The 55,685-nt window shown below is 72.5% G+C and carries 54 protein-coding genes (2 of these 54 running past the window's edge); 19 read left to right on the top strand and 35 right to left on the bottom strand.

Annotated features, from left to right (window positions below; genetic code table 11):
• The 3 genes from OG521_30465 to OG521_30455 all read right to left on the bottom strand — a co-directional run.
• Positions 1-2,263, bottom strand: partial view of a Tox-REase-5 domain-containing protein gene (locus OG521_30465; protein ID WUW24856.1) — the 5' portion only. Its footprint begins 302 nt before the window's first position; the window shows 2,263 of its 2,565 coding nt (coding positions 1-2,263); the start codon lies at positions 2,261-2,263; its stop codon lies off the left edge, out of view.
• Between the two features lie 150 nt (positions 2,264-2,413).
• Positions 2,414-2,881: a GNAT family N-acetyltransferase gene (locus tag OG521_30460; GenBank protein ID WUW24855.1), complete on the bottom strand. Its 468-nt coding sequence runs from the start codon at positions 2,879-2,881 to the stop codon at positions 2,414-2,416.
• A 20-nt stretch (positions 2,882-2,901) separates the two neighbouring features.
• Positions 2,902-3,873, bottom strand: coding sequence for a helix-turn-helix domain-containing protein (locus tag OG521_30455; protein WUW24854.1), 972 nt, complete (start codon positions 3,871-3,873; stop codon positions 2,902-2,904).
• Between the two features lie 70 nt (positions 3,874-3,943).
• Between OG521_30455 and OG521_30450 the strand changes: the two genes are divergently transcribed.
• Positions 3,944-5,392, top strand: a complete 1,449-nt coding sequence (locus OG521_30450; GenBank protein ID WUW24853.1) for an MFS transporter — start codon at positions 3,944-3,946, stop codon at positions 5,390-5,392.
• Positions 5,393-5,490: 98 nt separating this feature from the next.
• Here the strand turns inward: OG521_30450 and OG521_30445 are convergent, their stop codons facing one another.
• On the bottom strand, positions 5,491-6,219 hold the full coding sequence (locus OG521_30445; GenBank protein ID WUW24852.1) for a hypothetical protein: 729 nt from the start codon (positions 6,217-6,219) through the stop codon (positions 5,491-5,493).
• Between the two features lie 139 nt (positions 6,220-6,358).
• Here OG521_30445 and OG521_30440 point away from each other — a divergent pair, with 139 nt between their 5' ends.
• Positions 6,359-7,045 (top strand): hypothetical protein, encoded by a 687-nt coding sequence (locus OG521_30440; protein WUW24851.1) that lies wholly within the window; start codon positions 6,359-6,361, stop codon positions 7,043-7,045.
• 72 nt (positions 7,046-7,117) lie between these two features.
• Here the strand turns inward: OG521_30440 and OG521_30435 are convergent, their stop codons facing one another.
• Together OG521_30435 and OG521_30430 are read right to left on the bottom strand one after the other, a co-directional pair.
• The gene (locus OG521_30435; GenBank protein ID WUW24850.1) at positions 7,118-7,729 is read right to left on the bottom strand and encodes a DUF1349 domain-containing protein; all 612 of its coding nucleotides are present in this window, start codon (positions 7,727-7,729) and stop codon (positions 7,118-7,120) included.
• On the bottom strand, positions 7,726-9,246 hold the full coding sequence (locus OG521_30430) for an aldehyde dehydrogenase (NADP(+)) (GenBank protein WUW24849.1): 1,521 nt from the start codon (positions 9,244-9,246) through the stop codon (positions 7,726-7,728). The genes OG521_30435 and OG521_30430 overlap by 4 nt, the downstream gene beginning before the upstream one ends.
• 155 nt (positions 9,247-9,401) lie before the next feature.
• On the opposite strand from OG521_30430, the gene OG521_30425 reads away from it, so the two are divergent.
• From OG521_30425 to OG521_30385, 9 genes are all read left to right on the top strand, one after another.
• A complete protein-coding gene (locus OG521_30425) occupies positions 9,402-10,172 on the top strand; it encodes an IclR family transcriptional regulator (protein ID WUW24848.1) in 771 nt (256 codons plus the stop codon).
• A gap of 526 nt (positions 10,173-10,698) precedes the next feature.
• Complete coding sequence (locus OG521_30420) at positions 10,699-11,961, top strand: phosphatase PAP2 family protein (GenBank protein ID WUW26855.1); 1,263 nt, start codon at positions 10,699-10,701, stop codon at positions 11,959-11,961.
• Between the two features lie 93 nt (positions 11,962-12,054).
• Complete coding sequence (locus tag OG521_30415) at positions 12,055-13,065, top strand: hypothetical protein (GenBank protein WUW24847.1); 1,011 nt, start codon at positions 12,055-12,057, stop codon at positions 13,063-13,065.
• Positions 13,062-14,312, top strand: coding sequence for a histidine kinase (locus OG521_30410; protein WUW24846.1), 1,251 nt, complete (start codon positions 13,062-13,064; stop codon positions 14,310-14,312). Before OG521_30415 ends, OG521_30410 begins: the two co-directional genes overlap by 4 nt.
• The gene (locus OG521_30405) at positions 14,309-14,968 is read left to right on the top strand and encodes a response regulator transcription factor (GenBank protein WUW24845.1); all 660 of its coding nucleotides are present in this window, start codon (positions 14,309-14,311) and stop codon (positions 14,966-14,968) included. Before OG521_30410 ends, OG521_30405 begins: the two co-directional genes overlap by 4 nt.
• Positions 14,969-15,059: 91 nt before the next feature.
• Positions 15,060-16,511, top strand: a complete 1,452-nt coding sequence (locus tag OG521_30400) for a penicillin-binding protein 2 (protein WUW24844.1) — start codon at positions 15,060-15,062, stop codon at positions 16,509-16,511.
• A gap of 235 nt (positions 16,512-16,746) precedes the next feature.
• Positions 16,747-17,325, top strand: a complete 579-nt coding sequence (locus tag OG521_30395; GenBank protein WUW24843.1) for a SigE family RNA polymerase sigma factor — start codon at positions 16,747-16,749, stop codon at positions 17,323-17,325.
• Complete coding sequence (locus tag OG521_30390; GenBank protein ID WUW24842.1) at positions 17,322-18,059, top strand: hypothetical protein; 738 nt, start codon at positions 17,322-17,324, stop codon at positions 18,057-18,059. The genes OG521_30395 and OG521_30390 overlap by 4 nt, the downstream gene beginning before the upstream one ends.
• Before the next feature lie 106 nt (positions 18,060-18,165).
• A complete protein-coding gene (locus OG521_30385) occupies positions 18,166-19,011 on the top strand; it encodes a pectate lyase (GenBank protein ID WUW26854.1) in 846 nt (281 codons plus the stop codon).
• Between the two features lie 72 nt (positions 19,012-19,083).
• On the opposite strand, the gene OG521_30380 is transcribed toward OG521_30385, so the two are convergent.
• The 12 genes from OG521_30380 to OG521_30325 all read right to left on the bottom strand — a co-directional run bounded on the left by OG521_30380 (position 19,084) and on the right by OG521_30325 (position 32,948).
• Positions 19,084-20,190 carry a pectinesterase family protein gene (locus OG521_30380; GenBank protein ID WUW24841.1) on the bottom strand — a complete coding sequence of 369 codons (1,107 nt, stop codon included), beginning with the start codon at positions 20,188-20,190 and terminating at the stop codon, positions 19,084-19,086.
• Between the two features lie 103 nt (positions 20,191-20,293).
• A complete protein-coding gene (locus OG521_30375) occupies positions 20,294-21,631 on the bottom strand; it encodes a polysaccharide lyase family 1 protein (protein WUW24840.1) in 1,338 nt (445 codons plus the stop codon).
• A 65-nt stretch (positions 21,632-21,696) separates the two neighbouring features.
• On the bottom strand, positions 21,697-22,521 hold the full coding sequence (locus OG521_30370; GenBank protein ID WUW24839.1) for a rhamnogalacturonan acetylesterase: 825 nt from the start codon (positions 22,519-22,521) through the stop codon (positions 21,697-21,699).
• A gap of 153 nt (positions 22,522-22,674) precedes the next feature.
• Positions 22,675-24,009 (bottom strand): sugar ABC transporter substrate-binding protein, encoded by a 1,335-nt coding sequence (locus OG521_30365; protein ID WUW24838.1) that lies wholly within the window; start codon positions 24,007-24,009, stop codon positions 22,675-22,677.
• Entirely contained in the window at positions 24,006-25,649 is a 1,644-nt protein-coding gene (locus OG521_30360; GenBank protein WUW24837.1) for a glycoside hydrolase 43 family protein, read from the bottom strand. Before OG521_30360 ends, OG521_30365 begins: the two co-directional genes overlap by 4 nt.
• The gene (locus tag OG521_30355; GenBank protein WUW24836.1) at positions 25,646-26,473 is read right to left on the bottom strand and encodes a PmoA family protein; all 828 of its coding nucleotides are present in this window, start codon (positions 26,471-26,473) and stop codon (positions 25,646-25,648) included. The genes OG521_30360 and OG521_30355 overlap by 4 nt, the downstream gene beginning before the upstream one ends.
• Positions 26,470-27,654: a Gfo/Idh/MocA family oxidoreductase gene (locus OG521_30350; GenBank protein WUW24835.1), complete on the bottom strand. Its 1,185-nt coding sequence runs from the start codon at positions 27,652-27,654 to the stop codon at positions 26,470-26,472. The genes OG521_30355 and OG521_30350 overlap by 4 nt, the downstream gene beginning before the upstream one ends.
• 5 nt (positions 27,655-27,659) lie before the next feature.
• Positions 27,660-28,583 carry a carbohydrate ABC transporter permease gene (locus OG521_30345; protein ID WUW24834.1) on the bottom strand — a complete coding sequence of 308 codons (924 nt, stop codon included), beginning with the start codon at positions 28,581-28,583 and terminating at the stop codon, positions 27,660-27,662.
• Positions 28,580-29,509, bottom strand: coding sequence for a sugar ABC transporter permease (locus OG521_30340; protein ID WUW24833.1), 930 nt, complete (start codon positions 29,507-29,509; stop codon positions 28,580-28,582). The genes OG521_30345 and OG521_30340 overlap by 4 nt, the downstream gene beginning before the upstream one ends.
• 126 nt (positions 29,510-29,635) lie before the next feature.
• Entirely contained in the window at positions 29,636-31,363 is a 1,728-nt protein-coding gene (araD, locus tag OG521_30335) for an L-arabinonate dehydratase (protein WUW24832.1), read from the bottom strand.
• Entirely contained in the window at positions 31,360-32,262 is a 903-nt protein-coding gene (locus tag OG521_30330) for a dihydrodipicolinate synthase family protein (GenBank protein ID WUW24831.1), read from the bottom strand. The genes araD and OG521_30330 overlap by 4 nt, the downstream gene beginning before the upstream one ends.
• A 29-nt stretch (positions 32,263-32,291) precedes the next feature.
• Positions 32,292-32,948 carry a GntR family transcriptional regulator gene (locus OG521_30325; protein WUW24830.1) on the bottom strand — a complete coding sequence of 219 codons (657 nt, stop codon included), beginning with the start codon at positions 32,946-32,948 and terminating at the stop codon, positions 32,292-32,294.
• A 256-nt stretch (positions 32,949-33,204) separates the two neighbouring features.
• Here OG521_30325 and OG521_30320 point away from each other — a divergent pair, with 256 nt between their 5' ends.
• Entirely contained in the window at positions 33,205-34,425 is a 1,221-nt protein-coding gene (locus tag OG521_30320) for an MFS transporter (protein ID WUW24829.1), read from the top strand.
• On the opposite strand, the gene OG521_30315 is transcribed toward OG521_30320, so the two are convergent.
• Entirely contained in the window at positions 34,408-35,586 is a 1,179-nt protein-coding gene (locus OG521_30315; GenBank protein ID WUW24828.1) for a hypothetical protein, read from the bottom strand. The two genes, OG521_30320 and OG521_30315, sit on opposite strands and share 18 nt — an antisense overlap.
• Positions 35,583-36,524 (bottom strand): 5-dehydro-4-deoxyglucarate dehydratase, encoded by a 942-nt coding sequence (locus tag OG521_30310; GenBank protein WUW24827.1) that lies wholly within the window; start codon positions 36,522-36,524, stop codon positions 35,583-35,585. The genes OG521_30315 and OG521_30310 overlap by 4 nt, the downstream gene beginning before the upstream one ends.
• A 623-nt stretch (positions 36,525-37,147) precedes the next feature.
• Between OG521_30310 and OG521_30305 the strand changes: the two genes are divergently transcribed.
• Positions 37,148-37,957: an NAD(P)-dependent oxidoreductase gene (locus OG521_30305; GenBank protein WUW24826.1), complete on the top strand. Its 810-nt coding sequence runs from the start codon at positions 37,148-37,150 to the stop codon at positions 37,955-37,957.
• Positions 37,958-38,034: 77 nt separating this feature from the next.
• Entirely contained in the window at positions 38,035-39,255 is a 1,221-nt protein-coding gene (locus OG521_30300; protein ID WUW24825.1) for a TerD family protein, read from the top strand.
• A 100-nt stretch (positions 39,256-39,355) separates the two neighbouring features.
• Here OG521_30300 and OG521_30295 read toward each other — a convergent pair whose 3' ends face one another.
• The 4 genes from OG521_30295 to OG521_30280 all read right to left on the bottom strand — a co-directional run bounded on the left by OG521_30295 (position 39,356) and on the right by OG521_30280 (position 43,757).
• Entirely contained in the window at positions 39,356-39,586 is a 231-nt protein-coding gene (locus OG521_30295; protein ID WUW24824.1) for a hypothetical protein, read from the bottom strand.
• Positions 39,587-39,732: 146 nt separating this feature from the next.
• Positions 39,733-41,217: a PhoX family protein gene (locus OG521_30290; protein WUW26853.1), complete on the bottom strand. Its 1,485-nt coding sequence runs from the start codon at positions 41,215-41,217 to the stop codon at positions 39,733-39,735.
• 168 nt (positions 41,218-41,385) lie between these two features.
• Positions 41,386-42,870 carry a hypothetical protein gene (locus OG521_30285; GenBank protein WUW24823.1) on the bottom strand — a complete coding sequence of 495 codons (1,485 nt, stop codon included), beginning with the start codon at positions 42,868-42,870 and terminating at the stop codon, positions 41,386-41,388.
• Positions 42,871-43,052: 182 nt separating this feature from the next.
• Positions 43,053-43,757, bottom strand: a complete 705-nt coding sequence (locus OG521_30280) for an antibiotic biosynthesis monooxygenase (protein ID WUW24822.1) — start codon at positions 43,755-43,757, stop codon at positions 43,053-43,055.
• Between the two features lie 136 nt (positions 43,758-43,893).
• On the opposite strand from OG521_30280, the gene OG521_30275 reads away from it, so the two are divergent.
• Genes OG521_30275 through OG521_30265 form a run of 3 tightly spaced genes read left to right on the top strand, consistent with a single transcriptional unit; the run spans position 43,894 to position 46,325 of the window.
• Positions 43,894-45,015, top strand: a complete 1,122-nt coding sequence (locus OG521_30275) for an aminoacyltransferase (GenBank protein WUW24821.1) — start codon at positions 43,894-43,896, stop codon at positions 45,013-45,015.
• Between the two features lie 49 nt (positions 45,016-45,064).
• The gene (locus tag OG521_30270; GenBank protein WUW24820.1) at positions 45,065-45,850 is read left to right on the top strand and encodes a phosphodiesterase; all 786 of its coding nucleotides are present in this window, start codon (positions 45,065-45,067) and stop codon (positions 45,848-45,850) included.
• Between the two features lie 34 nt (positions 45,851-45,884).
• Positions 45,885-46,325, top strand: a complete 441-nt coding sequence (locus OG521_30265; GenBank protein ID WUW26852.1) for a GNAT family N-acetyltransferase — start codon at positions 45,885-45,887, stop codon at positions 46,323-46,325.
• Positions 46,326-46,343: 18 nt separating this feature from the next.
• Here the strand turns inward: OG521_30265 and OG521_30260 are convergent, their stop codons facing one another.
• Complete coding sequence (locus OG521_30260) at positions 46,344-47,015, bottom strand: DUF4232 domain-containing protein (GenBank protein ID WUW24819.1); 672 nt, start codon at positions 47,013-47,015, stop codon at positions 46,344-46,346.
• Positions 47,016-47,156: 141 nt separating this feature from the next.
• Here OG521_30260 and dapA point away from each other — a divergent pair, with 141 nt between their 5' ends.
• A complete protein-coding gene (gene dapA, locus OG521_30255; GenBank protein WUW24818.1) occupies positions 47,157-48,050 on the top strand; it encodes a 4-hydroxy-tetrahydrodipicolinate synthase in 894 nt (297 codons plus the stop codon).
• On the opposite strand, the gene dapD is transcribed toward dapA, so the two are convergent.
• From dapD to OG521_30230, 5 genes are all read right to left on the bottom strand, one after another.
• On the bottom strand, positions 48,047-49,036 hold the full coding sequence (gene dapD, locus OG521_30250; GenBank protein ID WUW24817.1) for a 2,3,4,5-tetrahydropyridine-2,6-dicarboxylate N-succinyltransferase: 990 nt from the start codon (positions 49,034-49,036) through the stop codon (positions 48,047-48,049). The two genes, dapA and dapD, sit on opposite strands and share 4 nt — an antisense overlap.
• 178 nt (positions 49,037-49,214) lie before the next feature.
• Positions 49,215-50,090 carry a CU044_5270 family protein gene (locus OG521_30245; protein WUW24816.1) on the bottom strand — a complete coding sequence of 292 codons (876 nt, stop codon included), beginning with the start codon at positions 50,088-50,090 and terminating at the stop codon, positions 49,215-49,217.
• On the bottom strand, positions 50,077-50,676 hold the full coding sequence (locus OG521_30240; protein WUW24815.1) for an RNA polymerase sigma factor: 600 nt from the start codon (positions 50,674-50,676) through the stop codon (positions 50,077-50,079). The genes OG521_30245 and OG521_30240 overlap by 14 nt, the downstream gene beginning before the upstream one ends.
• A gap of 98 nt (positions 50,677-50,774) precedes the next feature.
• Positions 50,775-51,311 carry a TetR family transcriptional regulator gene (locus tag OG521_30235; GenBank protein WUW24814.1) on the bottom strand — a complete coding sequence of 179 codons (537 nt, stop codon included), beginning with the start codon at positions 51,309-51,311 and terminating at the stop codon, positions 50,775-50,777.
• Positions 51,311-51,631, bottom strand: coding sequence for a multidrug efflux SMR transporter (locus OG521_30230; GenBank protein ID WUW24813.1), 321 nt, complete (start codon positions 51,629-51,631; stop codon positions 51,311-51,313). Before OG521_30230 ends, OG521_30235 begins: the two co-directional genes overlap by 1 nt.
• Before the next feature lie 216 nt (positions 51,632-51,847).
• Here OG521_30230 and OG521_30225 point away from each other — a divergent pair, with 216 nt between their 5' ends.
• Entirely contained in the window at positions 51,848-52,867 is a 1,020-nt protein-coding gene (locus OG521_30225; GenBank protein ID WUW24812.1) for a hypothetical protein, read from the top strand.
• 26 nt (positions 52,868-52,893) lie between these two features.
• Here OG521_30225 and OG521_30220 read toward each other — a convergent pair whose 3' ends face one another.
• The 5 genes from OG521_30220 to OG521_30200 form a co-directional block, all read right to left on the bottom strand.
• The gene (locus OG521_30220; protein WUW24811.1) at positions 52,894-53,259 is read right to left on the bottom strand and encodes a VOC family protein; all 366 of its coding nucleotides are present in this window, start codon (positions 53,257-53,259) and stop codon (positions 52,894-52,896) included.
• Between the two features lie 65 nt (positions 53,260-53,324).
• Positions 53,325-54,719: a hypothetical protein gene (locus OG521_30215; GenBank protein ID WUW24810.1), complete on the bottom strand. Its 1,395-nt coding sequence runs from the start codon at positions 54,717-54,719 to the stop codon at positions 53,325-53,327.
• 150 nt (positions 54,720-54,869) lie between these two features.
• Positions 54,870-55,208 (bottom strand): metal-sulfur cluster assembly factor, encoded by a 339-nt coding sequence (locus OG521_30210; GenBank protein WUW24809.1) that lies wholly within the window; start codon positions 55,206-55,208, stop codon positions 54,870-54,872.
• Positions 55,205-55,660, bottom strand: coding sequence for an SUF system NifU family Fe-S cluster assembly protein (locus OG521_30205; GenBank protein WUW24808.1), 456 nt, complete (start codon positions 55,658-55,660; stop codon positions 55,205-55,207). Before OG521_30205 ends, OG521_30210 begins: the two co-directional genes overlap by 4 nt.
• 21 nt (positions 55,661-55,681) lie before the next feature.
• Positions 55,682-55,685: the end of a cysteine desulfurase gene (locus OG521_30200; GenBank protein WUW24807.1), read on the bottom strand. It continues 1,253 nt past the right edge of the window; the window shows 4 of its 1,257 coding nt (coding positions 1,254-1,257); its start codon lies off the right edge, out of view; its stop codon occupies positions 55,682-55,684.

Below are 55,685 nucleotides of genomic sequence, written 5' to 3'. Positions count from 1 at the left end.
CCGGAGGCTTGCCCTCCTTGGGGTTGGCGACGATGTACTCCTTGCCGCGGTTGGTGCCGGTGATCTGCTCCTGGTAGCGGAGCCAGGACTCGTTCTTCCAGTTGGGCTTGGGGTTGCGGTCACGGCTCCCCCAGAACCCGTCGCCCGCGTCGGCCGAGCCGAGCTCCGGGTCCTTCAGATCGTCCGCCCACTTCGGCGGGTTGTAGTTCCGCGGGTCGGAGCTGTCGTTGCGCTTGGCGTCCGGCCACGGCTTCTTCTTCTCCAGCGCCTTGGCGGCGCGGTCCTTCTCCTCGGCGCGCTTCTTGTCGGTCCAGGCGGCGCGCTCCTGGTCGCGGGCCTCCTTCGCCTTGGCCTCGGCGGCCTTGTCGCAGCCGTCGTCGGCGAGGATCACATGGTCCGGCGGTCCGGCGGCGAGCACTCCGGTCCCCGCACCCGCGACACCGGTGCCGCCGTAGCGGGTCCTGGGCCCGAGGGGTCCGGAGGCGATGGAGCAGCCGGTCTTACGGGCCGAGTCCTCGGCCTTGTCGGCGGCGTCGTCGGCCTCCTTGGCCGCCTTGCGGGCTCCGTCGACGTCCCCGGCCTCGGCGGCCTTGCGGGCCCGGCGCGAGGCGGCGCCCGCGTCCTCGGCGGCCTCCGCCACGTCGGCGGCGATCTTCCCGATCTTGCCGAGCCTGCTGGTCTTGCCGATGACCTTCGCGACGTCGTACCCGGGGATGAAGAGGGAGCCGACGTTCCACACGACGTCGGTGACGGCGCGGGTCTTCTCCCCGTTGTTCCACCGCTCGCGCACGTCGTCGCCGACGAACATGTCGTCGCCGACCTTGACGACGGTGTTGAGCGAGGCCTTGCCCCAGTCGCCGAACGCTCCCAGGTAGTCGCCCTTGTCCCACTTGCTGCCGGCGTCCTTGGCGTCGTCCGCCCACTGGCTGCCGAGCTGCTTGCCGTAGTCGACGATGCCGGACCAGGTCGAGGGCTTGAAGAGGTCGATGACCCCGGTCACGTCGCCCCAGATGCCGTCCACGAAGACGCCCTTGACGACCTGCGTGCCGCGGTCCCAGGCGCAGCCGAAGAAGCCCCAGCCGCCGCAGTCCTCCTTGTCCTCACCGTCGTCGGAGTCGCCGGAGTCCCCCGAGTCGTCCTCGCCGGACGCGGGGATGTCGTCGTAGTCGGCCTCGGGCTCGTCCGCGGTCTCGGGGTAGGTGTCGCTGCCGGGCCCGTCGGGGCCGCCCGTACCGCCGGTCGCGTCGGCGCCCCCGGCGGTGTCGGAGCCGCCCGCGGTGTCCGATCCCCCGGTGGTGTCCGCCCCGGCCGGTCCGCCGGCGCCTCCGGTGGAGTCGCCCCCGGTGGTCCCGCCGGCCGCACCGTTCGCACCACCGGAACTGCCATCGGCGCCACCGGCGCCGCCGTTCGCACCCCCGGCCGCACCATTCGCACCACCGGCGCCGCCGTTCGCACCACCGGCGCCGCCGTTCTCGCCGCCGTTCGCACCACCGGCGCCGCCGTTCTCGCCTCCCCCGTCCGCGCCGCCGACGACCGTGGCGCCCGCGTCGGCGCCCCCGGTCTCCGCGCCGCCCGCGGTCGCGCCGCCCGCGGAGTCGCCCGCGTTCACCGTTCCGCTGCCCTTGGCCGGGCAGGACGTGCCCGTGACGGAGCAGACAGCGGCCTGGAAGCGGTCCGCCATCGGGCCGCCCACGCCGCTCAGCAGCAACGCCACCACGATGGCCGCGACGAGCATGACCAGGCCCACGTACTCCAGGGCCGACTGTCCACGGTCGCGGCGCCACGTGATCATGTGCGGGAGCGAGAAGTCCGGCTTGTCCTCGCGTTCGCGCGCCGGCAGGCGGAACCACGCGCGGCTGTCCGGCCGGCTCAGGAACACCAGGATCAGCACCGGCAGGAATATCTGGGTGAAGCCGTGCATCGACCCGTCGGCGGCGTTGGCCGCGCCACCGATGATCAACCACGCCTGTACGGCGACGAGTCCGCCCCAGACGCCCCGGCCACCGGTCCACACCCGCCGCGAGAGCAGCCAGCCCACGACACCGGGCACGGCCCCGTACAGCAGCAGCCCGACCACGACGCCGTCCAGCGCGTCGGCGGCGAGCGCGGACCCCGCCAGGCCGACGGCGCCCAGCAGGGTGGCGCCGAACAGCACATGCAGCAGCAGCCGTGCCGCCCCCATGGCGCGCGGCAGCTCACGGCGCCCCGCCCCGGGAGCGGGTCCTACGCCTCCGTACGCGGATATGCCACCTGTCGCAGACATGCTTCGCTCCCCAACCAGCACTGCCCGCAGGCAGAATGACGATTTCTCAGCCTACGGACCCGGGGCCGCGCCGTCATGGGCCCCAGGACCCAACCCGGGTCCCAGAGCCTCTGGGCCTGCGCCTGTCCGCACGGAGGAGCCGGGGCAGGGTCAGGGCAGAAGAATCAGCATCAGGTGGCTGCCCGTCCGGGAGCGGTCCGGGTCGGGTGTCCAGCCGCGCGCGGCGTAGAAGGCCTGGGCCCGGAGGTTGTGGACGAAGACCTCAAGCCGGGCCTCCGCCACCCCGTCCCGCCGCCAGGCGGCCACGCACGCGTCGTGCAGGGCGGTCCCGACCCCCTTGCGCCAGTGGGCCGGTGACACATGGAGCTGGCTGAGGTGCATCGCACCGTCGCGCGGGGCGTAGGCCGCGACGCCCGTGAGGATCCCGTCCTGTTCGGCGCAGAGCACGGTGGCGTCCGCGCGGTCGATGGCGCGGGCCCAGCCGCCCCTGCTGCGGCCGGCCTCGGCCTCGCCCGCGTACTCCTCCTCGGGCAGGTGCCCGCTGTAGTACGTGGCCCGGGCCTCGGCGTGCAGGCGGACCATGGCGTCGAGATCGGCGGGGGTCGCGGTTCGGATCATGGTGGAGGGGACGCGCCCGTTCAGCCGGAGGTTGCGGCGGCGGCCACCCTGCTGAACGAGGTCCGGTAGGCGCTCGGCGTGAGGCCCAGCCTGCGCTGGATGTGCTGGCGCATCGAGTCGGCCGTGCCGAGGCCGCTCGCCCGCGCCACCTGGTCCATGGGAAGGGTGGTGGTCTCCAGGAGTTCCCTGGCCCGCTCGATGCGCTGGTGCAGGAGCCACTGGAGGGGGCTGAGGCCGGTCTCGGCGTGGAAGCGGCGCGAGAGCGTACGGATGGAGACGCCGCCGTTGCGGGCCAGGTCGGTCAGGGTCAGCGGCTCGTCGAGGTGCTGCATCGCCCAGGCGCGGGTGCCGGCGAACGAGACCCCGCGCTCGGGCGGCAGCGGGGTGTCGGTGAACTGCGTCTGCCCGCCCGGCCGCACGGGGGCGACGAGCGTGAGCCGGCCGACGTGGTTGGCGACGGCGGCCCCGTAGTCGGTACGGATGATGTGGAGGCACAGATCGATGCCGGCCGCGTATCCGGACGAGGTGAGGACCGGACCGTCCTGGACGAACAGGACGTCCTTCTGCAGGTCGACGGAGGGGTAGCGGTCGCCGAGTTCGCCGGTGTACGTCCAGTAGGTGGTGGCGGCCCGCCCGTCGAGCAGACCGGCCTCGGCGAGGGCAAAGGCGCCGGTGCAGATGGACGCGATGCGCCGGCCGTCGGCCGAGGCCCGGCGCAGGGCGGCCAGGATGCGCGGGTCGGGCTCCTCGCGCGAGCCGGCGCCCGCCAGGATCACCGTGTCGGCCGACTCGATGAGGCCGAGTCCGCCCTCGATCTGCACGTCGAGCCCGCCGCTGGTCCGGACGGGCCCGGGGTCCGGGGTGCAGTAGACCGTCTCGTATCCCGGCTCGCCGTCGATCTCGACCTTGCTGAACAGCATCTCGGGAATGGCGATGTTGAACATGGACACGGGCGGTGTGGAGATGACGACGACTCGGTGTGCGGGCGGCATGGCCAGAACCTCCGGAGGTATGGCATTCGGGCCACTACTCTATCCCGGCGCCGGCCGCGAGGCTGAGGTCATGCCCACAGAGAAGACCAGACAAGCTCCCGCGCTCGGACCCGAGTTGAGCGCCCAGCGGCCCGCACCGGCCCCCGCGCTCACCCTCCTCGCCTCACTCCTCGGCTTCGCGCTGATCATGCTCGACGCCTCGGTGGTGAACGTGGCGCTCCCCTCGATGGGGGCGGACCTGGGCGGCGGAATGTCCGGGCTGCAGTGGGTGGTCGACGCGTACACGATCGCGTTCGCCGCGCTGCTGCTGTCCACCGGCGCGCTCTCCGACCGGATCGGCGCCACCCGCGCGTACACGCTCGGGATCGCGCTCTTCACCCTCGCGTCCGCCGCCTGCGGGCTGGCTCCGAACCTGCCTTCGCTCATCGGCTTCCGGGTGGTCCAGGGCGTGGCCGCGGCGATCGTGCTGCCGACGACGCTCGCCCTGGTCCGCCAGGCGTACACCGATCCCGCGCAGCGCGGGCGTGCCGTGTCGCTGTGGGCGGCGGGCGGCACGACGGCCGCGGCGCTGGGCCCGGTCGTCGGCGGCGCGCTCACCACGGCCTGGGACTGGCGGGCCATCTTCTTCATCAACCTGCCGCTGGGCCTGTTCGCACTGGCGCTCACCTTCCGGCTGCCGCGTTCCCCGCGGCGCCCGGCCCCGCTGGACCTGCCCGGTCAGCTGACCGCCGTACTGACCCTGGCCGCCCTCGCCTTCGCCGTGATCGAGAAGGGACCGGTCGCCCTGACCGCCCTGGGCGTCGCGGTGGCGGGCCTGGCCGCCTTCCTCCGCATCGAGTCCCGCCACCCCCACCCGGTGGTGCCGCTCGGCCTCTTCCGCAACCGGACCGCGGCGGTGGCGGTCGCCGCCGGGTCCGCGCTCAGCCTGGCCTTCTACGGGATGATCTTCGTCTTCAGCATCTACTTCCAGCAGGTACGCGGCCAGTCGGCGCTGACCGCGGGGCTGATGTTCCTGCCGATGACCGGGCTGCTGGTGGTGGTGAACATCCTGTCCGGCAGGCTCGCGAACCGGTACGGCCCCCGGCTGCCGATGCTGACCGGCCAACTGGTCTCGGTGGGCGGCCTGTTGCTCCTGCTGTTCGTCGGCCCGGACACCTCGCTGGTCCTGACGGCCGTCCTCCTGGTGCCGCTGGCCCTGGGCGCGGGTCTGGCCCTGCCGCCGCTGACCGCGGCGATGATGGAGACCGTGCCGACCGAGCGGGCCGGGGTCGCCGCGGGCGTGCTCAACGCCGCCCGCCAGGTCTCCGGCGGGCTGGGCGTGGCGGCGTTCGGCGCCCTGGTCGCGGGCGGCTTCGGGACGGGACTCCGTACGAGCCTGCTGATCAGCGCGGCCCTGCTCGCCCTCACCGCCCTGGCCACGACAAGGCTGCCGCGGGGCGTGGCACGGCAGGCGGCCCCGGCCGAGGTGGGCCGGCCTCGCGCGGATGCCGCCCCGGAGCCGTCCCGTACGCCCGCCTGAACGCCTCGGCGATGGTGAACTCCGGGGTGGGGCCGGTGCCTTGCGTGACCGTGCGGAAGCCGAAGGCGCCCGCACGGTCACGCAAGGCACCGGCCCCCTCAGGCGGTGAGCACGTCCCCGGCCCGGAAGGCCCGCACGGTGACGGAACCGGCCGGCTCCGCGCCCCGTACGAGATGCACCTGCCCGGCCCCGGCCACCACCGCACGGCCGTCGCCCCCCACGGTCAGCAGCGTGTTCTCGTCCAGGGCGACCCCGGAATCCGCGTCACCGCGGGCAACGGCTGCGACCAGGCGGGCGAGCGTCCCCCACTGGGCGGCGTGCACGTCGACGGTGTACGGGACGAGCCCGAGGCCGTCGCGGACCTCGATCTCCTCGATGTCCTCGGCGGCGTCGTCGGGGCACACCGGAACACCGCGGTCCAGCCACCCGCCGACCAGCGCCCGTCGTGCGGCGACGACGGCGCCGGCGGAGAAGCCCGCGTACGGCAGTGGGCGCACGTCCAGCGCCCGCCCCACGGCGGCCGCCACCGGTCCGAGCGCGTCCTGGTAGGCGGGCGTGAGACCGCCGCCGACCAGCAGCCCGTCCAGACCGGCGAGCGCCTCGGGCGCGAACACCCCGCCCACCGGCACGAACAGCGGCACCGGCCTGCACCGCGGCGCCACCCCGCGCAACACGGCGTCGTAGCGGGCGAACTGCTCCGCGCCGTCCCCCTCGTCGACCAGCAGACACCCCACCGCGCCCTCGTGCCCCGCCTCGGCGAGGAACGGCCCGTAGACGAGCGGTGCGACGTCCTCGTCCCAGCCGCCCCCGATCAGATGCACAGCCATGACGTGTTTCTCCCCCAATGGTTCGGCAGCCGGCCGACGGCAGGGTCTCACGGGCGGCGGCGCACGAGCGACGCCGAGGGCCGGAACAGACGGGAACGCGATCGACAACCGGCTCGCTCCTCCAGGACAATCAGCCGCCATGCCGAAGAACAGAGTCATGGTGCGCGCCCTGGTGGGCGTCCTGCTGCTCTCGAATGCCGTCCTGCTGGCGTTCCTGATCAGCTCCGACGCCTTCTCCGACGACGAGGTCGCGATAGGCGAGGCCGCTCCCCGGGACGGGACCATCGCCCTTCCCGAGATCGGGGACGGGGCGGTCCTGGACGCGAACCGGTGGCCGGACGCGTGCTCGTTCGTGAATCAGGAGGAGATCGAGGCCATCTTCCCCGGCGTCAAGGACATCGAGCACGAGAGCCGCGCGATCAGTTCCTCGTCGGTCAAGGACTTCGCCGCGGACTCCACGTGGAAGGCGAGTGACAGGGCCGGGTCCGGCCAGTGCCTCTACAGCATGCGGCTTCCCGGCGAGACCTACAGCGCCACCCAGTTCTGGGTCCGCATCGATGCCGTGGCCGACCCGGAACTGATCGTGCGCTACGCCGACCGCGTCGTGCCGGGAACCGGCACCAACCAGGGTGCGCAGGGCGCGGACCGCTGCGTCATCACGGGTCTCGCCGAAGGCAGTTGGAGCTGCCGCAAGGGCCCGCTGCTGTTCACCGTGGGCGGGCAGACCACCGTGACCTTCAAGGGCAAGCCGGCCCCGGCGCCCTTCGTGTGGCGGGACGATGTGCTCCCCGAGTTCGTCCGGACCATCACCGCGAAGATCGAATAGACGATGCCCCCGCCTTCCTGTCGCGGAAGGCGGGGGCATCCCCGGCGTGCGGGTGCGCGGCTGTGCGCCCGGTCAGCTGCCGTCGCGGAGGTCGGCGATGCCCGTCGGGCGGTACGCGATCCGGTCGAAGGTGACCTCGCAGCCCTCGCCCGTGGGCGACTGCGCCAGGAAGCCGATGGACGCGGCGGCCGCCCGCTCCCGGTCTCCCAGGGCGAAGACGCGGACGAAGGTCCACTTCTCGCCGTCGGGTGAGGCGTGGCAGGCGAAGGCGTTGCCGGTGCGGCTCAGGCGCAGCCAGTAGGTGTCGCCGTCCACGACGAAGGAGTTGACGTCGTCGGAGTGGCCGCGGGTGACGACGGTGCAGATGGTGGGCCGGTCCGGGGAGAGCTCCAGGCAGATCTTGGCCCATTCGCGGTCGCCGACGTGGAGGTAGAGCACCCCCGCGTCGAAGGCACCGGCGAAGGCGACCTTGACCCGGGCGATCAGCTGGAAGTCGCCCTCGGGCGCGGCACCGAGCAGCCGGGGCGCGTCGCTGACGGAGTCGAGGCTCTCGCCGCCCGGCGGGACGAACCGGTCCTGGCGGGCGCCCGCGCGGCCGGTGAGGACGCCGGCCTCGTAGGCCCAGTCCGTCGCGGGTCCGAACGGCTCCAGGCCGAAGGGGAGTTCGGGCAGGTGCAGGGTCATGCGGGGTGTCCGTCCACGCGGCGGGGCAGGTTCTGGGGGTTGTCCTCGCGGAGTTCCGGCGGAAGCAGCGCCTCGGGGACCGTCTGGTAGCTGACCGGGCGCAGCCAGCGCTCGATCGCGGTGGCGCCGACCGAGGTGGAGGTGGAGGTGGTGGCCGGGTAGGGGCCGCCGTGGTGCTGGGCGGGGGCGACGGCGACACCGGTCGGCCAGCCGTTGACCAGGACGCGGCCGGCCAGCGGGGTGAGCGCGGCCAGGAGTCCTGCGGCGCTGCCGTCGGCCTCCTCGGTGGCGATCTGGAGGGTGGCGGTGAGGTTGCCGGGGAGCCGGGACAGCACCGCGGCGATCTCGTCCTCGGAGGTGTAGCGGGCGACGACGGTGACCGGGCCGAAGCACTCCTCCAGGAGCGCGTCGTGCGCGCCCTCGGTGGTGAGCAGCCGGGCCGGCACGGTCAGGAAGCCGGCCGCGACCGTGTGTTCGCTGCCCGCTCCGGGGGTGACCGGGGCTTCCACTTCGGGAAGTCCGGCGCGCTCGCGCACCCCCGCGAGGAAGGCGTCGCGCATCCGGTGGTCGAGGAGCACCCCGGCCTCGGTGTCGCTGACCGCTTCGGTGAGGGACTTCAGGAGCCGGTCGCCGGTCTCGCCCGCGGGGGCGAGGACGAAGCCGGGCTTGGTGCAGAACTGGCCCGCGCCCATGGTCATCGAGCCCGCGAGGCCCGCACCGATCTGCTCGCCGCGCTCGGCGGCGGCCGCCTCGGTGACGACGACGGGGTTGAGGGAGCCGAGTTCGCCGTGGAACGGGATGGGGGCGGGCCGGGCCGCCGCCGCGTCGAACAGGGCGCGGCCGCCACGCACCGAGCCGGTGAAGCCGGCGGCGCCGACGAGGGGGTGCCTGACCAGTTCGACGCCCGCCTCGAAGCCGTGCACCAGGGTGACGACGTCCTCGGGCAGTCCGTGCTGCGCCGCGGCCCTGCGCAGCACGGAGGCGCACAGTTCGGAGGTCGCGGGGTGGTCGGGGTGGGCCTTGACGACGACCGGGCAGCCTGCCGCGAGGGCGCTCGCGGTGTCGCCGCCGGGTACGGAGAAGGCGAGCGGGAAGTTGCTGGCCGCGTAGACGGCGACGACGCCGAGCGGGATCTTGTAGCGCCGCAGGTCGGGCCACGGCGGGGTGCGGGTGGCGTCCGCGTGGTCGATGTGGATGTCGAGGTACGCGCCCTCGTCGACGACCTCGGCGAAGGCCCGCAGCTGGGCCGCGGTGCGGGCGAGTTCGCCGGTCAGCCGGGCCGGGCCGAGCGCCGTCTCGGCGTCGGCGGCCTCGATGACGTGTTCGCCGGCCTCGGTGAGCAGATCGGCCGCGGTGCGCAGGAACGCGGCGCGCACGGTGCGGTCGGCGAGGGAGCCGCGTACGGCGTGAGCGGCCCGGACCACGCGGTCGACCTCCTCCGCTGTAGCCTCCACCGCAACCTGCTCACGCGGGTTCCCGGTGCGGGGGTCGACGCTCCAGACTGGTGCTGCTGCCACCGTGTTTCCTTCCGCTCCACTGCCACACATCAGAAGTTGTTCGGTATTCTGAACAGAGTTCCTGATCGTGAATATGAAGCGACTCTATTTCCGGGCGTTCGGTGTTGGCAAGAAGTCGCAGGGTTTCGTAAGTGGGCTGGAAGGGGCGTAGGGCGATGTCGGTTGCCGAGTCTGGTGGGGCACAGGTCAAGTCCGCGGTACGGACGGTGGAGCTGCTGGAGTACTTCGCCGGGCGGCCGGGCATGCACTCGCTCGCCGCGGTGCAGGAAGCGGTCGGATACCCCAAGTCCAGCCTCTACATGCTGCTGCGCACCCTGGTCGAGCTGGGCTGGGTGGAGACGGACGCGACCGGGACCCGGTACGGGATCGGGGTGCGGGCGCTGCTGGTCGGCACCTCGTACATCGACGGCGACGAGGTGGTCGCGGCGGCCCGCCCCACCCTGGACCGGCTCTCCGACGACACCACGGAGACCATCCACCTCGCCCGTCTCGACGGGACGAACGTGGTGTACCTCGCCACCCGGCAGTCCCAGCACTACCTGCGCCCCTTCACCCGCGTCGGCCGCCGGCTGCCCGCGCACTCGACCTCGCTCGGCAAGGCCCTGCTGGCCACCCACAGCGACGAGCAGGTGCGCAAGATGCTGCCCGAGACGCTGCCCGCGCTCACCGAACACACCCTGACGGACCGGGAGAAGCTCATCGAGGAGCTGCACCTGATCCGCGAGCAGGGCTACGCCGTGGACCGCGAGGAGAACACGCTGGGGCTGCGCTGCTTCGGCGTCGCCGTCCCGTACCGCACCCCGGCCCGTGACGCCATCAGCTGCTCGGTGCCGGTCGCCCGGCTGACCCCCGCGCACGAACAGATGGTCAAGGACGCCCTGTTCGACGCGCGCGACCGGCTGACCCTCGCGACCCGGAGGCTCTGACCCTGGAAGCGGGTCTGCGCGAGGCGCGGGAGAGCGGCCTGCCGCTGTTCTCCGTCCGGATGTCCGGCCCCGAGCCGGTCCCCGCGTCCGCCTTCACCGGCGAGGGCCCCGGCGGCCGCCCCTGAGGCGGCGCCCCGGTCGCCCCTGAAGCGGCGGGACCGCGCGGCGTGTGTCGTCGCTCACGGTCCGCCCTGCGCCGACGGGCCCCGGCGCCCCCGACTCCCTTGTCCGGACGGCCGATCCGGACTGTCGGGCTCCGCCCCGGTCCGCCCTCGTACCGCCCGTGACCAGGGCCCCCGCGGACCGCTCCGATAACATGCTCGAATTCATGGGCGACCGCCCTCATCGCCCGCTCCGCACCGGAAAAACGTACGGTCCGACGCCAAGTGCGACCTATCCGACCACAACTAACAAATCGGCCAAACACTTGATACCTATAGCATCGCGGGTGTTTTCGCGAATAACCAGCCGAAATGCGTTCACCTCATGGCGTCGGCCGCAAGCGGCGCTGTGGGCCGCGGCGGCGGTGGTGGGCATCGGATTCCTCGTCGCCCTGGAATTCGCCGCACGCCACTACGGTCTGCCGGGACCCATCGCCAGCCAGGCGCGCGAGGTGATATTCGCCCCCGCCTCGGGGTTCCTGCTGTACGCCAGCATGGGGCTGATGCTGGTGGTGCTCACCTGGCGGCAGCGGTTCATCGCGGTGGGGACCGCGATCGGCATCGACCTCGTGATCCTGCTGGTGCGCTGGGTGGCCGACGCCCCGGTGACCCAGGGCCATCCCTTCGGGAACGGCGCTCTGTGGGTGATCCTGGGGTGCGCGGTGATCGCCGTCACACGCCGCACCGGTCGCGAACGCGTCCTGCTGCTCAAGGGCGTCGGGCTGGGCCTGCTGCTGGTGACCGGCCGCAAGACCGGTGACACCTGGCTGCTCATCACCTCGAAGACCCGCCCGCTGGTGCTCGACCAGTACGTGGCGACCGCCGACCACGCGCTGGGCAACCCCTCGTGGCTGGTGGGCCGGATGGTCCGGGCGACCGGATCGTTCGGCGAGCACTTCCTCAACTCCGTCTACACCCAGCTCGCGGTGGCCGCGGTCGTCGTCGCGCTCTACCAGCTGCGCAACGTGGCGGACGAGCGCCGCTTCCCGTCCCACCACCTGGTGCGCACCTTCCTGGTGATAGGCCTCCTCGGACCGGCCATCTACATGATCTTCCCGGTCGTCGGACCGGTCTTCGCCTACGGCGCGGACGGCGGGCAGTGGGCCATGGCCAACATCTGGCCCGACACGATGCCGCCGCACGGCGTTCCGCAGCACATGCCGTTCGACGGCATCACCCCGCGCAACTGCATGCCCAGCCTGCACACGGCCTGGGCCACCACGATCTTCATCCACTCCCGCAAGGGCCCCTGGTACCTGCGGTTCGCGGGCGCGTTCTGGCTGGTCGCCACGCTCGCCGCGACACTGGGCTTCGGCTACCACTACGGCATCGACATCATCACCGGCGTGATCTTCACCGTCACGATCGAGACGGCCCTGCGCTCGCTCGAACGCGGCTGGGACCGGTCCGCGACCCGGCTGGTCGCCTACGGCACCACGGTCTTCGCCGCGATCCTGGTGGCCACCCGCTATCTGCCGACCCAACTGGGCGACCACCCGTGGCTGTCCGGCCCGCTGCTCATGCTCGCGACGGCCTCGGTGGTCTACGGGTACGTGCGGACCACCAGGCAGTGGGAACCGAAGGCGGCGCCGGTGCGCCGGCCGGAGCTGCAGCCCGAACTCGTCTGAGGTCTCCTCGGCGATCCGTCTCCGCCGCGCGGCGGAGACGGATCGTCGCCCGGCATGACGTGCCGGGAGCGGCCGCGCGGAAGCGTGGGTGTCATGACACAGACACCGCTCGCGCCGGCTCCCGCACCGGCGGCCCACCGTCTCCGCGCCGTGCTCCGCACCGTCGCGATCGTCGCCTGCCTGCCCTACATCGTCCTCAAGGCCGCCTGGATCTGCGGCAGTCACGTGGGGATTCCGTCCGGCAGCACACTCCTCGACCACCGCACCACGATGGCCGTCGCGAACGGTGCGTCGGTCCTGATGGACAGCGCGGTCGTGGTCATCGCCCTGCTGCTCACCCGGCCCTGGGGCCGGCGCGTACCCGCCTGGCTGCTCGTCCTGCCGATGTGGGTGGCGACCGGACTGCTGCTGCCGATCATGACCGGCTACCCGCTCCAACTGCTGGTCCAGGCCCTCGGCGGGACGGCCGCGAACAAGGGCGAGGCTAGCCGCCCCTTCCTGGACGAGTGGGTCTTCGGCGTCGTCTACACCGGCTTCATCATCCAGGGCCTGGCCCTCGGCACCCTGTTCGCGCTGTACGCAAGGGACCGCTGGGGCCACCTCTGGCAGGGCACACTGCGCGAACTCCCGGACAGCCCCACCGCTCCCGCGCTGCGGGCCGCCGCCGTCGCCGCCTCGCTGACCGCCCTGGTCCCCGGCACCCTGCACCTGCTCTGGGCCGCCGGGTCGACCACCGGCCTCTGCGAGGGCTGGATCGAGGACCGCACCAGCGGGACCCAGGTCCTCGACGCCGTCTACGTCCTCTTCGTCGTCGCCGCCGTCGCCGGAGCCCTGCTCCTCGCCTTCCGCCGCGACTCCGCGCTGCCGCTGCGGCTGCCGCTCGCCCTGGCCTGGGGCGGCTCCGGAACGACGGCCTGCTGGGGCGGCTGGATGAGCATCGCCTCGCTGGGCAACGTCGACGACCTCGCCGACCGGCCCACCGCCGCCATGGTGCTCGTCTACGCTGTGCAGATGCTGGTCGGGACGCTGGTGATGACCCTGGGCGCCTACTTCCTGGTGGAGCGCGCGGCGCGGACCCGGCCGCGCCCCGGCCACCGGACGTGACCCCGCTCATCGGGCGGCGGGCCCGGCTGCGCTGGCTGCACCTGATCATCGGCGGCGCCCTGCTGATGCCGTACTTCCTCGTCGGCACGGTCATCGTCGGCGCGTCCAGCCCGGACGCCGACGTCTTCACCTCACCGGTCAGCCAGCTGACCGCGTTCGCCTTCGCCCTGCCGATGGCCGCGGTCACCGCGCTCCTCCCGCTCGCCCGGCCGCTCTCGGCGGCCGTCGCCCGCGCCCTGTGCGGCCTGCCGCCGGACCGGCAGCTCGCCGACGGGCCGGCCAGGACCCGGCAGGCCCGGGTCCGCTCGGCCGCCTGGTTCACCCTGCACGTCATGCTCGGCGGCATCATCAGCGGCATGACGCTGGCTCTGACCCCGTTCGCGGTGGGGGTCATCGGGCTGCCGCTCCTCACGGCCGTGCGGGACTCGCCGGTGCGGGGCCTGCCCGAGGCGCTGGACCGGACCTGGGTGATCGCCCTGGCGCCGCTCGCCGGGATCGCGATGCTGGTGGCGCTGGCCTGCTGCGCGGCGGCGGCCGGGGCGCTGCTGGCGGACCGGGCGCCGGCGCTGCTCGGCCCGACGCCCGACGACCGGCTGGCCGCCGCCGAACGCCGCGCGGCCGGCCTCGCGGTCCGCAACCGGCTGGCCCGGGAACTGCACGACTCGGTCGGCCACGCGCTGAGCGCCGTCACCCTCCAGGCCGGCGCCGCCCGCCGGGTGCTGGACAGCGACCCGGAGTTCGTCCGGGCCGCGCTGACCGCGATCGAGGAGACGACGCGGCGCACGGTCGGCGAACTCGACACCGTCCTGGGCCTGCTGCGCAAGGACGACGGGACACCGGACACGGCGTCGGGGCCGGGGCTCGACGCGCTGGACGGACTGCTGGCGCACTGCGGGCTGCCCGTCTCCCGCACCACCGAGGGCGATCCGGGCGCCGTCCCCGCGGCGGTGTCGCGCGAGGCGTACCGGATCGTGCAGGAGGGGCTGAGCAACGCGCTGCGGCACGGCGGGCGCGGAAAGCCGGTGCGGCTGCGGATCACGGTCCGCGCCACGGAACTGGAGATCGTCATGACCAGCCCGCTGACCGGGCGGCCGCCGGTGGTGCGTCCCGGCGGCGGCCGCGGGCTGCGCGGCATCGCCGAACGGGCGGTCCTGCTCGGCGGCCGTACCGAGGCCGGAGAACACGAGGGCCACTGGCGGCTGACCGCCCTCGTCCCCCTGCACACCCCCGCACAGGAGCAGCGATGAGCACAACGGTCCGGATCGTCCTCGCCGACGACGAACGCATGGTCCGCACCGCCCTGCGGGTGATCCTGGACGCGGAGGAGGGACTGGAGGTCGTGGGCGAGGCGGCGACCGGCGCCGAGGCCGTCTCCGTGGTGCGCGCGCTGCGCCCCGACGTGGTGCTGATGGACGTGCGGATGCCGGAGACCGACGGGATCCGCGCCACCGAACAGATCCTGGCCACGCTCGACCCGGCGCCCCGCGTCGTCGTCGTCACCACCTTCGAGAACGACGCGTACGTGTACGAGGCCCTGCGGGCCGGGGCTGCGGGTTTCCTGCTGAAGCGGGCGGCGGCCGAGGACCTGGTGCAGGCGGTGCGCCTGGTCGCCCGCAGCGACTCGCTGCTCTTCCCCGCGGCGGTGCGGGGTCTGGCGGCCGAGTACGGGAAGCGGCAGCCGTCCGCCGCGCCGCGCTGGGCGGCCAGGCTCACCGACCGGGAGGCGGACGTGCTGCGGCTGATGGCGGCCGGGCTCACCAACGCGGAGATCGCCGCCCGGCTGCGGGTGGGCCCGGCGACGGCGAAGAGCCATGTGGCGGGCGTGCTGGCGAAGACCGGCACCCGCGACCGGACCCAGGCGGTCATCGCCGCGTACGAGTCGGGATTCATCACCCCGGGGTGACCCCGGCGGCCCGGCCGGCCTCGATGAGGAATGGGTGAGAAGCGGCACAACCGGGAACGGAGCGCGGCGTCCCGCTCGTCCCTCCAGCGGGATGAACAAGACGATCAGGCGCGCCTCGGTCTTCTCCCTGCTGCTGGTCCTCGCCCTTCTGGGGCGGGCGACCTGGGTGCAGGCGTACCAGGCCCGGGCGCTCGCAGACGACGACCACAACCGGCGGAACACCATCGCGCAGTACGCGCAGCCGCTCGGGGACATCATCGTGGCCGGCTCCCCGGTCACCGGATCGAAGAGGACGGAGGGCAGCGATCTCGCGTACAAGCGCAGCTACAAGGACGGCGACCTCTACTCGGCCGTCACCGGCTACAGCTCCCAGGCCTACGGCTCGACGCAGCTGGAGGGGATCTACAGCCATGTGCTGGACGGCACCGGCGACCGGCTGAAGAACCCGCTGGACGCGCTGACCGGCAAGCAGAACGCGCCCGGCAGTGTGCTCACGACGATCGACCCGGCCGTCCAGAAGGCGGCGGCCGACGCGCTCGGGGACGACAAGGGCGCGGCCGTCGCGATCGACCCGAAGAGCGGGCAGATCCTCGGCATGGTCTCCTCTCCGTCGTACGACCCCTCGGACATCAGCGGGACGACGGACGGCGACGCCTGGAAGAAACTGCTCGCCGATCCGGACAAGCCGCTGGTCAACCGGGCGCTGCGGCAGCCGCTGGCGCCGGGTTCGACGTTCAAGCTGGTGGTGGCGTCGGCCGCGCTGGAGGACGGGCTGTACGGCTCGGTCGACGAGCCGACCAGGAGCCCGATGCCGTACACACTGCCCGGCACCAGCACCCCCCTGAAGAACGAGAGCGCCTCCGCACCCTGCGAGAACGCCACGCTGCGGGTGGCGCTCCAGTACTCCTGCAACAACGTCTTCGGCAAGGTCGCCGCCGATCTCGGCCAGGACAAGGTGCGGGCGATGGCGGAGAAGTTCGGCTTCAACACCGAGAAGCTCGATGTGCCGGTCCGGGCGTCGAAGAGCATCTACCCGACCGGGATGGACAAGGCGCAGACCGCGCTGACAGGCATCGGCCAGTTCGAGGTCACCGCGACGCCGATGCAGATCGCGATGGTCTCGGCGGCCCTCGCCAACGACGGCGAGCTGGCGGCACCGCACATGGTCTCCAAGGTGACGGACGCCGAGGGCGGCACACTGGAGGACTTCGAGGACGGCGACATGACACGGATCGTGTCCTCGTCCACGGCGAAGCAGCTGCGCAGCGCGATGGTGACCGTCGTGGAGGACGGCACCGGCACCAACGCCCGGATCGCCGGCGCCGAGGTCGGTGGCAAGACGGGCACCGCGGAGAACGGTGTGGACAACAGCAACACCCCGTACGCGTGGTTCACCTCGTACGCGAAGGACGACTCCAGCGGCCAGGAGGTCGCCGTCGCCGTGATCGTGGAGGACTCGGGTTCGTCGGCCTCGGAGGTCAGCGGCAACGGCCTCGCGGCCCCGATCGCCCAGAAGATGATGAAGGCCGCGCTGCAGCGGTGACCGGCGGGACGCGACGCCCCGGCACCCCCTTTTCGGGGTGCCGGGGCGTTCGCCGTGTCCCGGGCCCTTCACGTTTTGGCCGTGTTACGCCTTACTTGGATACGCACCCGTGTCGAAGCGCTTCCGTGGAGCGCTGGTACGCTCTCGCCCCGCCCGCCCCATCGGGCGGCGGATGGGAACGTACACAGTCGGGACGACGCGTGCACCGGGATTCGAGCGCAGGGATGAGGTAGCTGTGGGCCAGCCCGTCGAAGCCGGCGACACCGATGCCGCTGCCGCCGAGTTCCACGCGTTCTTCGAGGCGCACTACGCCGAACTCGCCCGGCTGGCGCACCTGCTGACCGGTGAGGCCGATGCCGCGGACGACCTGGCGGCCGACGCCCTGCTGGCGCTCTGGCACCGCTGGGACCGGGTCCGCGACGCCGACCATCCGGTGGCGTACGCGCGCGGTGTCGTCGCCAACCTGGCGCGGAGCCGGATTCGCAGCGCGGTGCGGGAGCGCCGCCGGATCGCCCTGTTCTGGGCGCCGCGCGGCGGCGGGGACGCGGTCGACGATCCGGACGTCTCGGCGGTGGTCGATGTCCAGGGGGCGCTGCGCAGGCTGCCGTTCCGCAAGCGGGCCTGTGTGGTGCTGCGGCATGCTTTCGACCTCTCGGAGCGGGACACCTCGCTGGTGCTCGGGATCTCGGTGGGTACGGTGAAGAGCCAGACCTCGCGTGCCGTCGCGGAACTGCAGCGGCTGCTGGGTCCCGACACGCCCGCCGCGCATGTGCGGGTGGCCGTCGCGGCGCAGCGCAGCGGAGGAAGTCAGTGAAGAACGAGGAGCTGCCGGGGCGGCTGCGGGAGGCCGCCGAGGCGCACCGCCCCGACCGGGAGCGGATGCTGGCCCGGGTCGGGCGCGGCATGGCCGGGGCCCGTCCGCCGGCCCGGGGCGTCGTGCGCCCGCCGCGTGCCGCGACGCCGTGGCTGCGCGTGGCGGGGGCGACGGCCGCGGTCTGCGGGGTGCTGGCGCTCGGCGCGTTCGCCGTCACCTCCGCGGGCGACGGCGGACCGCGCGGGGAGCGGTTGGCGGCCGCGCCGTCCTCCCCGGCCCACCCCTCCTCCCCCGCCGCCGCCGGTTCACCGCCCGCGCCGCCCGGCTCGCTGCGCACCGCGGACGGCCCGCTGTGGACGGACGGCGTGGTCGATCCGCACAGCAACGCGTACTGGGCGCAGAGCAATGTGACGCTGCGGACGGACGAGCCGTTGTCCTCGCTCACGGTCGAGCTGCGGATCGCCCTCACCGGCGGGGTGAACAGCACCGGTTCCTGGCGTTCGCTGCCGGAGGAGGACTTCACCGTGTCGGCGACCGAGGACGGCGGCTATCTCGTCTACCGCTGGGCGCTGAAGCCGGGACGGACGGTGCCGGCGGGGACGTACACGTTCGCCGGGCAGTACAACCACGCGGAGGGCGGCCGGGACGCGACGGGCGACTACCTGACCGCGCACGCGGTCCGCGTCTCCGGTGAACGGGCCTCGGTGGGCGACCGCTTCGGCTCCGGTCACTGACCCGCGCCGGAAAAAGAAGCGCGGAACCCGGCAACCCTTGTCCCCCGCGGTGGCGACCAGAGAGCGCAACGCTCCCCCCACCACCGAGGAACGGGACACCGACATGATGAAACGAGCCGCACCGCACGGCAGCCACGCCCGGCGCACCGGCCGCCGCCGCATGCTCACCGCTTCGACCACCGCGCTGGCGCTCACCGGCGCCGCGCTCACCACCGGGCTCCTGGTCCAGTCCGCCGGCGCCGCCCCCGCGGCCGCCGCGGCAGCCGCCTGGCCGACCCCTTCGGGTTCGCAGGCCGTCTCGGCGACCATCAAGGTCTCGGGGACGTACGACGGCGGACTGAAGCGCTTCTACGGAAGCGGGGATCTGGGCGGCGGCGGCCAGGACGAGGGCCAGGACCCGATCTTCGAGCTGGCCGACGGAGCCGTCCTGAAGAACGTCGTCGTGGGCTCGCCGGCCGCCGACGGCATCCACTGCAAGGGCAGTTGCACCCTCCAGAACGTCTGGTGGGAGGACGTCGGCGAGGACGCGGCGTCCTTCAAGGGCACCTCGTCCGGCGCCACGTACAAGGTGACCGGCGGCGGCGCCCGGAAGGCCGAGGACAAGGTCTTCCAGTTCAACGGGGCGGGCACGCTGACCATCAGCGGGTTCCAGGTGTCGGACTTCGGCAAGCTCGTCCGCTCGTGCGGCAACTGCTCCAAGCAGTACAAGCGCACGATCGCGGTCAGCGACGTCGATGTGACGGCGCCCGGCAAGGCCCTGGTCGGGATCAACACCAACTACGGCGACACCGCGACGCTGAAGTCCGTCCGCATCCACGGCGACAGCAGCAAGAAGATCAAGCCGTGCGTCCGCTACACGGGCAACGACGACGGGGACGAGCCGACGGAGACGGGCAGCGGTCCCGACGGCACGTACTGCAAGTACAGCAGCTCGGACGTCAGTTACGACTGAGCGGCGGCCCGACAGCCAGGGGCGCCCCGCCGGACGGGACCGGCGGGGCGCCCCTCGCGTGGCGGCCGCGCCTCACGCGCGGGGACGCCAGTCGCCGAACCAGGAGGCCGGGGTGTGCAGGCGTGCCTCGGACGCGGTCAGCAGCGGGCGGTTCGCGGGGACCGTGACGCGGGCGCCGGGGCCCGTGTTGCGGTACTCGGCGAACCGCTGGTCCTGCCAGGGGAATCCGGCGGACATGGTCCCGTAGGGCTCGTCCGTGTCGATCCCGGCGCCGAGCCGGCTGTCGCGCACGGTCAGCATCGGGTGTGCGGTGAGGTCGGACGACGGCACCCAGGGGCGGGCCAGCTTGAAGTACCCGTCGGGGGCGGTGGTGGTGATGCGGGAGTGCCGCACCAGATAGCCGTGCGGGTTGGCTCCCGCGGTGCTGGGCGCGAAGACGAAGCCGTACGGCGGGGCCGCCAGGTCGGTGCGGGTCAGGGTGCGGAAGTGGCACCGGTCCAGGACGGCCGTGGCACGGCCGAAGACGAAGTCGACGTCCCCTTCGACGTAACAGTCGCGGTAGTACTGGCGGGCGAATTCGGTGAGGGCGGGCGAGTCGGCGTACAGGGTGTCCTGGTGGCCCAGGAAGCGGCAGCCGTAGAAGGCCGAACGGTCGCCCGTCACCTTGATGGCGACGGCCTGGGTGCCGGTGTAGTCGGGGTGGTCGGCGCGCAGCCAGTCGTTGGCGAAGGTCAGGCCGCGGGCGGTGAGTCCGGCGGGCCGGGCGGTGACGGTGGCGGATCCGCTGGTGCCGTACGTCCCCGAACCGTCGGGCCTGGGTGTGCCGTTGGCGTTGGCGTACACGATGACGGTGTCGTGCGGGTCGTCGCTCGCGCCGATGAGGGTGAGGCCGGTGCGGTCAGCCGGGATGTCGACGGTCTCGCGGTAGGTGCCGGGGGCGATCACCAGGGTGCGGCCGGTGCCGGTCGCGGCGTCCACGGCGGCCTGGACGCTTCTGTGGTCGCCCCTGCCGCGGGCGTCGACGTACAGGGTCGCGGCGTCGAGGCGGCGGGCCGGTGAGCCGTGGCGGCCGAAGGGGCGGTGGGTGCCGGGCCGGGCGCGGGCGGCGGGGGCCGCGCCGAGGACGAGGGCGGCGCTGCCGCCGGCGAGCAGGGTCAGGGCACTGCGTCTGCTGGGCATGGGCGGTACTTCCTTACGCGGAGGGCTCGACGGGGCGCGCGGCCTCCCCGCCGGTGCGCAGCGGCACCGGCGGGGAGGCCGCCGGACACGGGACGGCCGGCGGTCAGGCGCCGGGGATCCGGCCGGCGCCGGCCTTGAGGCCGACGAGCAGGGGCACGAGCAGCGGGTGGTCGACCTTGGTGCGCAGGGTCGGCGTCCAGCCGGCGCCGGTGGTGAGCTGCTCCGCGGGGACGCCCGCGTTGTGGACGGCGACGAGGTCCGTGCGGCGGCCGTTGACGTAGTTGTCCGCGGCGGTGAGCGAGGACTCGGACCACTTCTTGAGGATCGTCGCCTTGTCGAACTCGCCGCCGAGGGTGAACGCGTTGTGCTCGGCGACCAGCTGGGACTCGGCGCCTATGCCGTACGTGTAGCCGTAGACGCTGCCCTTGGTGGCGACGAAGTGGTTGTTGTAGGAGTCGACCTGGCCGAAGCGGACCCGGGGGGCGCGCTCGTTGACGTCCTTGAAGAGGTTGTGGTGCAGCGTGACGCGCAGCTTGCCGCGGTCGCTCGCCCCGGCGCCGTCGCTGTTGCCGATGAGCATCGTCTTGTCGTGGTCCTTGAGGACGTTCCACGAGGCGGTGACCAGGTCGGCGCCCTTGACGATGTCGAACAGCCCGTCGTGCTGCTGGTAGCGCTCGTTGAAGTAGAGCGGCTGGCCGGCGTCGGGGCGGTCGCCGTCGCTGAAGGTGTTGTGGTCGACCCAGACGTGGTCGGAGCCGTAGACGACGAGGTTGTCGTACTCGGAGTTCCAGTGCCCGGTCTCGCCGTCGGTGGGGTCCCACTGGGGGAAGCAGTCGTAGGTGTCCTCGAACGAGATGTTCCGGACGATGACGTTGGAGACGTTCTGGATCTGGATGCTGGCGCCGATGACCGTCGCGTCCTTCCCGACCCCGATGATCGTGGTGTTGGACGGGACGTAGACGTTCACCGCGGCCTTCTGCAGCTTGGCGGAGGCGAGCCGGGCGTCCTCCAGGGGCCCGGACGGAACCTCCTCGCGGCCCCAGGTCGCCGGGTCGTAGGCGGCGAGGTACTTGTCCAGGGTGTAGCCGTCGGTCTCGTACTCCTCGCAGCCGATCGGGGTGCCCGCGGCGTCGGAGTTCCCGTGGACGGTGCCGTCGATCCTGATGATCTTCGGTGCGTCGCCCGCGTCCTCGAAGGCGGCGATGAGTTCGGCCCGGTTGGTCACGGTGTAGACGTGGTCGGGGGTGGCGGCGGCGCCGCCGGTGGTGGAGCCCTCGGCGGAGGCCCAGCCGTCGCCCTTGGCGAGGACGGCGCGCTCGGCGCCGCGGCCGGGGCCCTGGTGGTGTCCGGTGGCCTGGGCGGGGACGGAGACGGCGAGCGCCAGGGAGGCACAGCCCATCACCAGCGCAATGGCACGAGCATGACAGATGCGTGCGGGCATGACGGATCCTTCGGTGGTGAGGAGGAAGCGGTGGAGTGAGGTGAGGAGAACAGGGACGGCCGGGGTCAGGCCTGCGGCCAGGTGATCCATTCGAGCGGGATCGCGGAATCGGTGCGCCGTACGTCGCGCGGGGCGAGCACCTTCCCGGCCACCAGGGCGCGGGCGACGAGCCGCGCGGCCTCGACGGCGCCGCGGGGCTGGAAGTGCGTGTTGTCCTGCTGCCCGTCGGGGTAGTTGGGCGACTGCCCCGGCTCCAGCCAGTTGAAGTACGCCTGGGTGCCGTCGGGGCCGAGCTCCTGCCAGCGGGCGAGGGTGAGGGCCTGGAGGTCGAGCAGGGGCACGCGCTCCTCGGCGGCCAGCGCGCGCATCGCGGCCGGGTACTCGCCGTGACTGGGCCTCGCCGTGCCGTCGGCGGCGAAGCGGCGGCGCTCCACCGGGGTGAGCAGGACCGGCAGCGCCCGGCGGGCCCGTGCGGCGCGCACGTACTGGCGCAGATGGTCCTGGTAGGTGGTGTAGGGGTCGGTGCCGCGGGCCGGGTCCTCGGTCTTCTCGTCGTTGTGCCCGAACTGGATCAGCAGGAGGTCGCCGTCACGGACCTCCGGCAGCAGGGCGGCGAGCAGCCCCTCGTCGATGAAGCTCTTCGAACTGCGGCCGTTCATCGCGTGGTTGGCGACGTCCAGGGTCCGGCCGAGAAAGAACGGCAGGGCCATCCCCCAGCCGGTCTCGGGCGCCGCGTCGGCGTACTTCTGCGCGGCGGTCGAATCGCCGGCGATGTGCACGGTACGGGGACGGGGGCGGCCGCCCGGGCCGTGTGCGGCGGCGGGGGTGGCGGCGAGTGCGAGGGGCAGCGCGGCGATGGCCGCCACGGTCTGCCTGCGGGTGAGTGACACGGTGAAGCTGCCTCTCTCATGGATGCGCAACGGGGCGTACGTGCGGGCACGTACGGCGGTACGGAGTGCACGGAGGAGAGGACCGGCGGCGGGACGGAACCCGGGCCGCCACCGGCCCCTGTCACCGGGGTACCGGCCTGGCTGGAGGCCGGATCAGCCGTTGCCGAGCTCCTTCCACTCCTTCTGGGCCTTGTTCAGCTCGTCGGCGATCTTGTCCAGGAAGGCCTTGGCCGTGACCTTGCCGAGCAGCAGCTTCTGGAACTCAGGCTCGTTGTCCGCCTTGCTGATGTTGTTCCAGTCCGGCAGGTAGTACGGCAGCTGCACGATCTTGGTGGAGCCGTCGGTGAGGGCCTTCGCGGCGAGTTCGGTCGGCTCGGTGGCGCTGATCCACGGGTCCTTGGCGGCCTCGGTGTTGGCCGGGATGGCGCCCGCGGACTCGTTCCACTTGCTGTTGGAGGCGTGCGAGGCGGCGAACTCGATGAACTTCCAGGCGGCCGTCTTGTTCTTGCTCGACCGGAACAGGCCGAGGCCGTCGACCGGGTTGGAGACCTGTACGCGGGTGCCGCCGTCACCGACCGGGTTCGGTATGCCGGCGAACTTCTCCTTGCCCAGGGCCTTCAGGTGGTCCTGGTAGGAGCCGAGGTTGTGGCTCAGCATGCCGATGGTGCCGGTGTCCCACTGGGCGACCATCTTGGTGAAGTCGTTGTTGACGTCGGCGGCGGGCGTCGTCTTCTTGTACAGCGCCGCGTACTTCTCCAGCGCGGCGACGTTCTTCGGGTCGTTGAGGGTCGTCTTGTCGCCGCTCCAGAACTCCGTGATGCCGGACTGGCCGTACGCCGCGTCGATCGCCTGGGCGATGGAGCCGGCGCCGCCGCGGATGGTGTAGCCGAACTTGTTGTCCTTGGCGGCGGTGAGCTTCTCGGCCGCCGTGTAGAAGCTGGCCCAGGTGGTGGGCGCTTCGAGGCCCGCGGCCTTGAACAGGTCGGTGCGGTACCAGAGCGCCCCGTTGTTCGCGGAGGTCGGCACGGAGTACATGTCGTCGCCCCGGCCGCCCGCGTCCTTGACGCTCGCGACCATGCCCTCGACGAGCTTGCCGTTGAGCGAGGAGTCCTTGATCCGGTCGTTGAGCGGGTCCAGGGCCTCCTGCGACACCATGTTGGCGAGGTAGGCGGTGCCGACTCCGCCGACGTCCGGCAGTCCGCCGCCGGCGATGGCCGTGTCGTACTTGGACTGCACGTCCGCGATCGGGATCGGCACGTACTTGACCTTGATGTCCGGGTACTTCTTCTCGAAGTCCTTGATGATCTCGGTCCAGACGGCGGTGCGCGGGCCGCCGTTGTTGTCCCAGAAGGTGATCTCGCCCTTGCCGCTGCCCTCGGTGCCGCTGTCGCTTCCGTCGTCACCGCAGGCGGTCGCGGTCAGTGCGAGCACCGCGGCCAGGGAGACGGCGGCCGCGGCACGCCCCCGCTGCGTCTTCGAGATGTTCATGATCGGCTCTTCTCTCTCGGTTGTCTCGGTTGGTGCGCATGAGTGGGGGGTTCGGTGGGATCCGGTGCCGCCCCGGCCGGGGCGGTTCGGGCGGTGGTGCGGAAGCCGGTGAAGCAGGCCGTCCCGGCCGGCCCCGTCCCGGCGGGTGCGGTGGCGAAGAGTCCGAGCAGGGCGCCGACCCAGCGCCACGGTGCGGCGGCGAAGACCTGGCCCGAGGGCCGGAATCCGGTGCCGTCCCCGGTGTCGGCGTGGAAGCGGCAGCGGGCGCCGGGGGCGACCTCGATCCGGAGCCGGACCCGTCCGTCGGGGGCCGGCCTGCTGTGCTCGGCGTCGCGTTCGTGTGCGGCGGCCGACTCGGCGTACCGGTGCACGAGCCGTGTCCCGCCGTCCGCCGACCGCTCCAGGCCGATCCAGCTGAACGCGTCCCCGAGCACGGCGAGGCCGGCCTTGGCCCCCGCCACCTCGCTGCCGAGGGTGAGCCCGGTCTCGACGGTGAACGTCTCGGCGGGCAGCCGCTGGACCAGCACGTTGGGCAGGGCCCGCAGATCGTGCGCGTACGCGGTCCGTACGCAGCTGAGCCGCAGCCCGTCCCCGCCGTGCTCGACGGTCCAGCCGGGGCGCGGGTTGGCGGTCCACTGCCACTGCCGGCCGTGGCGCCCGCCCGGGAAGCTGTCGCCGCCGGCCGGGGCGGCGGCGGACTGCTCGGGCGTGGCCGGTTTGGTGTGGACGGAGACGGGTTCGCCCCGGTCGCCGATGACCGGCCAGCCGCCGTCCTCGGCGTCCCAGCGCATCGGCTGGAGGTGGACGACCCTCCCGTACGCCCCGCGCTCCTGGAAGTGCAGGAACCAGTCCTCGCCCGCCGCGGTCGTCACCCAGGCGCCCTGGTGCGGTCCGTTGACCCCGGTACGGCCCTGGGCGAGGACGACGCGCTCCTCGTACGGTCCGGAGAACTCCCGGGAGCGGAAGGCGCCCTGCCAGCCGGTGGTCACCCCGCCGGCCGGGGCGAGGATCCAGAACTCGCCGTTCCGCCGGTAGAGCTTGGGGCCCTCCAGGGTGAACCAGCCGGGGATCGTGTCGGCGTCGACCAGGGTCTTGCCCTCGTCGAGGAGTTCCCGTCCGTCGGGGCTCATCCGGTGGCCGGTGAGCCGGTTCTTGATGCCGGAGCGGGACTTGGCCCAGGCGTGCACCAGATAGGCCTCGCCGGTCTCCTCGTCCCACAGCGGGCAGGGGTCGATCAGCCCTTTGCCGGCCTTGATCAGACGGGGCGCGCTCCACGGGCCGCGGACGTCCTCGGCGTTGATCTGCTGGATGCCGTGGTCGGGGTCGCCCCAGAAGATCCAGAACCGTCCGGCGTGGTGCCGCAGCGACGGCGCCCACACCCCGCGGTCGTGCCGGGGCACGGCGAAGTCCGCGGCCGGTTCCAGCCGGTCCAGGGCGTGACCGATGAGGGTCCAGTTGACGAGGTCGCGCGAGTGCAGCAGCGGCAGCCCGGGGACCCGGCCGAAGCTGGAGGCGGTGAGGTAGAAGTCCTCGCCGACCCGGATCACGTCGGGGTCGGACCAGTCGGCGTTGAGCACCGGGTTCCGGTAGGTGCCGTCGCCGAGGTCGGCGGTCCAGGGGCGGTCGCCCGCGCCGCTCACGCGGTCACCGCCCGGCGGACGTAGGCGGCGGCCGCGGCCCGGTCGAGCCGGCCGTCCGCGATGACGGTGACGACGCGGCGCACGACCGTGGCGCCCGCGGGGACGGGGAGCCGGCGGTCGGCGGCGAGGGACGAGCCGACGCCCGGGTACTCGGTGGTCCGCACGAACCACGGGTCGCGGCGGGTCTCCTCGGTCGCCCCGGCGAAGACCAGCGTCCAGCCGTCGCCGCTCATCGCCACCCAGTCCGCGACCTGCCCGTGCACGGCCTCCTCGCCGTCCCCGAGACCGCTGAACACGGCGGGCGCGGCGGGTTCCTTGGGGGCGCGCCAGAAGAAGCCGCCGTATCCGGCACCCGGCCGGCCGTTGGTGGCGGGGCTGCCGATCGACAGGTCCGAGGTGCCGCGGTTGGTGAGCGAGAAGGAGAAGTCCAGGGCCCAGGCGGTGGCGGAGAGTTCGGCGGTGGCGACGGTGCGGTGCTCCCGCAGGAGTTCGGTGTCGCCGGCCTCCCAGCTGAGCTCCTCGACGAATCCGTCCGGGTCGCGGAGCTTCCAGCCGAGGTGGCGCTGGACGCCGTGGTTGTCGAGCGCGGTGGGGCCCTGGTCCCGGACGAAGGTGCGGCCGCCCCAGAAGTTGTGCCCGGCGACGTCCGGAACGGCGACGGAGGTGCCCAGGTGGTGGAGGTGGTCGGCCGGGTGCTCCTCGGTGACGGGGAGACCGCCGAGGGTGGTGACCGGGTGGAGGTAGGGGCGGCCTCCGGGGGCGGGGAGGTAGGTGTAGCGGCCGACCGGGCGGCCGGCGCAGCTCAGCAGTGCGGTGGTCGTCACGATGAACTCACCTCGGTGGGGAGCGCCGCCCAGGGGACGCCGAGTTCGGAGAAGAGCGTGAGGGTGTCGGCGCCCGCGGCGACGAGCCCGTCGATCCCGCGCACCACCCGGCGGGTGGTGGCGGAGCCGGCCGCGGGTGCGGTGTACCAGGCGTCGGCCGGCAGGGCGCGCGGTTCGGGGGCGGTGCGCACCGCCTCGACGACCTCCATGAACGCGCCGGTGCGGTGCGGCGGTACGAGGAGCGGCGCGTCCCGCACCAGGTGGTCGACGAGGTTCTCCAGGAGGTCGGTCCGCCCGTGCACCGCCTCCTCCGGGCCGTGTCCGGCACGCTGGACGAGGACCCGGTCCTGCTTGTACCAGAAGGTGATCCGGCCGCGGTCGCCGTGGACGATCACATAGGGCTCCCCGGCCTCCTCCGCGCAGAGGGTGACGGCTGCGGTGACCGGGACGCCGGACGCGGTGGTGATGCGGACGCACGAGGTGTCGTCGGCCTCGATGTCGTGGGCGCGGAAGAGCTCGGCCTCGACGGCGACGACGTCCTGGGCCGTGCCGCTGCCGGCGAGTTCGAGGGCGGTCGCGACGGCGTGGGCGAGCGGGTTGGTCAGGACGCCGTCGACGACGTCGGTGTCACCGATCCGGCGCCGCCCGGCCCAGGGCGCCCGCCGGTAGTAGGCGTCGTCCCGGACCCAGGCGCCCGCGGCCCCGTAGCCCCGGACGGTGCCGATGGCGCCGGTGCGTACGAGGTCGCGGATGGCGGGCACGGCGTGCGAGCCGAAGGACTGGAAGCCCACCTGGCAGGCGATGCCGGCGTGCCGCACCCCGGCCAGGATGCGTGCGAAGTCGGCTCGGGTCGCCGCGGGCGGCTTCTCCAGCAGGAGGTGGACGCCGCGGGCCGCGGCGGTGAGCGCCAGTCCGGTGTGGGTCTGGATCGGGGTGCAGATGACGGCGGCGCGGGCGCCGGTGGAGTCCAGGAGGGCGCCGAAGTCGGCTGACTGTTCGGGGAGTTCCCCGGCGAAGGCACCGAGTTCGCCGTCGTCGAGCGGCTTGAGCTCGCAGACTCCGGCGAGCCGGACGAGCCCCTGGTGCTGGAGGCGGCGGATGTTGGCGAGGTGCCAGCGTCCGTGGCCGCGGGCGCCCGCGAGGACGATCGGGACGGGTGTGGTCGTGGGCAGGGACGGCATGTCCGTCACCCCTTCACTGCGCCGGCGCTGAAGCCGGTGATCAGCCACTTCTGGATGAAGGCGAAGACGATCACCACGGGGACCGCGGCGATGACTCCGCCCGCGGCGAGCGCGCCCAGGTCGACGCTGTCCGCGCCGATGAGGGTGTTCAGGCCGACCGGGATCGTCTGCTTGTCCTGCTCGCTGAGGAACATCAGGGCGAACAGGAAGTGGTTCCAGCTGTGCACGAAGGCGAAGGAGCCGACCGCGATGAGGCCCGGCCGCAGCAGCGGCAGCACCACCGCGCAGAAGGCCCGGAAGCGCGAGCAGCCGTCCACCCAGGCCGCCTCCTCCAGGGAGGCCGGCACGTTCTTGATGAATCCGCTGATCAGGATGATGGAGAGCGGCAGCTGGAAGACCGTCTCGGCGATGACCACGCTCCCCAGGGAGTTGATCATCTGGAGGTTCTTGAAGATCTCGAAGAGCGGTACGAGCATCAGCGCGCCCGGGATGAACTGCGAGCAGAGCAGCGCCAGCATGAAGGCGTTCTTGATCTTGAAGTCGAACCGGGCGAGGGCGTAGCCGCCGGCCAGCGCGACGAGCGTCGTGCTGACCAGGGTGCAGACCCCGACGATCATGCTGTTCTGGAAGAAGACGGCGAAGCTGCGCTCGTTCCAGACCTTGGAGAAGTGCTCCCCGGTCATCGGCCACGGCACCAGCGAGGTGGAGCCCGCGGGGCGCACGGCGAACAGGAACATCCAGTAGAACGGGATGAGGGTGAAGACGAGGTAGATGCCGAGCGGTACGTAGATCTGCCAGCGCGGCACGTCGTCGAAGGCGCGTTCGCGGCCGGGCTTGCGGCGACGCCGGTGCGCGGCGGGTGGGGAGCCGTCCCGGACGGCCGGCCGCGCGGCGTCGGTTCCGTGCTTCTCGGCCAGTGCTGCGGTCACTTGTGATCGCCTCCGAACTTGCTCAGGCGCAGATAGACGATCGAGCAGAAGAGGAGGATCACGAAGGCGACGGTGGTGAGCGCGGAGGCGTACCCGAAGTCGTGGCCCTCGATGCCGGTGTTGGCGACGTAGAGCGGCAGGGTGGTGGTCTCGCCGGCCGGTCCGCCGCCGGTGAGGGTGTAGAGGAGGTCGACGTTGTTGAACTCCCAGACGCCGCGCAGCAGCGTGGACAGGATGATCGCGTCCCGCAGATGGGGCAGGGTGATGTGGAAGAACTGGCGCAGCCGTCCGGCGCCGTCGACGGACGCCGCCTCGTACAGCTCCTTGGAGACGGACTGCAGGTCGGCGAGGATGAGGATGGCGAAGAAGGGGACCCCGCGCCAGAGTTCGGCGACGGTCGCGGCCCAGAAGACGGTTCCGGTGTCGGAGAGCACCGAGGTGCCGTAGTCACCGATTCCGGCGTCCGCGAGGTAACGGCTGAACCCCGTCGAGGAGTTGTAGAGCAGGATCCAGATGGTGCTGGTCAGCACGCCGGAGACGGCCCACGGCGAGAAGACCATGGCGCGGGAGATGCCGCGGCCGATGAAGCTCTGGTTGACGATCAGGGCGAGCGCGAGGCCGAGGGTGAGCTGGAGCGCGACCTGGGTGACCACCCACTGGGCGCTGAAGCCCAGCGTGGTCCAGAACTGGTCGTCCTCGGTGAAGATCCGGGTGAAGTTGTCGAAGCCCGCGAAGCCGTTCCGCCACGGCTTGGTGACGTTGTAGTTCTGCAGGCTGTAGTAGAAGACGCTGATCACCGGGTAGGCGATGAAGCCCAGCATCAGCAGCCCCGCGGGGGCGATCAGCAGATACGGCAGTCGGCGGGGGCTCGCGGAGCGGCGCCTGGGCACCTTGGGCGGTGTGGCCACAGCGGCGGCTTGGGCCATGACACGTCTCCGTTCTCTGGAGGTACGGGGGTGCGGGCTGCGGGTGATGCGTGTACTGCGCAAGCGCTTGCCGCATGGCGTTCGGTATGCCGAACGAGGCGGGGCGCCGGAATTCCGGTGGGCCGTTCAGCCGGCGTACGGGTCGGGCACTTCTCCCGGCCGGGCCAGGAAGGCGAAGTCGCAGCCGGTGTCGGCCTGGGTGATCTGGTCGTGGTACAGCGCCCCGTAGCCGCGCTCGTACCGGGTGGGAGGCGGGGTCCACTCGGCCCTGCGCTTCTCCAACTCCTCTTCCGTCACGTCGAGATGGAGCAGGCGCGCCTCGACGTCCAGGGTGATCGCGTCACCGGTGCGCACCAGGGCGAGGGGCCCGCCGACGTAGGACTCGGGGGCGACGTGCAGGACGCAGGCGCCGTAACTGGTGCCGCTCATCCGGGCGTCGGAGATCCGCACCATGTCCCGGACACCCTGCTTCAGCAGGTAGTCGGGGATCGGCAGCATGCCGTACTCGGGCATCCCGGGGCCGCCCTTGGGTCCGGCGTTGCGGAGCACCAGCACATGGTCAGGGGTGAGGGCCAGCGCCGGGTCGTTGATGGTGCGCTGCATCTCCCGGTAGTCGTCGAAGACGACCGCGGGACCGGTGTGACGCAGCAGCTGCGGCTCGGCGGCGATGTGCTTGATGACCGCCCCGTCCGGGCAGAGGTTGCCGCGCAGCACCGCCACACCGCCCTCGTCGGCCAGCGGGTTGTCGCGCTCCCTGATGACATCGCTGTTGTGCACGAGGGCGCCGTCGATCTGCTCACGCAGGGTGTCGTGCGCGACCGTGGGCCGGTCCAGGTGCAGTACGTCGGTCAGCCGGGCCAGGAACCCGGGCAGCCCGCCGGCGAAGTGGAAGTCCTCCATGAGGTACTTCCCGCCGGGCCGCAGATTGGCCAGCACCGGCACGGTGCGGGCGATCCGGTCGAAGTCGTCGAGGGTGAGCTTGATACCGGAGCGGCCCGCCATCGCGATCAGGTGGATGACGGCGTTGGTGGAGCCGCCGAGCGCGAGGACGGTGGCCACGGCGTCCTCGTACGCCTCCGCGGTGAGGATCGACGACAGCTTCCGCTGCTGCCACACCAGTTCGACGATGCGGAGGCCCGACTGCGCGGCCATCCGGTCATGACCGGAGTCGACGGCCGGGATGGAGGAGGCGCCGGGGACGGTCACGCCGAGCGCCTCGGCCGCGGCGGTGAGGGTCGAGGCGGTGCCCATCGTCATGCAGTGGCCGGGTGAGCGGGCGAGCCCGTTCTCCAGCTCGTCCATCTCGCAGTCGCCGATGAGGCCGGCCCGCTTGTCGTCCCAGTACTTCCACATGTCGGTGCCGGAACCCAGCACCTCGTTGCGCCAGTGCCCCGGCAGCATCGGCCCGGCGGGCACGAAGACGGCCGGCAGGTCCACGGAGGCCGCGCCCATCAGCAGCGCGGGCGTCGACTTGTCGCAGCCGCCCAGGAGCACCGCACCGTCGACGGGGTACGAGCGCAGCAGCTCCTCCGTCTCCATCGCCAGCATGTTGCGGTAGAGCATCGGGGTCGGCTTCTGGAACGTCTCCGAGAGGGTGGAGACCGGGAACTCCAGCGGGAATCCGCCGGCCTGCCAGACACCGCGCTTGACCGCCTGCGCGCGGTCGCGCAGATGGACGTGGCACGGATTGATGTCCGACCAGGTGTTGAGAATCGCGACGACCGGCTTACCGAGGTGCTCCTCGGGGAGGTAGCCCAGCTGGCGGGTGCGGGCGCGGTGGCTGAAGGAGCGCAGCCCGTCGGTGCCGTACCACTGGTGGCTGCGCAGATCCCCGGGGGCGATGCGGCCGGTCATATGGACCACCCCGCGACCTGGTCGGCGACCTCGGCGCGCTGCGCCTCGGGCAGCACCCGGCTGGGCGGGCGCACGTCGCGGCCGCACAGCCCGAGCGAGGCCAGGGCCTCCTTGACGACCGTCACGTTGTTCGCGGACTGCCGGTCGGCGCGCAGTTCCTCGAAGCGGCGGATCTGCTCCCAGACCTTCATGGCGGCCGGGTGGTCACCGGCCCGCAGCGCCTCCAGCATGGCCAGCGAGACGCCGGGGGCGACGTTGACGAGACCCGAGGTGAACCCGGTGGCGCCCGCGGAGAAGTAGGCGGGGGCGTACAGCTCGGCGAGGCCCGCGACCCAGACGAAGCGGTCCAGGCCGGCGTCCCGGGCGAAGGCCGCGAAGCGCGCGGCGTCCGGGACGGCGTACTTGACGCCGATGACGTTGGGGCAGCTGTCGGCGAGGACCGCCAGGCACTCCCCGTCGAGGTGCGGGTTGCGGATGTAGGGCACGACACCGAGTCCGGGGACGGCCTCGGCGATGGCCCGGTGGTAGTCGATCCAGCCGTCCTGCGAGACGTACGGGTGGACGGGCTGGTGCACCATCACCATCTCGGCGCCGGCGTCCCTGGCGTGCTCGGCGGCGGCGACGGCGGTCGGCACGTCGTGCCCGACCCCGACCAGGATCGTCGCGCGGCCGCCGGCCTCCTCCACGGTCAGCTCGGTGACGGTGCGGCGCTCCTCGGGGGTGAGGGCGTAGAACTCACCGGTGTTGCCGTTCGGGGTGAGGATGCGCACGCCGCCGTCGAGCAGCCTGCGCAACAGGGCGCGGTGCGCCGCCGTGTCGATGGTCCCGTCCTCGGCGAACGGGGTGACCGGGATCGCCACGACATCTGCGAGGGCCGCCTTCAGCGGTGTGAGGTCCATGCGGACAGGCCTTTCTTCGGTGTGCCGGTTCACGCCGCGTCACCCCCGTCTTCGTCGTCGGGGAAGGCGCGGCGGACGAACGACGCGATGTGGTCGTGCAGAGCCCCGGCCGCCGCGTCCGCGTCGTCGGCGAGCGCGAGCCGCAGGATCTCCCGGTGCTCGGCCGCCTCCCGCTCCCAGGACGGGATGGTCGCCCACGCCACGGTCGACACGAGCGCCGCTTGGTCCCGGACCTCGTCGAGCATCCTGGCCAGCAGCGGGTTGCCGCAGGGAAGGTAGAGCGCCCGGTGGAAGTCCCGGTTGGCGAGCGACCGGTCGGCCTTGTCGCCCGCCGAGTCGGCGCGCTCCAGGGCCTCCTGGGCCGCGTCGAGTGAGGCCTTGCGGGTGATGGAGCGGCGCAGCGCCTCCGGTTCGAGCAGCAGCCGCACGTCGTACACCTCGCGGGCCATGGTCGCGTCGACCAGCCGCACGATGGCGCCCTTGTACTGGCTCATGACGACCAGCCCGGTACCGGCGAGCGTCTTGAGCGCCTCACGGACGGGGGTCTTGGAGACCCCGAACTGTGCGGCCAGTTCGGTCTCGACGAGCGCCTGCCCTGGTCTCAGCTGCGCCGTGAGGATCGCGTGCTTGATCGCCTCCAGCACGTACTGGGTGCGGGACGGAATCGGGGTGGGCGCAAAGGTCATGGGTGAAGGGCTCTCGCATCTCGCGTATCGCGTCTCATATATGACGTACGAAGTACGACGCGATGAAGCTAGAGGCGCCGTGAATGTTTCGTCAACGCTTCTGACAGAAGAACTTCGCCGGCTTAGGACATGTGCCGTACACCGGCCCCGGCGACGGGCCGCCCCCACCGGTCCCGTACGGCATCCTCCCGATGCCCGGCGACGGCCTTACCGGCCAGCCTGACGGCGTAACACAGGCGCAGGTCAGGGAGGTTCGGTGGGCGCACGGGCAGGGTCGGCGACGGGGCGGGTACTGCGGGACCGGACGGCGGGGCTGTTCCTGGCAGCGGTCGTCGTGTCCGGTTTCGGCAGCTCCGCGATGTCGCTGGCGGCAGGGATCTGGGTCAAGTCGCTGACCGGGTCGGACAGTCTGGCGGCGCTCGCCCTCTTCACCGTCTGGCTGCCGGTGCTCTTCGGCCCGGTCCTCGGGGCGTTGGCCGACCGGCTGCCCGGGAAGCCGCTGCTGGTCGGCTCCGGCATCGTCATGGCGCTGCTGCTGACCACCCTGACCGCGGTGGATTCGGCGGGACGGGTCTGGATCCTCTTCGCGGTCCTCGTGGTCTACGGGATCAGCTACGTCCTGACGGACTCCGCCGAATCGGCCCTGGTCGCCCGGGCCGTTGACCCCGGCCTGCTCGGCGACTTCAACGGCCTGCGGATGATGGCGAACGAGGGCATGAAACTGGTGGCCCCGCTCACCGGCGCGGCGCTGTACACCCGCTTCGGAGGCGCGTCGGTGGCCCTGCTGGACGCGGTCTCCTTCGCCCTGGCCGCCGGGCTCTACGGACTGCTGCACGTGCGCACGCCCGATCCCGCGACGGGGTCCGGGACCGGCGGCGGGATACGGCAGGTGTGGACCTCACCGGTGCTGCGGCCGCTGGTGCTCGCCGGATCCGTCACGATGCTGTGCGCCGGACTCAACGGGGCGACGCTGTACGCCGTCGTGGACAGGACACTCGGCCACTCCCCCGCGTACGCGGGCGTGCTCTCCGCGGTCCAGGGCGTCGGGTCCGTCACCATCGGGCTGCTCGCCGGGCCGTTGCTGCGGAGGCTGCCGGAACGGGTCTTCACGGCGGCGGGGATCGCCGTGTTCGCGGTCGCGGTGGGACTGCGCGCGGTGCCGTACGACGCGGTCGCGCTGGTGGCGTGCGGACTGATCGGGGCAGGTCTGCCGTGCGTGCTGATCGCCGCGATGACGGCGGTGCAGCGGGAGACGCCGGACGCCCTGCTGGGGCGCACGGCGGCGACCGCCAACACGCTGATGTTCGCGCCCAACGCGGTGGCGCTGGCGCTGGGCGCGGGCCTGGTCGCCCTGGTGGACGTCCAGGTGCTGCTGCCCCTGGTCGGCGCCGTGGCACTCGCGGCCGCGGTGGTGCTGGTCACGGGCCGGCGGCGAAGGATCCCCGCCGGCCCGCTCCCCTCATCCGCCGAGGCGTGAGAGCGCTTCGGCGACGGTCCGCAGATCCGGGTCCGATGCCAGTCCCGCGTGGTACAGGCGCAGTTGGTTCGCGCCGAGCGAGGCCGCGTGGGCGGCGTCGCGCTCCAGCGTGCCGGGGCTGCCGCCCATCCCCCGCACCACGGTCAGATTGGCCGCGAGGACACCCGCACGGCCGGCGAACGGGCCGAGCACCGCCTCGCGCGCCGCGTCACCGCCGGTGCAGGGCAGCACCACACCGTCCGCCACGGACAGGATGTGCTCCGCGTCGACACCCACGTTCGCACCGGAGCGGTACGGCGCGGGGTCGGCGTGCAGCAGCACCTGGAAGCCCGGGGCCGCGACCGCCCGCACCGCGGCGACCACCGACTCCTGGAGCCCTCGCGCCACCTCGGTGCGCCACCGGAGCGTGGCGGCGGCCAGGTCGGCGCCGAGCAGCTTCTCGACACCGTCCCATCCCGCCTCCGGGGCACCGGCGCCGGCCCAGACCGGCTCCAGCGCCCGGCGCACGGCCCGGCCCAGCTCCTCCGGGTCCAGCCCCTGGCCGCCGCAACCGGCCCGGCAGGCGGCGCAGAAGCAGAGCGACATCAGGTAGTGCGCCGCGTCACCGAGGCCGACGCCCGCGATCTTGTCGTGGGCGTGCAGGTGCGCGAAGCCGTACCAGCCGCACGACTCCAGCTCGGTGCCGCCGGCCCCGCCCCGTACCGCCGCCTCCGCTGCCAGGTCCACCAGATACGTACGGACCTCGGGCTGCGCGATGCAGGGAGCCCACGGATAGCGGTCCCCGTAGGCGTTGACCACGGAGGTGTCCGGATGCTCCGCGCCCAGCCGGGAGTTGTGCGCGAGCACCACCCAGCTGTGCACGTCGAGCCCGGCACCGGCCAGCGCCTCGGCGGCCTCCGCGTAGGCATCGCCCGAGTCCACCCAGGACTGCTCGTACGGACGCAGCCGGCGCCCCGCCCAGCGGCCGGCGTCCGGCGGGTAGAGCACCGCGGCGTGCTCGGCCGTGACGATGCGGCGGGCGGGATGGCGCGGGGTCAGCGCCCGGGTCGAGTGATAGGCGGCGGCGAGCGTCACCTGCGCCACCCCCAGCTCCGCGACGCGGGCGGCCGCGCCGGGGTCCCCGACGACGTCCCAGGGATAGAGGAAGGCGGACGTCCTCATCCGCGCTCCAGCAGCGCGCGGCCGGCCCCGATGATCTCGGTCAGCTCCTTGATGTGCGCGGCCGGCGGCTCGGTGAGCGGGCTGCGCACCTCACCGACGTCCAGGCCCTGGAGCCGGACGGCCGCCTTGACCAGGGAGACGGCGTAGCCGCGGCCCTTGGCGCGCAGTTCGACGAGCGGGCGGTAGAAGGTGTCGAGCAGTGCGTTGACGAGGTCGTCGTCGCCCGACTCCAGCGCCCGGTAGAAGGCCAGCGCGATGTCCGGTGCGAAGGCGAAGACGGCGGAGGAGTAGAGCGTGACACCGATGCCCCGGTAGGCGAGGCCGGTGAGCTCGGCGGTGGGCAGCCCGTTGAAGTACAGGAACTCCCGGCCGGGCAGCCCGGTGCGGACGGCGCTGACGATGCGCTGCATCAGGTCGAGGTCGCCGTAGCCGTCCTTGAGACCGATGATGCCCGGCGTCTGCGCCAGCGCCACCACGGTCTCGGGGGCGAAGACGGCGTTGTCGCGCTGGTAGACGATCGTCTCCAGCCGGGTGGCCGCCGCCAGTGCCGTGTAGTGGGCGAGCAGTCCCTCCTGGTCGGCGACGACCAGGTACGGGGGCATGGCGAGGAGCCCGTCCGCGCCGGCCTCCTCGGCGAGCTTCGCGAACTGGACCGCCAGCGCGGTGCCGTAGCCGGCACCCGCCACGACGGGCACCTCACCGGCGGTCTCCTCGACGGCCGCGGCGACGACGAGGCGGAACTCCTCCGGCGTCAGGGCGTGGAACTCCCCCGTGCCGCAGCAGGCGAACACGGCCGCCGCGCCGGCGTCGATGCCCTTGCGCACGTGCGCGCGGAAGACGTCGAGATCGACGGAACCGTCCGGTCCGTAGGCGGTGACGGGGAAGAAGAGCGGCCCGGCGACAGCGGTGAGTCGGGCGGCAAGTGGGGCTGAGGTCACGGGCGCTCCCTGAGCGGATTCAGGCGTGCACAATTCTGATTGGCGTCCATATTCATGAACACTTCTTACGCTAAGGCAGCGGATCGTCGCGGGTCAAGGCGGGTGCCCCGGGGTTCGCCTCTGTCCGGTGGGTGGGGGTGGGGGCCCTCCGGGGCGTCTCCTCAAAAACTGGCGTGGCAACCCGACACGTAGCGGGGGCCGGGTATTACGCCAATTTTCTGCGGGGACCCCCCTGCACGCCCCCACCCAGCATCACTCGCGTCTGAACACCGGCGACACGAACGCCGCAGACGCGGGACGGCCGCGTCCGGGGCCGTGCAGGGGAGTCCCCGCAGGACGACGAACACATACCGGGCTCCCGCCGCGTGGGACTGGAAACGTTCGTCGTTTGAGGAGACGCCCCGGAGGGGCACCGGACCCCCACCCACCGGGCCACGGCGCACCCCGCGGGGAACCCGCACCAACAAGCCCGTCCGGCGATTGAGGACGGAACCCCGCACCCCGGACCGGGAGGCAACCCCCTTGACGCACCCCCCCACCGCTCCATAACTTGTCCACGCATGTGAACCCCATCCAAGGACCCGGCGAGCGAAGCCGCCCCCCGTACCGAGGAGATCCCGCGAATGCCCGCTCCCCGCACCGTCCTGCTCACCGGCGCCGCCGGCGGTCTCGGCACCCTGATGCGCGGGCTGCTGCCCGCCCACGGCTACGAGCTCCGCCTGTTCGACATGTTCCCCATCGAGGGCGAGCCGGACGCGATCACCGCCGATCTCGGCGACAAGGACGCGCTGCGCGAGGCCGTGCGGGGTGTCGACGCGATCATCCACCTTGCGGGCATCTCCCTGGAAGCCTCTTTCGACAAGATCCTCAAGGCGAACATCGAGGGCACCTACAACCTCTACGAGGCCGCCCTCGCGGAGGGCGTGCGGCGGATCGTCTTCGCCTCGTCCAACCACGCCGTCGGGTTCACGCCCCGCCCGCTCCCGGGCGACCCGCTGATCCCCATCGGCACCCCGCGCCGCCCGGACACCTTCTACGGGCTCTCCAAGTCGTTCGGCGAGGACCTCGCCCAGCTGTACTGGGACCGGCACGGCCTGGAGACCGTCTCGGTGCGCATCGGCTCCTGCTTCCCCGAGCCGACGTCGGTTCGGATGCTGTCCGTGTGGATGAGCCCGGGCGACGGCGCCCGGCTGTTCGACGCCGCGCTCAGCGCCGAGAACGTGGGGCACACCGTCATCCACGGATCCTCGGACAACACCCGGCTGTGGTGGGACCTGACGTCGGCCCGTTCGCTCGGCTACGAGCCGCAGGACGACTCGGAGGAGTACGCGGCGAAGCTCATCGCCGAGCAGGGTGAGCTCGACCCGGAGAACCCCGACCACTCCCACCTCGGCGGTCACTTCTGCACCAACCCGCCGATCTGGCCGTACTGAACGGACGACACCGCCGTACGGGCGAAGCCGGCGGAAGGTAAGGGAACGGCAAAGCCGGGTCATTCGTTACCCCGTGCATGACCGCTATGACACCCGGCTCGAACATCCCTCTCTCCGCCGCCCGCGTGGCGGTGGACGTCGCCGCCCCCGTGCGGCTCGACGTCTCGGGCCTGCTGCTCACCGCCGACGGCAAGGTGCGCTCCGACGACGACTTCATCTTCTACAACCAGCCCACCGGCCCGGGTGTGACGTACCGCTCCGGCGGCGGCACCGCGCCCGACGCGATCGTGGTGGACACCGCGGCGGTGCCGCCCGGCATCGAGAAGATCGTCGTCACGGCGAGCCCGGACGGAGCGGGTCAGACCTTCCAGGGCGTCGAGCCCACCGCCACCGTGCGCAACGCGGACGACGGCAGCGCGCTCGCCACGTTCACGCCGCCGCGGCTGGGCACCGAGACCGCCCTCGTGGTCATCGAGGTCTACCGGCGGGGCGGCGCCTGGAAGGCCCGCGCGGTCGGTCAGGGCTATGCCAACGGGCTGGCGGGCATCGCCACCGACTTCGGCGTGTCGGTCGAGGACGAGCCCGCCGCCGCACCCGCCCCGGCCGCCGCTCCGGCGCCCGTCGCCGCACCGGTGGACCCCCGGGTCGCCGCACCCCCGGTGGCAGCCGCGCCCCCCGCACCCCCGGCACCCCCGGCGCCCGCCGCACCCCCCGCCTCCGGGAAGATCAACCTGGACAAGGGCCGCGTCAGCCTCCAGAAGAACCAGACGGTGTCGCTGGTCAAGGGCGGTCGTCCGCTGCTCTCGCAGGTCAAGATGGGCCTCGGCTGGGAGCCCGCGTTCCGCGGCAAGGACATCGACCTCGACGCCTCGGTGATCGCCTACGGCCCGAACCGCAACCACCTGGACAGCTGCTACTTCGGCAAGCTCTCCATCCTGGACGGCGCCATCAAGCACTCGGGCGACAACCTCACGGGTGAGGGCGCCGGCGACGACGAGGTGATCGTCGTGGACCTGGGCCGGATCCCCCCGGAGGCGACAGGTCTGGTGTTCACGGTCAACTCGTTCACCGGCCAGAAGTTCACCGAGGTGGCGAAGGCCTACTGCCGGCTGATCGACGCGGCCACCGGCGAGGAGCTGGTCCGCTTCGATCTGACCGGGGCCGAGGCGCAGACCGGCGTGATGATGGCGAAGCTGATCAAGCAGTTCTCCGGCGAATGGGAAATGACCGCGATGGGTGACTTCGTGAAGTCGCGCACCGTCCGCGGCATGGTCAAGCCCGCCGCCCAGTCCCTGTAGGGACGGGAAACGTCTTCAGGGGCACCCGGCTGCTGCGGGTGCCCCTGAAGGCGGTCGGCGAGAGAGATACGGCGTACGCGGCGCGTGCTCGTCGCTTCTCTCAGAGCTTGGTCAGCTTGGAGTACGGGCTCAGGATCCTCCCCTGTCGCCCCGAGAAGTCGATGAGCACTGCGTCGTTGTCGCCCTCGACAGCAAGGACTCGGCCGAGTCCGAACTGGTCGTGCGACACCCTGTCGCCCACATCGAACAATTCGACCGGTGGGGCCGCCTGGGCCGGGCGGTTGAAGGGACTGGAAGGCAGGTGACGCCGGGATCCGGCTGACTGTTTCATTACCTTGAGTATGCGCCCTGGAAACGCCCGACGCCATGCCCGACCACTCCTGGGGGCCCACTGATGCCGGATTCGTAATCAGCGGTTCCGGCACCGGTGGGTGCCCGGGCCCGCTCGGGGCCCCGGCGCCCACCGGCCGAAAGGGCTTACTGCTCCCGGTGCGACTGGCGCTTCCACGGGCCGGTGATCGCCAGCATGATGCCGGGTGTCTGGATGTTGGCGTAGAGCGTCCTGCCGTCGGGCGAGAAGGTGACGCCGGTGAACTCGCTGTACGACGGCTCGGCCTCGGTGCCGGCGTTCAGCTCGTTGCGCGCGATGGGGTAGGTGCGGCCGCTCTCGGTCGCTCCGAAGAGGTGCTGGATGCCCTCGCCGTCCTCGGAGATGACCAGGCCGCCGTAGGGCGAGACGGTGATGTTGTCCGGGCCGTCGAAGGCGCCGTCCTTGGAGGGGTCGGCGTTGACGCCGAGGAGGACCTTCAGGGTCAGCGTGCGGCGCTTCGGGTCGTAGAACCAGACCTGGCCGTCGTGCTGGACGGGGCTCTCCCCGCGGGCGAACGAGGAGACGATGTACGCGCCGCCGTCGCCCCACCACATGCCTTCGAGTTTGCGGGCACGGGTGACGTCCTTGTCGCCGAACTGCTTGCGCACGGAGACGGTCCTGGCGTCACGGTCGGGGACGTCGACCCAGTCCACGCCGTAGACGGTGCCGATCTTCGTGGCGCGGGAGAGGTCGTCGACGAACTTTCCGCTCTTGTCGAAGCACTTGGTGGCCTGGAGGACTCCGGCGTCGTCGGCGAGGGTGCGGAGCTTGCCGCGGCCGTGCCGGAAGCCGTGCGGCGGGACCCAGCGGTAGAGCAGTCCGTTGGGGCCGGACGCGTCCTCGGTGAGGTAGGCGTGGCCCTGCTTGGGGTCGATGACGACGGCCTCGTGGGCGTACCGGCCGAACGCCTTGACGGGGCGCGGGGCGCGGTTGGCGCGCTTGTCGTACGGGTCGACCTCGAAGACGTAGCCGTGGTCCTTGAGCAGACCGTTCTTGCCGGCCTTGTCCTCGGTCTCCTCGCAGGTCAGCCAGGTGCCCCACGGGGTGGAGCCGCCGGCGCAGTTGGTGGAGGTGCCGGAGATGCCGACCCACTCGGCAGTGCGCCCGTCGCGGCGGGTCTCCACCACGGTGCAGCCGCCCGCCGCGACCGCGTCGTAGACGAGACCGTCGGTGAGCGGGACCGGGTGCTCCCAGTCGGCGCGGACGCCGGCCAGCTCGTGGTTGTTCACCAGCAGGGTGACGCCGCGGGCGCCCTCGAAGGTGGCCGTGCCGTCGTGGTTGGAGGGGGTGTACTCGCCGGTCTCCAGCTTGGTGACGCCACTGTGCGTGATGACCTTGTACGAGAATCCGGCGGGCAGCGCGAGTATGCCCTTCGGGTCGGGGAGCAGCGGTCCGTAGCCCGGCTCGTGACTGTGTCCGTGGCCGTGTCCGTGGCCGTCGTGGTCGTGGCCGTGGTCGTCGTGGCCGTGCTTCGAGTCACCGGCAGCGAGGGCGCCGGGTGCGGTGGCCAGCGCGGCAACGGTTCCGGTGAGGGCGATGCCGGCACCGGTGAGGGCGGACTGTCTGGTGAATTCCCTGCGCGTGAAGGCCATCACGTACTCCTGGTGCAGCTGGGGCGGGTTGTTGGCCCGCTCACCGTCCCGCTCCTGCCCCAACACCAGTTGAACTGAGGACGACTTCGAAGGAATCCCTTCCGTGAACATCCTCGGCCGCGGGCGGCCGGACACGCCGGTCCGGCCGCCCGCGGATCCGGGCGCGGCTCAGCCGGCCGAGCCGGACCGGGAGCGGGCCTTGAAGGCGGCCTTGCGGGCGTCCTTGGCCTGCTTCTTGTCGCTGTGCAGCCGCCCCATCGCCTCCAGGACGTCCGCCGTCGCGGGGTGGTCCACCCGCCACGCCTCGTCGAAGAAGCCGCTGTGCTGGCCGGACAGCCCCTCGACCAGGCCCTGGAGCTCGTCCAGGTCGCCGTCGGCCTCCAGCTGCGCGGCGATCGTGTCGATGGCGAGCCAGAAGATCATCGCCTCCGAGGGGGCGGGTACGTCGGCGGCGCCCCGCTCGGCGAGCCAGACCCGGGCGAGTCCGCCCAGCTGCGGGTCGGCCAGCACCGCGCGGACGGCCGGTTCGGCCTCCGCGCCGACGAGGGCGAGCGCCTGCTGGCAGTGCAGCCGGCGCAGGGGTGCCTGCGGGTCCTCGCCGCGGGCGGCGTCCAGGAGTTCACCGGCCGCCCCGTCGGCGCCGTGCCGGGCGAGCCACAGCTCGATCTCGCCGCGGGCCGCCGCCTCGGGGTAGTACGCAATGCCGCCGAGGAGCACGTCGGCTCCCTTGTCCGCCAGGTCGCCGATGGCCGGGGCGTCCACTCCGGCCTCCAGCATCCGGGCCCGGATGCCGTAGACGCCGAGCGGGGTGAGCTTGACCATCCCGTACCGGGTGACGTCCTCGTCGTCGGCGGGCGGCACGGCCTCCTCGCCCTCCTCGGCCAGCAACGCCTCGTCCACCGGCCGGTATTCGACGATGCCGATGGGCTCCAGGACCCGGAACTGGTCGTCGAGGCGCATCATCGCGTCCGAGACCTGCTCCAGGACGTCGTCGGTGGGCTCGCCCATGTCGTCGGGCACGATCATCGACGCGGCCAGCGCGGGCAGCGGCACGGGCGCGTCGCCCGCGCCCTCGCCGACGGTGAGCAGGTAGAGGTTGCCGAGCACCCCGTCGAGGAACTCCGCCTCGGTCTCCGGGTCCCAGTCCAGTGCGTCGAAGTCGACCGAACCGTCCTCGCCGACGAGGTCGGCGAAGTCGTCGAAGACCGGGGCGGTGGCGTCGGCGTGGGCGGCCTCCAGGCCGTCGAGCCAGATCGCCAGGACGTCCTGCGGTGAACCGCCGGTCAGCAGCGCCAGGTTCTCGCCCGCGGTGACGGTCCCCTCCGCGTCGCCGCCGAAGCCCTCCTCGTCGAGATCGGCGTCCGCCTCCGGCGTCGGGTCCTCGACCTCGACGAGGCCGGTGTCGACCGCGAGCCGCCACGCCTCGCTGGCCTCCGCCGCGCCGTCCTCGTCCGCGGCGAGGCCGAGGTGCTCGGCCGCCGCGGGCAGCTGTGCCTCGGCGAGCTCGCCGCCGGCGCCGACTCTGGTGTCCGGCCCGGCCCAGCGGGCGAGCCGGACGGCGCGGGCCAGCAGCGGCGCGGCAAGCGCGTCCCGTGCCAGCTCCGCCTCGGTGTGCAGCCGGGCCGGCGGCAGGGTGGGGCGCTCTGCGGACATCAGGGGGTCTCCTCGGAACGTGCGGGGCGTATGCGTCGCCGGGCCGTGGCTCCGTGCGCATACGGGGTCAGGCGGCCCAAGCCTAGACGCATTTCTCCCGGTGCCGCCCGGCACTCGGAACAGAAGGCGGCCCTACCCCCCGGGGGCGGCGCGCGGAGGCGGCCCCCGGGGTCCGGGAGGGCCTACGCTCCCTGGCCGGGGCGCAGGCTCAGCGCCGGGGTGTAGCGGTGCACGCCGCCGCCGGTGACGCCCGGGTAGGTCTGCACCCGTTGCCACTGCGGTGTCCGTGACCCGACGCCGTCGCCGGGTCCGGCCAGGGCGTCGACGTGGGCCTGCGCGCTCTCCCACTCCGCGTAGTTGAGCACCCGGGTCCCGTCGGTGCCGACGTGGAAGTGCGCGGCGATCCCGCCGGGCGGCAGGGCCGGATCCGTGCCGAGCGCCTCGAAGACTCCGTCCACCCAGTCGCGTTGGCGGGCGCGGTCCGCGCCGTCGAACTCGACGTCGACGACCACGACGCAGCCCGGTTCCCGGCCGCCGGGCGACGAGGAGCGGTAGAGCTCGTAGGTGTGCGGGGCATGCCGCTCGATGCCCGGGACCGCCGCGTCCACCTCGGCGTCGCGCCCGTCCCCGCCGCTGTTGGCGAAGTCCCGGTAGCTCTCCTCGCCGGTCCACTGCGCGTAGTGGAAGAGCGTCCTGTCGTCCTCCCCCACGTGCACGCTGTACGAGAGCAGCCCCGGGTGCGGCCACGGCCTGTCCGCCCACGCGGACCGGATGGCCTCCACCGTCCGCCGCCGGCGCTCCGGCGTACCGGCGTCCCAGGTGCCCGCCCTGGCGATGCCCGCATCCGCACGGGTGACATCGGGCCGGGACACGAACTCCACTGTCATGACCACTCCCCTCACCGGCGCACCCTTGCGGTGCGCCCGTGCCTGACACCCTGATACGTCAAGTCCGCTTGAGGTCAACCGCGGCTCGCGGGCCTCTCACTAGGCTGACGAAATCGGACAACGAACGGAGTACCGCATGACGCTGCGGGTCGAGGAGATCACCCGGGACCAGCACCTGGCGTTCGTCGCCGAGCGGGGCTCGGCCAGTCATATGCAGGTTCCGTCGTGGGGCGGGGTGAAACCCGACTGGCGGGCCGAGAGCATCGGCTGGTTCGACGGCGGTGGGCGGATCGTCGGTGCAGGTCTGGTGCTGTACCGCCCGATTCCCCGGGTGAAGCGGTATCTGGCATACCTGCCGGAGGGTCCGGTGATCCCCTGGCACGAGGGCGAGATGCGCCCCTGGCTGGATCCGCTGGTGGCCCACGCCAGGTCCCGGGGCGCGTTCACGGTGCGGATGGGCCCGCCCGTGACCGCCCGCCGCTGGGAGGCGCAGACGGTCAAGGACGCCGTGGCGGACCCGGCGGCGGCCCGGCTGCGCGACGTCGAGGCGGACGCGACCGACCCCCGGGCCGCCGAGGTCGTGGCGGAGCTGCGCCGGCTGGGCTGGCGGCCGGCCGGGGACGGGGACGGTTCGGGGTTCAGCGCCGGTCAGCCCCGGTACGTGTTCCAGGTGCCGTTCGCCGGACGGTCGCTGGAGGAGATCCACAGCGGGCTGAACCAGCAGTGGCGGCGCAACATCAAGAAGGCGGAGAAGGCGGGCGTGAAGGTGGTCGAGGGCGGCCTCGACGACCTTCCGGTCTTCTACGAGCTGTACCGGGAGACCGCCGGACGCGACCGCTTCATCCCCCGCCCGCTCTCCTACTTCCAGCGCATGTGGACCTCGCTGCGGGCCGAGGACCCGGACCGGATGCGGCTCTATCTCGCCCACCACGACGGGGAGGTGCTCTCCGCGGCGACGATGCTGACCGTCGGCTCCCATGTCTGGTACTCCTACGGCGCCTCCACGAGCCGCCGCCGCGAGGTGCAGCCCAGCAACGCGATCCAGTGGCGGATGATGAGCGACGCGCACGCGGGGGGTGCCGCCGTGTACGACCTGCGCGGGATCACCGACACCCTCGACGAGGGCAACCACCTGGTGGGTCTGCTGCGGTTCAAGGCGGGCACCGGCGGTCTGGCCGCCGAGTACGTCGGCGAGTGGGACTATCCGGTCAGCAAGGTGCTGCACAAGGCGTTCGGTCTGTACATGGCGCGGCGATAGGGGCGGCACGGCCGTGTGACCGGCCCCGGGTCCTGGGCAGGCTGTCGGGATGACCGTCTCCGTGGCCCACCTCAGCGACCCGCATCTGATCACCGGCGCCCTCGCCGCCGAGCCCGCGGCCGGCCTCGACCGCGCCCTGCGCCGGGTGCTCGCACTCGACCCGCGGCCCGTCTGCGTGGTGATCACCGGCGATCTGGCGGACCGGGGGACGCCCGCGGAGTACGCGCTGCTGCGCGAGGTGACCGGCCGGTTCCCGCTGCCCGTGCACCTGGTGACGGGCAATCACGACGATCCGGCGGCGCTGCTGGAGGCGTTCGGCGGGACGGCGCTCCTGGGCGGGGGCGAGGACACGTACTACGCGGTGGACCACCCGGAGGTCACGGTGGCCGTCCTGGACTCGAAGGTGGCCGGGTCGTCCGGAGGGATGCTGGGGGCGGACCAGTTGGCGTGGCTGGACGGCGTGCTCGCCCGCAGGCCCGGTGTGCCGGCGTTCGTGTGTCTGCACCTTCCGCCGGTGCCGGTGGGCATCCCCTTCCTGGACGGGATGCGGCTGGCGGACGGTGACGCGCTGGCCGCGGTGGTCGCCGCGCATCCGAACGTCGTACGGGTGCTGGCCGGTCATGTGCACCGCCCGGTCACCGCCGCGTTCGCGGGCAGTGTGCTGGCCGTGGCGCCGAGCACGTACCGGCAGAGCGGTCTGGCGCTGCGGGAGGGCCTGCCCGGCTATCTGCCCGAGCCGACGTCCTTCCTGCTGCATCTGCTCGCCGGTGACGCCTGGGTCACCCACACCGTGGCGGTCAGCCATGCGGCCGCGGTGCTGGCCGGCGGGTTCTGACGGGCCCGGCCCGCGTGCCAGAATCCGGGCTGTGATGCTGCGTACCGCCACCCGCCAGGACCTGCCCGCCGTGCTCGCCCTCCTCGCCGACGAGGAGAGGGTCGTCGACCCCGGTTCGTTCGTCGTGGACGAGGCCTACGAGAGGGCGTTCGACGCCATCGCGGCCGATCCGCGCAACGAGATCCTGGTGCTGGCCGACGGGGACACGGTGGTGGGGTGCCTGCAGGCCACGTACGTTCCCGGGCTCGGGAAGCACGGTGCCGAGCGGGCGCTGATCGAGGCCGTGCGGATCAGGGCGGACCGCCGGGGCGGCGGGCTCGGCCGGGAGCTGATGGAGCGAACCGTCGAGCGCGCGCGGCAGCGGGGGTGCGCCCTGGTCCAGCTGACCAGTGGCAAGCCGCGCACGGACGCGCACCGCTTCTACGTCTCGCTGGGGTTCGCCGCGAGCCACGAGGGTTTCAAGCTCACCCTCTGAAGCACCCCTGCGCGCCGGTCACCCGGGCGTCGCGGTCCGCCAGCCCGTCATGTTGAACTCGTCGAGCAGCCGCACGTCGCTGCCCTCCAGCGGGAAGCTGCGCGCCTCCAGTCCGGGGGCCGGGGCGATCTCCAGCGCGTCGCCCTCGACCAGGTCGCCGCCGGTCGGGGTGGAGACCCAGACGAGGAGCGAGCGCATGGTCTTCCCGGGGGCCAGCATGACCTCCTCGGGGCCCTTGTCGGCCCCGAAGTACGACGAGCCCGGGTTGACCTTGACGGGGAGCGCGTCGCCCTTCTCGTCGACGGCCTGGACCGAGGGGTAGCCGTCGACCCGGTGGGGTGCGTCGCCGCAGTTGGTCAGGGTCAGCCCCACCGCCCGGTGCCCGAGTGCGGCTTCCACCGGTCCCATGGAGACGACGAGGCCCGAGGACGGACAGCCGCCGGTGGCGGTCGGCGAGGGGGCCTGCCGGGCGGGAGCTCCCGGGCGGTCGGCCGGGGCGGTCGCGATGTCCGGTGGGCTCGGGGGCGTGACCGGCGCCGGGCCGGTGGCGGTGGGTGACCGGCTCGGTCCCGGCTCGCCCTCGCCGGCCGGCACCAGGAAGCCCGAGCATCCCGCCAGGCCGAGCGCCCCGGCCAGCACCAGGGCCGCCGTGACCGGTCCGCGTATACCCGTGCCCGCCCGTGCCCGCATCTTCCCGCACCCCGCCCCGCGTCGCCCCGCCCGTCTGTGCGGCCGATCATGCCAGAGCACCGCGATACTTGAGTCCTGCTTCACCTTCACCCGAAGCAGATCTAAGTGGACCTTCACGGTCCGAGAGCCGACACTTCGGACATGACGCCGCCCGCACCCTCTCGCCCGCGCCCCTTCGGCCGCACCCTCTGCGCCATGATCACGCCGTTCACCGATGCCGGTGACCTGGACCCGGACGCCGCCGCCGGCCACGCCGCGAAGCTGGTCGCCGCCGGCTGCGACGGTCTGGTGCTCAGCGGGACCACCGGCGAGTCCCCCACCACGTCCGACGCCGAGAAGACCGCCCTGCTGCGCGCGGTGCGGGAGGCGGCCGGTCCTGACGTGGTGATCGTCGCGGGCGTCGGCAGCGCGGACACCCGGCACACCGTGGAGCTGGCCGGACAGGCGGAGCGGGCCGGCGCCGACGGACTGCTGGTCGTCACCCCGTACTACAGCCGGCCCCCGCAGGCCGCCGTCGAGGCGCACTTCCTGCGCGTCGCCGGAGCGACCGGTCTCCCGGTCATGCTGTACGACATCCCCGGCCGCACCGGCACCCGCATCGAGCCGGAGACGATGCTCCGGCTGGCGGAGCATCCGCGCATCGTCGCGGTGAAGGACTGCTCGCAGGACCTGCTGGCCGCGACCCGGGTGATCGCCGCCACCGGTCTCGGGTACTACTCGGGCTGCGAGGAGCTGAACCTGCCGCTGTACGCGGTGGGCGGCGCGGGCTACGTCAGCACGGTGGCCAATGTGGCGCCCGGCCCGCTGCGGGCCGTCCTGGACGCGTTCGACGACGGGGACACCGGGGGCGCGGCCCGGCTGAACGGTCTCCTGGCCCCGCTGACGGAGCTGATGATGGCGTCCGGACTGCCGGGCACGGTGACGGCGAAGGCGCTGCTGGACGCGGGGCCGGTCCGGGAACCGCTGCAGCCCGCCGGGCGCGAGGCGGCCGACGGGCTGCGGAGGGCGTACGAGCAACTGCTCGCCGCTTGTTAGTCGTTGTGGTGCAGGATGTCGTTGAGGCCGCCCCAGACCGAGTTGTTCGGGCGGGCCTCGACGGTGCCGGTCACCGAGTTGCGGCGGAAGAGGATGTTCGAGGCGCCGGAGAGCTCGCGCGCCTTGACGACCTGACCGTCCGGCAGGGTGACCCGGGTGCCGGCGGTGACGTACAGACCGGCCTCGACGACGCACTCGTCGCCGAGCGCGATCCCGACCCCGGCCTCCGCGCCGACGAGGCAGCGCTCGCCGATCACGATGCGCTCCTTGCCGCCGCCGGAGAGCGTGCCCATGGTGGAGGCGCCGCCGCCGATGTCGGAGCCGTCGCCGACGACGACGCCCGCGGAGATGCGGCCCTCGACCATCGACGTGCCGAGCGTTCCGGCGTTGAAGTTGACGAAGCCCTCGTGCATGACGGTGGTGCCGGCGGCGAGGTGCGCGCCGAGCCGCACCCGGTCGGCGTCGGCGATCCGGACGCCCTTCGGCGCGACGTAGTCCGTCATGCGCGGGAACTTGTCGACCGAGGTGACCTGGAGGTGCAGGCCCTCGGCGCGGGCGTTGAGCCGCACCCGCTCCAGGTCGTCGACCGCGACCGGGCCGAGCGAGGTCCAGGCGACGTTGGTGAGGAGGCCGAACACGCCGTCCAGGTTCTGGCCGTGCGGCTGCACGAGGCAGTGCGAGAGCAGGTGCAGGCGCAGGTACGCGTCGTGCGCGTCGAGCGGCTTGTCGTCCAGCGAGGCGATGACCGTGCGGACGGCGACGACCTCGACTCCGCGGCGGGCGTCCACGCCGATGGCCTTGGCCGCGCCCTCACCGAGGAGGTTGACGGCACGGTCGGGGGTCAGCCGCTCGGTTCCGGCCGGCCCGGGCTCGGCGGTGAGCTCGGGGGCGGGGAACCAGGTGTCGAGAACGGAACCGTCGCCTGCGATGGTGGCGAGGCCGGCGGCGACGGCGCCGGTGGTGCGGGTGGAAGTCGTGTCGGTCATGACCAGAACCTAACCGGAGGGGGGCCGCCCGGGCCAACCGGTCTCAGCGTGCGTCCCGCACACCGCGCGGACGGCCCACCCGCCGGACAGCCCGGGCCCTGCACCCGGACCCCGGGCCGCCGCCCGGGAACACCCCCGTGTCCCCCGCGGGGCGGCCGGCCGGGGCTCCCGGGCCGGGTCAGGAGCGCGCGCCCTTCCGGTCGACCAGTGCGGTCTTCAGTACGGCGCTGACGCCGTCCGCCGTCGGTGAGTCCAGGGAGCCCCAGCCGGCGAACCTCATGGTCTGCGCGTCCAGGAGGAACAGATCGCGGTCCCCGGGGTACTGGACCCCGATGACCGGCCGGTTCAGCGCGTCCTGGGTCTGGACGGCCGTGAGCCCGGGAACGGTGGCCATCGCCCGGTAGACCGCGGCGATCCCCTTCGGGTCGGCGGGATACGACATCGCCAGCATCGTCAGCGCCCGGTACTCGTGCCGGGCCGCGGTCTCGCCGTCGCCCGGGTAGAAGGCGCGGGCGCGCTTCTTCACCTGGGCCGGGTCGGACGGCAGCCCCGCCAGGAGCTGGAACCGCTCACGGGCCGAGTGGTCGTCGCCCGACTTGCCGTTCTCGGACTCCGGGTCCGCGTACCGGTACCAGTGTTCGGTCTCGCGCGGTCCGCCGGCCTCCTCGCCGGGGCCGTCCTCCTGCGCGCGGATCTCCAGGTCCTTGGTGTAGACCCACTGATCCGTCCTCGGCGCAGGCGCCTGATCGTCCGCGACCTCGGCGGCCGCGTCGCGCAGCACCGGTGCGGCGGCGCCGATCCGGAACGCGGAGGCGGGGGCACCCTGCTGGACGCCGGTGCCCTGACCGCCGCCGGTGAGCTGGGTGCCGATGACGGCCGCCATGGTGATCGCCGCGGCGGACGCCACCGCGGCGAGCCGCCAGTCGGCGCGCGGTCCGCGGCGGTGTCCCGCGGCCTCGGTCAGCCGCTGCCGCCCCCCGGCCAGGTCCGCCCGGCCGGGTGCCGGTGCGTCGGCGCGCAGTTCACGTACCAGCGACATCTCATCCGTGCCCATGAGCAACCTCCAGGCTTTCCGTGACGACCGTGGGGTCGGAGCCGAGGGCCTGGCGCACCTTGCGCCGGGCCCGGTTGAGCCGTGAGCGGACCGTGCCGACGGGCAGCGAGAGCGCGTCGGCCACCTCCTGGTAGCTGAGGTCGGCCCAGGCGATCAGCAGCAGGACGTGCCGGTCGCCGGCGGACAGTGCGGCCAGCGCGCCCGCGATCTCGGTGTGGGCGGCCTGGGCGCTGACCCTCTGGTCGGCGCGTTCGGTCCAGGACTCGGCTACCGGGTCGATGCCGGTGCGGGCGAGCGCGCGCAGCGCCCTGACCTCGGTGCGGCGGTGCCGGCCGATGAGGTTGGCCGCGATCCCGTAGAGCCAGGGCCGGGCGCTCTCCCGGCCGGTGTCGAAGCGGGCGCGGCCGCGGAAGGCGATGAGGAAGGTGTCGGCGGTGATGTCGTCGGCGGCGCCCTCGCCGAGCCGGCGGGCCGCGTAGCGGTGGATGTCGGCGGCGTACCGGTCGTAGAGCAGCGCGAAGGTCTCGGGCCTTTCCAGCGACTGGCCGACCACGGCCGCGTCGTCGTTACTCGGTGGTCCGGTCACAGTGTCTCCGTCTTCTTCGGCAGCTCCGTACGAGGTGTGTCACCTCCTGTTGCCCGCAGTGGCCCTGCGGGTTCACGGGCGGAGCCGGCCGGGACGGCTCAGGCGCTGATGCGGCCCAGCATCTCCCGCGCGAAGGCCTCGTCATAGGCCCCGCCGGTGAGGAGCACCTGCAGACAGATGCCGTCCATCAGGGCGACCAGGGCCCGTGCGGTGGCCGGGTCGGTGCGCGGTGCGAGGAGGGCGGCCGTGGCGTCGGTCCACTCGGCGGCGACCGGCCGCAGCGCGGGCCGGCGCAGGGCGGCGAGGTAGAGCTCGTACTCCAGCTCGGCCCGGCCGCGGCCGGCACCGAAGAACTCGCCGAGCAGCCGGGCGAGTTCGGCGGCGAGGCAGGATCCGGGGTCGGCGAGGGCCGTGCTCTCGCGCATGAGCGCGGCGAAGTTCTCGTTCGACCTGCGCAGGGCGGCGATCAGCAGTTCGTCCAGCGAGGCGAAGTGGTACGTCGTCGAGCCGAGCGGCACATCGGCCTCGGCGGCGACGGAGCGGTGGCTGAGTCCGGCGATGCCCTTGGCGCCGACGACCCGGATCGCCGCGTCGATGATCCGCTCGCGCCGCTCGGGGTCGTATCTGCGGGCCATCAGTGCGCTCCGCCGAGGTTGAGGACCACCACACCGGCGATGACCAGGGCGATGCCCGCCGCCTTGACCGGGCTGCCGGACTCCCCCATGAACAGCATGCCGATGACGGCGACTGCGGCGGTGCCGATGCCGGCCCAGATCGCGTACGCCGTGCCCATCGACATCGTCTTGAGGGTCTGGGCGAGCAGCGAGAAGGCGAGGAGGTATCCGGCGACGGTGATCAGCGAGGGCCACAGCCGGGTGAATCCCTCGCTGTACTTCATGGCGGTCGTCCCGGCCACCTCGGCAGCGATGGCCGCGGCCAGCAGTCCATATCCCATGTGTACGAGTGTACGCATCGCCGGGGCGGGAGGCCCGGGTCCAGCGGGGTGCCGGGGGCGCTACCGTGGTCCGTCCAGTACATGCCAGTTCATGATCGACCGACCGACGGAGCAGCAGTGGCGCAGGACGCGGGGTGGGGCGGCGGTGCGTACGGGGGCGCGCCGTACGGAGGACCCGGGGGGCCGCCCGGATGGGGCGGCTGGGGCGGTGGCTGGATGCCGCCGAAGCCAGGGGTGATACCCCTGGGGCCGCTGCGTCTCGGGGATGTCCTCGGCGGCGCGTTCGCCACCTTGGGCCGCTATGCCAAGCAGGTGCTGGGCGTCGGCGCGGCCGCGTACGGCGGGGCGCTGGCGGTGGTGCTGGCGGCCGGTGCGATCGCGTACTCCGCCGTCGCGGACCATCTGGATCTGATGCTGTCGCTGGAGGGCGACGAGAACCCCCGCTCGGAGGACTGGGTCCCGGTGGCGGTCGCCTTCGGTCTGGTCGCGCTGCTGGGTCTGCTCGCCGTCGTGGTCTCCACGGCCCTGATCTACACGGCCGTGCCGGTGATCCTCCAGGAGGCGGTACTCGGCCGCCCGACCACGTTCTCCGCCGTCTGGCGGCGGGCCTGGTCGCGGATGCCGGCGGTGATCGGGACGGTCCTGCTGACCTGGCTGATCGCGATGATCCCGCTGCTGCTCGCCTGGGCCGGTTTCATCGCCTTCGTGATCGGCGTCGTCAGCATGGACGGCGGCAGCGGTCCGGTCGTCCTGATCATGATCGGTTTCCTGGGCGCTCTGGCGACGGCCCCGCTGGCGGTCTGGCTCTGGGTGAAGTTCAGCCTGGCCCCCTCGGCCGTCGTCTTCGAGAACCAGGGCCCGATCGCCGCGATGCGCCGCTCCTCGCAGCTGGTGCGCGGGGACTGGTGGCGGATCCTCGGCATCTCCCTGCTGGCCGGCGGCATGGCGGCGGTGGCGAGCTACGTGATCCAGCTGCCGTTCTCGGTGCTCGGCATGTTCTCCGGGATGCTCGGCTCGATGAATCTGGGCACCGACCCGAGTCCGGCCTCCGTCGTCGTCGCCATGAGCGGCTACGTGGGAGCGCTGCTGCTGGGCCAGCTCATCGGCCAGCTGATCGTGTCCACCTTCCCGCCGCTGGTGACGGGGCTGCTGTACGTGGACCGCAGGATCCGCACCGAGAACCTGGGCCCGGTCCTGGCCGAGGCCGCCGCGGTGCCCCCGCAGTACACGGCGTAGCCCCGGACAGGGAACGCGCCCGGTCGTCAGTCGATGAGCGAGTTCTTCGGGGACAGCACACAGAACTCGTTGCCCTCGGGGTCCTCCAGCACCACGAAGGTCGCGTCCGCCGCCTGGCCGACGTCGGTGCGGCGGGCCCCGAGTGCGAGGATGCGCGCCACCTCGACGTCCTGGTCGTCGGGTGCGAGGTCGATGTGCAGCCGGTTCTTGGTCTGCTTCCGCTCGGGCACGGGGACGAAGGTGATGCCCGGCAGGGCGTTCTTGTCGGTGCCGATGACGATCTCGTCCTCGGCGTCGTAGAGCACCTTCCAGTCGAGCACCCCGCACCAGAACCGGGCGAGCGAGGGAAGGTCGTGGGCGTCGACGACGACGCTGTAAAAGGAAACGGCCATGCCCGCCAGTCTGCCCGGCGGGCACGGCCGTACCGGTGTGATTCGGCGGGAGTCGCCGGACCGGTTCAGCCGTTGACGGTGAACCAGGTGGCGCGGGACTTCTTCCACTCGTCGTGGTCGAGGTCCTTGGCCTCCGTACCGTCGCCGTAGAGGTCGGCCGAGCCCGCGTCCGTGATCAGCTGGGCGCGTGCTCCGGGCGTGTTCAGGTCGGGTACCTCGACGACGGCCTCCCAGCCGCCCGGGTCGGTGGTCGGCAGGTCGAGCCGCTTCACCGGTGCGTGTCCGGCGACGCCGTCCCAGGAGTAGAGGGCGTACGGGTCGGAGTTGTCGTCCGCGGCCCAGGAACCGGCGACGATCAGGTACTGGTCGGCGGCGTTCTTGCGGATGTCACGGATGCTGAGCCCGCCGAGGTCCAGCTCGACGGGGGCGCCGATGACCGCCTTGCTCCCGGAGCCGGCCACCTTGTCGAAGTTGGTGACGGGCACGATCAGCGCCTTGCCGCCCTCCTTCGGCGGGACGAGCGGGGCGCGGAAGCCGAGGTAGGCGGTGCTGGTGGAGCCGGGGGCGAATTCGAGGCCCTCGATGTTGAAGCCGTCGATCTGCTTGGGGGCCTCGCCGTCCTTCGTGCCCGCGGCGAAGCCGTACCGGTTGCCGTTGGCCTTGTCCCAGGCGACGAGGTCGTCGCGGAGCTTCTTGTACGAGCCGCCGACCGTGAGCTGCGTCGACGCGCCGGAACCGCTCACCGTGGTCGTGAAGACGGTGTTGCGGTCGGACTTGTACTCGCCGTCCTTGTTGTTGCCCAGCGATCCGGTCCAGTAGACCGTGTTGCCGACCCGGGTGGCGCCCTCGATGTCGATCTCCTTGGACACCCCGAGCTTCGAGGCGACGTCCCAGGTCCGCACGGGCGCGCCGGAGACCGAACGGTCGTAGAGGCGCAGGGTGTTGGACTCGTCGTCGGCGACGATCACGTAGCCGCCGCCGGCGTCGACCGCGGCGGACGCGTCCGAGGAGCCGGTGAGGTAGCGGGTGTCGGCGGCGTTCTGCACGGCGGCCGACGCGGCGAAGTGCAGGGTCTTGGTGGCGGTCTTCCCGCCGAGTCCGGTGACCTTGACGGTGAGGTCGGTGTAGCCGCGGGCGTGCGCGGCGACGCGCAGCTGCCGGGTGGCGCCGGTGCCGGTCACGGTGACGTCCCCGGTGGCGGCGACGGACGGCTTGGAGCTGGCGGAGGCGGCCACACCGAGCGCGGTGACGTCGGCGCCGCTCTGCGCGACGGTGACCGTCACCACCGGGTCGGCCGTGGCGCCCGCCGCGCCGGAGAGATAGCCGGCGGACAGCGCGATCGTCGGCGTTCCGTAGCTCGCGGCGTGCGCGGGCACGCCGAGGCCCAGAGCGGCCAGCGCCAGGACGCCTCCCGCCGCGGCGACGGTCCGGCGGTGGCGGAGTACAGGGGGGTGCGGCACGGCGTACCTCTCGTCGGCGTGGTGTCGAGGAGTAGGTTCCGGTTCGTGGGCCAACGGGCGGCACACGCCAGGGGTACACCGCGCGAACAACGGCGAACGGCCCCCGGCGGTGCCGGGAGCCGTTCCTGTCCGTACGGGGTACGGGGATGCTCAGACGTTGAAGCCCAGCGCGCGCAGCTGCTCGCGGCCGTCGTCCGTGATCTTGTCCGGGCCCCACGGCGGCATCCAGACCCAGTTGATCCGGAGTTCGTTGACGATGCCGTCGGTGGCGGACTTCGCCTGGTCCTCGATGACATCGGTCAGCGGGCAGGCCGCGGACGTCAGGGTCATGTCGAGGGTCGCGATGTTGGCGTCGTCGATGTGGATGCCGTAGATGAGGCCCAGATTGACGACGTCGATACCCAGCTCGGGGTCGACGACGTCGTACAGCGCCTCGCGGACCTCCTCCTCGGAGGCCGGCTTGGTGGTGAGAGTCTCGTTTTCGCTCATGCCGTCTTCCCTTCGGACAGCGCCTTCGCCGTCGCGTCCTTCCACGCCATCCAGCTGAGCAGCGCGCACTTGACCCGGGCCGGGTACTTGGAGACACCGGCGAACGCGACCGCGTCCTCCAGCACCTCCTCCATCGCGTCGTCCGGCTCCAGCTGGCCCTTGGACTGCATCAGTTCCAGGAACGCGGCCTGGATCTTCTGCGCCTCGCCCAGTTCCTTGCCGACCAGCAGCTCGTTCAGCACGGAGGCGCTGGCCTGGCTGATGGAGCAGCCCTGGCCCTCGTAACTCACATCGGCGATGGTCTCGCCGTCGTACCGCACCCGCAACGTGATCTCGTCACCGCACGTCGGATTGACGTGATGCACCTCGGCGTCGCCGTCCCGCAGGCCGCGCCCGTGGGGGTGCTTGTAGTGGTCCAGGATCACTTCCTGGTACATGGAATCAAGCTTCACGAGTCAATCCTCAGCCGCTGTCTAA

Source organism: Streptomyces sp. NBC_01463 (assembly GCA_036227345.1).
Classification (GTDB): Bacteria; Actinomycetota; Actinomycetes; order Streptomycetales; family Streptomycetaceae; genus Streptomyces.
Note: the sequence above shows the minus strand (reverse complement) of the source record. Positions and strands in the feature narration are given on the sequence as shown.

What these genes read in the sequence shown, in the direction of transcription:
- OG521_30225 (WUW24812.1), top strand. Translation starts at nt 51,848, where the DNA reads ATGCCGCCGAAGCCAGGGGTGATACCCCTGGGGCCGCTGCGTCTCGGG.
- OG521_30440 (WUW24851.1), top strand. Translation starts at nt 6,359, where the DNA reads ATGCCGAAGAACAGAGTCATGGTGCGCGCCCTGGTGGGCGTCCTGCTG.
- OG521_30350 (WUW24835.1), bottom strand. Translation starts at nt 27,654, where the DNA reads ATGCCGTCCCTGCCCACGACCACACCCGTCCCGATCGTCCTCGCGGGC.
- OG521_30300 (WUW24825.1), top strand. Translation starts at nt 38,035, where the DNA reads ATGACCGCTATGACACCCGGCTCGAACATCCCTCTCTCCGCCGCCCGC.
- OG521_30270 (WUW24820.1), top strand. Translation starts at nt 45,065, where the DNA reads ATGACCGTCTCCGTGGCCCACCTCAGCGACCCGCATCTGATCACCGGC.
- OG521_30260 (WUW24819.1), bottom strand. Translation starts at nt 47,015, where the DNA reads ATGCGGGCACGGGCGGGCACGGGTATACGCGGACCGGTCACGGCGGCC.
- OG521_30305 (WUW24826.1), top strand. Translation starts at nt 37,148, where the DNA reads ATGCCCGCTCCCCGCACCGTCCTGCTCACCGGCGCCGCCGGCGGTCTC.
- OG521_30295 (WUW24824.1), bottom strand. Translation starts at nt 39,586, where the DNA reads ATGAAACAGTCAGCCGGATCCCGGCGTCACCTGCCTTCCAGTCCCTTC.
- OG521_30245 (WUW24816.1), bottom strand. Translation starts at nt 50,090, where the DNA reads ATGGGCACGGATGAGATGTCGCTGGTACGTGAACTGCGCGCCGACGCA.
- OG521_30435 (WUW24850.1), bottom strand. Translation starts at nt 7,729, where the DNA reads ATGACCCTGCACCTGCCCGAACTCCCCTTCGGCCTGGAGCCGTTCGGA.
- OG521_30460 (WUW24855.1), bottom strand. Translation starts at nt 2,881, where the DNA reads ATGATCCGAACCGCGACCCCCGCCGATCTCGACGCCATGGTCCGCCTG.
- OG521_30385 (WUW26854.1), top strand. Translation starts at nt 18,166, where the DNA reads ATGAAACGAGCCGCACCGCACGGCAGCCACGCCCGGCGCACCGGCCGC.
- OG521_30450 (WUW24853.1), top strand. Translation starts at nt 3,944, where the DNA reads ATGCCCACAGAGAAGACCAGACAAGCTCCCGCGCTCGGACCCGAGTTG.
- OG521_30315 (WUW24828.1), bottom strand. Translation starts at nt 35,586, where the DNA reads ATGAGGACGTCCGCCTTCCTCTATCCCTGGGACGTCGTCGGGGACCCC.
- OG521_30445 (WUW24852.1), bottom strand. Translation starts at nt 6,219, where the DNA reads ATGGCTGTGCATCTGATCGGGGGCGGCTGGGACGAGGACGTCGCACCG.
- OG521_30330 (WUW24831.1), bottom strand. Translation starts at nt 32,262, where the DNA reads ATGGACCTCACACCGCTGAAGGCGGCCCTCGCAGATGTCGTGGCGATC.
- OG521_30375 (WUW24840.1), bottom strand. Translation starts at nt 21,631, where the DNA reads ATGCCCGCACGCATCTGTCATGCTCGTGCCATTGCGCTGGTGATGGGC.
- OG521_30400 (WUW24844.1), top strand. Translation starts at nt 15,060, where the DNA reads ATGAACAAGACGATCAGGCGCGCCTCGGTCTTCTCCCTGCTGCTGGTC.
- OG521_30290 (WUW26853.1), bottom strand. Translation starts at nt 41,217, where the DNA reads ATGGCCTTCACGCGCAGGGAATTCACCAGACAGTCCGCCCTCACCGGT.
- OG521_30280 (WUW24822.1), bottom strand. Translation starts at nt 43,757, where the DNA reads ATGACAGTGGAGTTCGTGTCCCGGCCCGATGTCACCCGTGCGGATGCG.
- OG521_30235 (WUW24814.1), bottom strand. Translation starts at nt 51,311, where the DNA reads ATGGCCCGCAGATACGACCCCGAGCGGCGCGAGCGGATCATCGACGCG.
- OG521_30380 (WUW24841.1), bottom strand. Translation starts at nt 20,190, where the DNA reads ATGCCCAGCAGACGCAGTGCCCTGACCCTGCTCGCCGGCGGCAGCGCC.
- OG521_30265 (WUW26852.1), top strand. Translation starts at nt 45,885, where the DNA reads ATGCTGCGTACCGCCACCCGCCAGGACCTGCCCGCCGTGCTCGCCCTC.
- OG521_30455 (WUW24854.1), bottom strand. Translation starts at nt 3,873, where the DNA reads ATGCCGCCCGCACACCGAGTCGTCGTCATCTCCACACCGCCCGTGTCC.
- OG521_30405 (WUW24845.1), top strand. Translation starts at nt 14,309, where the DNA reads ATGAGCACAACGGTCCGGATCGTCCTCGCCGACGACGAACGCATGGTC.
- OG521_30415 (WUW24847.1), top strand. Translation starts at nt 12,055, where the DNA reads ATGACACAGACACCGCTCGCGCCGGCTCCCGCACCGGCGGCCCACCGT.
- OG521_30425 (WUW24848.1), top strand. Translation starts at nt 9,402, where the DNA reads ATGTCGGTTGCCGAGTCTGGTGGGGCACAGGTCAAGTCCGCGGTACGG.
- OG521_30230 (WUW24813.1), bottom strand. Translation starts at nt 51,631, where the DNA reads ATGGGATATGGACTGCTGGCCGCGGCCATCGCTGCCGAGGTGGCCGGG.
- araD (WUW24832.1), bottom strand. Translation starts at nt 31,363, where the DNA reads ATGACCGGCCGCATCGCCCCCGGGGATCTGCGCAGCCACCAGTGGTAC.
- OG521_30325 (WUW24830.1), bottom strand. Translation starts at nt 32,948, where the DNA reads ATGACCTTTGCGCCCACCCCGATTCCGTCCCGCACCCAGTACGTGCTG.
- OG521_30365 (WUW24838.1), bottom strand. Translation starts at nt 24,009, where the DNA reads ATGAACATCTCGAAGACGCAGCGGGGGCGTGCCGCGGCCGCCGTCTCC.
- OG521_30220 (WUW24811.1), bottom strand. Translation starts at nt 53,259, where the DNA reads ATGGCCGTTTCCTTTTACAGCGTCGTCGTCGACGCCCACGACCTTCCC.
- dapA (WUW24818.1), top strand. Translation starts at nt 47,157, where the DNA reads ATGACGCCGCCCGCACCCTCTCGCCCGCGCCCCTTCGGCCGCACCCTC.
- OG521_30275 (WUW24821.1), top strand. Translation starts at nt 43,894, where the DNA reads ATGACGCTGCGGGTCGAGGAGATCACCCGGGACCAGCACCTGGCGTTC.
- OG521_30340 (WUW24833.1), bottom strand. Translation starts at nt 29,509, where the DNA reads ATGGCCCAAGCCGCCGCTGTGGCCACACCGCCCAAGGTGCCCAGGCGC.
- OG521_30210 (WUW24809.1), bottom strand. Translation starts at nt 55,208, where the DNA reads ATGAGCGAAAACGAGACTCTCACCACCAAGCCGGCCTCCGAGGAGGAG.
- OG521_30285 (WUW24823.1), bottom strand. Translation starts at nt 42,870, where the DNA reads ATGTCCGCAGAGCGCCCCACCCTGCCGCCGGCCCGGCTGCACACCGAG.
- dapD (WUW24817.1), bottom strand. Translation starts at nt 49,036, where the DNA reads ATGACCGACACGACTTCCACCCGCACCACCGGCGCCGTCGCCGCCGGC.